Origin of the sequence: Streptomyces sp. MB09-01 (genome assembly GCF_033794505.1) — a bacterium.
In the GTDB taxonomy this organism is placed as follows: domain Bacteria; phylum Actinomycetota; class Actinomycetes; order Streptomycetales; family Streptomycetaceae; genus Streptomyces.
In genome coordinates this window covers 1-56,230 of the sequence record NZ_JARAYQ010000017.1, presented here as the reverse complement: position 1 = coordinate 56,230, position 56,230 = coordinate 1, and the positions used below count along the sequence as shown (strand labels likewise).

Annotated in this window: 53 protein-coding genes (1 of these 53 cut by a window edge); 13 read left to right on the top strand and 40 right to left on the bottom strand. The window is 71.6% G+C overall.

The window, feature by feature from the left end:
• From PV721_RS06150 to hisI, 5 genes are all read right to left on the bottom strand, one after another.
• Nucleotides 1-417 carry the 5' portion of a DUF2752 domain-containing protein gene (locus PV721_RS06150; protein WP_319721790.1) on the bottom strand. Its footprint begins 72 nt before the window's first position, so 417 of the gene's 489 nt are visible here — the first part of the coding sequence; the start codon lies at nucleotides 415-417; the stop codon falls past the left edge of the window.
• 73 nt (nucleotides 418-490) lie between these two features.
• Nucleotides 491-742, bottom strand: coding sequence for an HGxxPAAW family protein (locus PV721_RS06145; protein ID WP_319721789.1), 252 nt, complete (start codon nucleotides 740-742; stop codon nucleotides 491-493).
• A gap of 111 nt (nucleotides 743-853) precedes the next feature.
• Complete coding sequence (locus PV721_RS06140; protein ID WP_319721788.1) at nucleotides 854-1,528, bottom strand: TIGR02234 family membrane protein; 675 nt, start codon at nucleotides 1,526-1,528, stop codon at nucleotides 854-856.
• A 14-nt stretch (nucleotides 1,529-1,542) separates the two neighbouring features.
• Nucleotides 1,543-3,033: an anthranilate synthase component I gene (locus tag PV721_RS06135; RefSeq protein WP_319721787.1), complete on the bottom strand. Its 1,491-nt coding sequence runs from the start codon at nucleotides 3,031-3,033 to the stop codon at nucleotides 1,543-1,545.
• Between the two features lie 15 nt (nucleotides 3,034-3,048).
• Entirely contained in the window at nucleotides 3,049-3,417 is a 369-nt protein-coding gene (gene hisI, locus PV721_RS06130) for a phosphoribosyl-AMP cyclohydrolase (protein WP_319721786.1), read from the bottom strand.
• Between the two features lie 91 nt (nucleotides 3,418-3,508).
• On the opposite strand from hisI, the gene PV721_RS06125 reads away from it, so the two are divergent.
• Nucleotides 3,509-4,141, top strand: a complete 633-nt coding sequence (locus PV721_RS06125; protein WP_319721785.1) for a TIGR03085 family metal-binding protein — start codon at nucleotides 3,509-3,511, stop codon at nucleotides 4,139-4,141.
• A 138-nt stretch (nucleotides 4,142-4,279) separates the two neighbouring features.
• On the opposite strand, the gene hisF is transcribed toward PV721_RS06125, so the two are convergent.
• The 8 genes from hisF to hisD are packed head-to-tail and all read right to left on the bottom strand — an operon-like array spanning nucleotide 4,280 to nucleotide 9,984.
• The gene (hisF, locus tag PV721_RS06120) at nucleotides 4,280-5,035 is read right to left on the bottom strand and encodes an imidazole glycerol phosphate synthase subunit HisF (protein ID WP_319721784.1); all 756 of its coding nucleotides are present in this window, start codon (nucleotides 5,033-5,035) and stop codon (nucleotides 4,280-4,282) included.
• Nucleotides 5,032-5,418 carry a RidA family protein gene (locus PV721_RS06115; protein ID WP_319721783.1) on the bottom strand — a complete coding sequence of 129 codons (387 nt, stop codon included), beginning with the start codon at nucleotides 5,416-5,418 and terminating at the stop codon, nucleotides 5,032-5,034. Before PV721_RS06115 ends, hisF begins: the two co-directional genes overlap by 4 nt.
• Complete coding sequence (priA, locus tag PV721_RS06110) at nucleotides 5,415-6,152, bottom strand: bifunctional 1-(5-phosphoribosyl)-5-((5-phosphoribosylamino)methylideneamino)imidazole-4-carboxamide isomerase/phosphoribosylanthranilate isomerase PriA (RefSeq protein ID WP_319721782.1); 738 nt, start codon at nucleotides 6,150-6,152, stop codon at nucleotides 5,415-5,417. The genes PV721_RS06115 and priA overlap by 4 nt, the downstream gene beginning before the upstream one ends.
• Nucleotides 6,152-6,802, bottom strand: coding sequence for an imidazole glycerol phosphate synthase subunit HisH (gene hisH, locus PV721_RS06105; RefSeq protein ID WP_319721781.1), 651 nt, complete (start codon nucleotides 6,800-6,802; stop codon nucleotides 6,152-6,154). Before hisH ends, priA begins: the two co-directional genes overlap by 1 nt.
• Complete coding sequence (locus tag PV721_RS06100) at nucleotides 6,799-6,966, bottom strand: hypothetical protein (RefSeq protein ID WP_030707277.1); 168 nt, start codon at nucleotides 6,964-6,966, stop codon at nucleotides 6,799-6,801. Before PV721_RS06100 ends, hisH begins: the two co-directional genes overlap by 4 nt.
• A 2-nt stretch (nucleotides 6,967-6,968) precedes the next feature.
• Nucleotides 6,969-7,562 (bottom strand): imidazoleglycerol-phosphate dehydratase HisB, encoded by a 594-nt coding sequence (hisB, locus tag PV721_RS06095; protein ID WP_030707279.1) that lies wholly within the window; start codon nucleotides 7,560-7,562, stop codon nucleotides 6,969-6,971.
• A complete protein-coding gene (locus PV721_RS06090) occupies nucleotides 7,559-8,665 on the bottom strand; it encodes a histidinol-phosphate transaminase (protein ID WP_319721780.1) in 1,107 nt (368 codons plus the stop codon). The genes hisB and PV721_RS06090 overlap by 4 nt, the downstream gene beginning before the upstream one ends.
• Entirely contained in the window at nucleotides 8,662-9,984 is a 1,323-nt protein-coding gene (gene hisD / locus PV721_RS06085) for a histidinol dehydrogenase (RefSeq protein WP_319721779.1), read from the bottom strand. Before hisD ends, PV721_RS06090 begins: the two co-directional genes overlap by 4 nt.
• A gap of 125 nt (nucleotides 9,985-10,109) precedes the next feature.
• Here hisD and PV721_RS06080 point away from each other — a divergent pair, with 125 nt between their 5' ends.
• From PV721_RS06080 to ybaK, 3 genes are read left to right on the top strand one after another with little or no spacing between them, the layout of a single operon-like run.
• Complete coding sequence (locus PV721_RS06080) at nucleotides 10,110-11,708, top strand: oxidoreductase (protein WP_416371037.1); 1,599 nt, start codon at nucleotides 10,110-10,112, stop codon at nucleotides 11,706-11,708.
• Between the two features lie 34 nt (nucleotides 11,709-11,742).
• Nucleotides 11,743-12,480: an LON peptidase substrate-binding domain-containing protein gene (locus PV721_RS06075; RefSeq protein WP_319721778.1), complete on the top strand. Its 738-nt coding sequence runs from the start codon at nucleotides 11,743-11,745 to the stop codon at nucleotides 12,478-12,480.
• An 11-nt stretch (nucleotides 12,481-12,491) separates the two neighbouring features.
• Nucleotides 12,492-12,986 (top strand): Cys-tRNA(Pro) deacylase, encoded by a 495-nt coding sequence (ybaK, locus tag PV721_RS06070; RefSeq protein WP_319721777.1) that lies wholly within the window; start codon nucleotides 12,492-12,494, stop codon nucleotides 12,984-12,986.
• On the opposite strand, the gene PV721_RS06065 is transcribed toward ybaK, so the two are convergent.
• The 5 genes from PV721_RS06065 to PV721_RS06045 form a co-directional block, all read right to left on the bottom strand.
• Nucleotides 12,983-13,825 carry a hypothetical protein gene (locus PV721_RS06065; RefSeq protein ID WP_319721776.1) on the bottom strand — a complete coding sequence of 281 codons (843 nt, stop codon included), beginning with the start codon at nucleotides 13,823-13,825 and terminating at the stop codon, nucleotides 12,983-12,985. The two genes, ybaK and PV721_RS06065, sit on opposite strands and share 4 nt — an antisense overlap.
• A 75-nt stretch (nucleotides 13,826-13,900) precedes the next feature.
• A complete protein-coding gene (locus PV721_RS06060) occupies nucleotides 13,901-14,542 on the bottom strand; it encodes a hypothetical protein (RefSeq protein ID WP_319721775.1) in 642 nt (213 codons plus the stop codon).
• 47 nt (nucleotides 14,543-14,589) lie between these two features.
• Entirely contained in the window at nucleotides 14,590-15,405 is an 816-nt protein-coding gene (locus PV721_RS06055; RefSeq protein ID WP_416371036.1) for an ABC transporter permease, read from the bottom strand.
• Nucleotides 15,402-16,439 (bottom strand): ABC transporter ATP-binding protein, encoded by a 1,038-nt coding sequence (locus tag PV721_RS06050; RefSeq protein ID WP_416371035.1) that lies wholly within the window; start codon nucleotides 16,437-16,439, stop codon nucleotides 15,402-15,404. Before PV721_RS06050 ends, PV721_RS06055 begins: the two co-directional genes overlap by 4 nt.
• A 28-nt stretch (nucleotides 16,440-16,467) precedes the next feature.
• Nucleotides 16,468-17,775, bottom strand: coding sequence for an NYN domain-containing protein (locus PV721_RS06045; protein ID WP_319721774.1), 1,308 nt, complete (start codon nucleotides 17,773-17,775; stop codon nucleotides 16,468-16,470).
• Nucleotides 17,776-17,997: 222 nt separating this feature from the next.
• Here PV721_RS06045 and PV721_RS06040 point away from each other — a divergent pair, with 222 nt between their 5' ends.
• Nucleotides 17,998-18,165, top strand: a complete 168-nt coding sequence (locus tag PV721_RS06040) for a hypothetical protein (RefSeq protein WP_319721773.1) — start codon at nucleotides 17,998-18,000, stop codon at nucleotides 18,163-18,165.
• 86 nt (nucleotides 18,166-18,251) lie between these two features.
• Here PV721_RS06040 and dnaE read toward each other — a convergent pair whose 3' ends face one another.
• Nucleotides 18,252-21,794 (bottom strand): DNA polymerase III subunit alpha, encoded by a 3,543-nt coding sequence (gene dnaE, locus PV721_RS06035; protein ID WP_319721772.1) that lies wholly within the window; start codon nucleotides 21,792-21,794, stop codon nucleotides 18,252-18,254.
• 167 nt (nucleotides 21,795-21,961) lie between these two features.
• Between dnaE and PV721_RS06030 the strand changes: the two genes are divergently transcribed.
• From PV721_RS06030 to PV721_RS06010, 5 genes are all read left to right on the top strand, one after another.
• Entirely contained in the window at nucleotides 21,962-23,287 is a 1,326-nt protein-coding gene (locus PV721_RS06030) for a DUF2252 domain-containing protein (RefSeq protein WP_319721771.1), read from the top strand.
• Between the two features lie 62 nt (nucleotides 23,288-23,349).
• Nucleotides 23,350-24,039, top strand: a complete 690-nt coding sequence (locus PV721_RS06025) for a hypothetical protein (protein ID WP_319721770.1) — start codon at nucleotides 23,350-23,352, stop codon at nucleotides 24,037-24,039.
• 80 nt (nucleotides 24,040-24,119) lie between these two features.
• Complete coding sequence (locus PV721_RS06020; protein WP_319721769.1) at nucleotides 24,120-24,914, top strand: DsbA family protein; 795 nt, start codon at nucleotides 24,120-24,122, stop codon at nucleotides 24,912-24,914.
• 127 nt (nucleotides 24,915-25,041) lie between these two features.
• On the top strand, nucleotides 25,042-26,703 hold the full coding sequence (locus PV721_RS06015; RefSeq protein WP_416371034.1) for an alkaline phosphatase D family protein: 1,662 nt from the start codon (nucleotides 25,042-25,044) through the stop codon (nucleotides 26,701-26,703).
• Nucleotides 26,704-26,946: 243 nt separating this feature from the next.
• Complete coding sequence (locus PV721_RS06010; RefSeq protein WP_319721801.1) at nucleotides 26,947-27,900, top strand: zinc metalloprotease; 954 nt, start codon at nucleotides 26,947-26,949, stop codon at nucleotides 27,898-27,900.
• A gap of 68 nt (nucleotides 27,901-27,968) precedes the next feature.
• Here PV721_RS06010 and PV721_RS06005 read toward each other — a convergent pair whose 3' ends face one another.
• Nucleotides 27,969-28,538 (bottom strand): dienelactone hydrolase family protein, encoded by a 570-nt coding sequence (locus PV721_RS06005; RefSeq protein WP_319721768.1) that lies wholly within the window; start codon nucleotides 28,536-28,538, stop codon nucleotides 27,969-27,971.
• 70 nt (nucleotides 28,539-28,608) lie between these two features.
• On the opposite strand from PV721_RS06005, the gene PV721_RS06000 reads away from it, so the two are divergent.
• A complete protein-coding gene (locus tag PV721_RS06000; protein ID WP_319721800.1) occupies nucleotides 28,609-29,652 on the top strand; it encodes a mechanosensitive ion channel family protein in 1,044 nt (347 codons plus the stop codon).
• Nucleotides 29,653-29,677: 25 nt separating this feature from the next.
• On the opposite strand, the gene PV721_RS05995 is transcribed toward PV721_RS06000, so the two are convergent.
• Nucleotides 29,678-30,256, bottom strand: coding sequence for a TetR/AcrR family transcriptional regulator (locus tag PV721_RS05995; protein WP_319721767.1), 579 nt, complete (start codon nucleotides 30,254-30,256; stop codon nucleotides 29,678-29,680).
• A 62-nt stretch (nucleotides 30,257-30,318) separates the two neighbouring features.
• Between PV721_RS05995 and PV721_RS05990 the strand changes: the two genes are divergently transcribed.
• Complete coding sequence (locus tag PV721_RS05990) at nucleotides 30,319-30,822, top strand: SRPBCC family protein (RefSeq protein WP_319721766.1); 504 nt, start codon at nucleotides 30,319-30,321, stop codon at nucleotides 30,820-30,822.
• On the opposite strand, the gene PV721_RS05985 is transcribed toward PV721_RS05990, so the two are convergent.
• From PV721_RS05985 to PV721_RS05965, 5 genes are all read right to left on the bottom strand, one after another.
• On the bottom strand, nucleotides 30,819-32,411 hold the full coding sequence (locus PV721_RS05985) for a Na+/H+ antiporter (RefSeq protein ID WP_319721765.1): 1,593 nt from the start codon (nucleotides 32,409-32,411) through the stop codon (nucleotides 30,819-30,821). The two genes, PV721_RS05990 and PV721_RS05985, sit on opposite strands and share 4 nt — an antisense overlap.
• A gap of 149 nt (nucleotides 32,412-32,560) precedes the next feature.
• Nucleotides 32,561-32,983, bottom strand: coding sequence for a GNAT family N-acetyltransferase (locus PV721_RS05980; protein WP_319721799.1), 423 nt, complete (start codon nucleotides 32,981-32,983; stop codon nucleotides 32,561-32,563).
• Nucleotides 32,984-33,027: 44 nt separating this feature from the next.
• On the bottom strand, nucleotides 33,028-33,969 hold the full coding sequence (locus PV721_RS05975; RefSeq protein WP_319721764.1) for an RluA family pseudouridine synthase: 942 nt from the start codon (nucleotides 33,967-33,969) through the stop codon (nucleotides 33,028-33,030).
• A gap of 65 nt (nucleotides 33,970-34,034) precedes the next feature.
• Entirely contained in the window at nucleotides 34,035-34,595 is a 561-nt protein-coding gene (gene lspA / locus PV721_RS05970) for a signal peptidase II (RefSeq protein WP_319721763.1), read from the bottom strand.
• Between the two features lie 111 nt (nucleotides 34,596-34,706).
• On the bottom strand, nucleotides 34,707-35,546 hold the full coding sequence (locus PV721_RS05965) for a TraR/DksA family transcriptional regulator (protein ID WP_319721762.1): 840 nt from the start codon (nucleotides 35,544-35,546) through the stop codon (nucleotides 34,707-34,709).
• A 604-nt stretch (nucleotides 35,547-36,150) separates the two neighbouring features.
• Between PV721_RS05965 and ileS the strand changes: the two genes are divergently transcribed.
• Nucleotides 36,151-39,297 carry an isoleucine--tRNA ligase gene (ileS, locus tag PV721_RS05960; protein WP_319721761.1) on the top strand — a complete coding sequence of 1,049 codons (3,147 nt, stop codon included), beginning with the start codon at nucleotides 36,151-36,153 and terminating at the stop codon, nucleotides 39,295-39,297.
• 252 nt (nucleotides 39,298-39,549) lie between these two features.
• Here ileS and PV721_RS05955 read toward each other — a convergent pair whose 3' ends face one another.
• From PV721_RS05955 to PV721_RS05890, 14 genes are all read right to left on the bottom strand, one after another.
• Complete coding sequence (locus PV721_RS05955; RefSeq protein ID WP_319721760.1) at nucleotides 39,550-40,758, bottom strand: DivIVA domain-containing protein; 1,209 nt, start codon at nucleotides 40,756-40,758, stop codon at nucleotides 39,550-39,552.
• Between the two features lie 82 nt (nucleotides 40,759-40,840).
• Entirely contained in the window at nucleotides 40,841-41,137 is a 297-nt protein-coding gene (locus tag PV721_RS05950; protein WP_007263603.1) for a YggT family protein, read from the bottom strand.
• Nucleotides 41,138-41,197: 60 nt separating this feature from the next.
• Nucleotides 41,198-41,815 carry a cell division protein SepF gene (locus tag PV721_RS05945; protein ID WP_030707332.1) on the bottom strand — a complete coding sequence of 206 codons (618 nt, stop codon included), beginning with the start codon at nucleotides 41,813-41,815 and terminating at the stop codon, nucleotides 41,198-41,200.
• A 149-nt stretch (nucleotides 41,816-41,964) separates the two neighbouring features.
• Nucleotides 41,965-42,684: a YggS family pyridoxal phosphate-dependent enzyme gene (locus tag PV721_RS05940; RefSeq protein WP_319721759.1), complete on the bottom strand. Its 720-nt coding sequence runs from the start codon at nucleotides 42,682-42,684 to the stop codon at nucleotides 41,965-41,967.
• A 3-nt stretch (nucleotides 42,685-42,687) separates the two neighbouring features.
• Nucleotides 42,688-43,419 (bottom strand): peptidoglycan editing factor PgeF, encoded by a 732-nt coding sequence (pgeF, locus tag PV721_RS05935; protein ID WP_319721758.1) that lies wholly within the window; start codon nucleotides 43,417-43,419, stop codon nucleotides 42,688-42,690.
• Nucleotides 43,416-44,621 carry a cell division protein FtsZ gene (ftsZ, locus tag PV721_RS05930; protein WP_319721757.1) on the bottom strand — a complete coding sequence of 402 codons (1,206 nt, stop codon included), beginning with the start codon at nucleotides 44,619-44,621 and terminating at the stop codon, nucleotides 43,416-43,418. The genes pgeF and ftsZ overlap by 4 nt, the downstream gene beginning before the upstream one ends.
• Nucleotides 44,622-44,900: 279 nt before the next feature.
• Entirely contained in the window at nucleotides 44,901-45,755 is an 855-nt protein-coding gene (locus tag PV721_RS05925; RefSeq protein WP_416371033.1) for a cell division protein FtsQ/DivIB, read from the bottom strand.
• Nucleotides 45,756-45,784: 29 nt separating this feature from the next.
• Entirely contained in the window at nucleotides 45,785-46,879 is a 1,095-nt protein-coding gene (gene murG, locus PV721_RS05920; RefSeq protein ID WP_319721756.1) for an undecaprenyldiphospho-muramoylpentapeptide beta-N-acetylglucosaminyltransferase, read from the bottom strand.
• A gap of 6 nt (nucleotides 46,880-46,885) precedes the next feature.
• Nucleotides 46,886-48,247: a putative lipid II flippase FtsW gene (gene ftsW / locus PV721_RS05915; protein WP_319721755.1), complete on the bottom strand. Its 1,362-nt coding sequence runs from the start codon at nucleotides 48,245-48,247 to the stop codon at nucleotides 46,886-46,888.
• 69 nt (nucleotides 48,248-48,316) lie between these two features.
• Entirely contained in the window at nucleotides 48,317-49,756 is a 1,440-nt protein-coding gene (gene murD / locus PV721_RS05910; protein ID WP_319721754.1) for a UDP-N-acetylmuramoyl-L-alanine--D-glutamate ligase, read from the bottom strand.
• Nucleotides 49,738-50,808 (bottom strand): phospho-N-acetylmuramoyl-pentapeptide-transferase, encoded by a 1,071-nt coding sequence (mraY, locus tag PV721_RS05905; RefSeq protein WP_030707344.1) that lies wholly within the window; start codon nucleotides 50,806-50,808, stop codon nucleotides 49,738-49,740. Before mraY ends, murD begins: the two co-directional genes overlap by 19 nt.
• Entirely contained in the window at nucleotides 50,805-52,235 is a 1,431-nt protein-coding gene (locus PV721_RS05900; protein WP_319721753.1) for a UDP-N-acetylmuramoyl-tripeptide--D-alanyl-D-alanine ligase, read from the bottom strand. The genes mraY and PV721_RS05900 overlap by 4 nt, the downstream gene beginning before the upstream one ends.
• Nucleotides 52,232-53,941 (bottom strand): UDP-N-acetylmuramoyl-L-alanyl-D-glutamate--2,6-diaminopimelate ligase, encoded by a 1,710-nt coding sequence (locus tag PV721_RS05895; RefSeq protein ID WP_319721752.1) that lies wholly within the window; start codon nucleotides 53,939-53,941, stop codon nucleotides 52,232-52,234. Before PV721_RS05895 ends, PV721_RS05900 begins: the two co-directional genes overlap by 4 nt.
• Before the next feature lie 44 nt (nucleotides 53,942-53,985).
• Entirely contained in the window at nucleotides 53,986-55,995 is a 2,010-nt protein-coding gene (locus PV721_RS05890) for a penicillin-binding protein 2 (RefSeq protein ID WP_319721751.1), read from the bottom strand.
• Between the last annotated feature and the right edge of the window lie 235 nt (nucleotides 55,996-56,230).

The following is a 56,230-nucleotide window of genomic DNA, read 5'->3' as shown; positions in this document are numbered from 1 at the left end:
CCACCAGTACGGCCGCGGCAGGACGATCCGGGGGACCGGGCCGCCGCGGAAGGCGCGGACCAGCCACAGGGTCATGAACCCCGCGAAGACGAAGTAGCCCGTGACGGCGAGGGCGTTTGCCCCGAAGGCCGTGACCAGATCGCCGTGGGCGAACGCGTGCGCACTGCGCAGACCGCCGCAGCCCGGGCACAGGATCCCGGTCAGCCGCAGCAGCGGGCAGACCGGATAGTGGCCCGGCTCGTTGGGGTCCACGGTGCCCACGTACGCGAAGGCGGCCACGGCCCCGGCCAGGTAGGACGCCGGGACGGCGAGCCGGCGCGCCCGGGACCGCGGGGGCGCGGGGGACGCCGGGGGCACGGCCGGCGGCAGGACATCGGGGGTACGGGAGGCGTCCACCCAGTGATTCTCTCCGGTCATGACAAAAGGCGCAGCCCGGCGGGGCCGCGCCTTTCGGCTGCGCTGCATCTCGTCGCGTACCCCGTCGGCCGCGTCAGACCTTGGCAGGGACCTTGCTGGCGGCGATGACCTCGGCGAGGTCCCTGTGAGAGGCCTTCGGCGCACCCATGCCCGCGGCCTTCATCGCCATGCCCACGACACCGCCGAGCGCGACGACGACGAGACCGGCCCAGAAGCCGAGCGGGTTCGCGATCACCATGAAGGCGCCGGAGATGCAGAAACCGATGAAGGCGATGATGACACCGGTCCAGGCGGCCGGGGTGTGTCCGTGGCTAGTGCCCGCCATGAGTTGCTCCTCGTTGCTCTGTCGCGCTGCTGTGTCGAACGTGCGGTCTGTGTCGAACGCTCGGTGACCATTGTCCCGCACAGGGCGGCCCCGCCGTCCAGGGGGGTCGGGTCAGCGGGCCGGGCCGTCGGTCGGGTCCGTGGTCGGGTCCTCGCCCCGGTCCAGAGCCTTCCACAGATCTTCCGGCCGGTCCGGATCCACGGCCGCGACGGCGCGCTGACGGGGGCTGCCGTCACGCTCGTAGCGGCCTCCCATCGAGGGCCAGCTCCGGCCGAAGCGCAGCGCCAGCAGCCCGGCGGCCAGGATCAGGACCGCGCCGGCGGCCGTGACGTAGGGCCACGTCGTCTGGGTCAGCCCGGCCACGTGCGCACCGCTGTCCGCGGTCGTACGGGCGGCCTGCGCGTCCAGGGCCCGACGGCCGTCCGAGCCGAGGAGCGCGGACAGCACGGCGCCCAGGCCGCTGAGCGCCAGCAGGCCCGACACCAGCAGGCGGCTCTTGCCGCGCACGGCGAAGACGGCGACCAGCGCGGCCAGGCCCACGATGGACAGGGCGGCCGGGAGACCGGTGACGGTCCGGCCGTCCGCGGCCAGCTGGAGCGAGTCGCCGCCGATGGCGGCGGTGCCCCGGGCCCAGGTGCGGCCGGAGGCGAGCAGGACGACGGTGGCGCCGAGCGCGCCCAGCAGCAGCGCGACGGCCACGCTGCGGCGGGCGCTGCGGTGGTCGGGAGCCTCGGGCTCGGACGCGGCATCGTTTCGGGGCGGGGGTACGGCACTCACGCACCCCACTATCCCCTACGCCCTCAGGAGCCGTGGAGGCGGTTCGCCGCTGCCACCGCGCGCAGCACCGCGGCGGCCTTGTTGCGGCACTCCTTGTCCTCCAGCTCGGGCACCGAGTCGGCGACGACACCGGCGCCGGCCTGCACGTACGCCGTGCCGTCGCGCAGCAGTGCGGTGCGGATGGCGATGGCCGTGTCGGAGTCCCCGGCGAAGTCAAGGTAGCCCACGCAGCCGCCGTAGAGGCCGCGGCGGGAGGGTTCCAGCTCCTCGATGATCTGCATGGCGCGGGGCTTGGGCGCGCCGGAGAGGGTGCCGGCCGGGAAGCAGGCGGTGAGCACGTCGAAGGCGGTCCGGCCCTCGGCGACCCGTCCGGTGACGGTGGACACGATGTGCATGACGTGCGAGTACCGCTCGACGCTCATGAAGTCGACGACCTCGACGGAGCCCGGCTCGCAGACCCGGCCGAGGTCGTTGCGGCCCAGGTCGACGAGCATCAGGTGCTCGGCCCGCTCCTTGGGGTCGGCCATCAGCTCCTCGGCGAGCTCGTGGTCCTCCTGCGGCGTGGCTCCGCGGTGGCGGGTGCCGGCGATGGGGTGGACCATGGCCCGCCCGTCCTCGACCTTGACCAGCGCCTCGGGGCTGGAGCCGACGACGTCGAAGCCGTTCTCGAAGCGGAAGAGGTACATGTACGGGGACGGGTTGGTGGCCCGGAGCACCCGGTAGACGTCCAGCGCGGAGGCCCGGCAGGCGGTCTCGAACCGCTGCGAGGGCACCACCTGGAAGGCCTCGCCGGCCCGGATCCGCTCCTTGATGTCCTCGACGGCCGCCTGGTACTTCTCGCCGCCCCAGAGGGCGGAGAACTCCGGCAGTTCGGAGGCGGGCAGCGGGGCCGGCGTGTACGGGGCGGGCCGCGCGAGGTCGGCCTCCATGGCGTCGAGGCGGGCCACGGCGTCCGCGTGCGCCTCGTCCACGCCCGTGTCGAGGTCGTTGTGGTTGATCGCGTTGGCGATGAGCTGGACGGTGCCGTCCCAGTGGTCCAGGACCGCCAGATCGGAGGTGAGCAGCATGGTCAGCTCGGGCAGTTCGAGGTCGTCGGCCGTGTGCTCGCCGATCCGCTCCAGGCGGCGCACGATGTCGTAGCCGAGGTAGCCGACCATGCCGCCGGTGAAGGGCGGCATCCCGCCCGCGAGGTCGCGGGGCGTGTGCAGGGCCTCGACGGTGGCGCGCAGCGCGTCCAGGGGGTCGCCGTCGGTGGGTACGCCGACGGGCGGCGTGCCGATCCAGTGCGCGCGGCCGTCCCGGGCGGTCAGGGTGGCGTCGCTGCGGACGCCGATGAAGGAGTACCGGGACCAGGAGCGGCCGTTCTCGGCCGACTCCAGCAGGAAGGTGCCGGGGCGTTCGGCGGCCAGCTTGCGGTAGAGCCCCACGGGGGTGTCCCCGTCGGCCAGCAGCTTGCGGCTCACGGGGATGACGCGGCGGTCGGCCGCGAGCTTGCGGAACGTCTCAAGATCCATTGCGTGGGACCCTACCTAGTCGGCTGCGCGGAGGAGGACATCGTCGTCGAAGCAGGTCCGGGCCCCGGTGTGACAGGCGGCTCCGACCTGGTCGACCTTGACGAGCACGGTGTCGGCATCGCAGTCCAGCGCGACGGACTTCACGTGCTGGAAGTGGCCGGAGGTGTCCCCCTTCACCCAGTACTCCTGGCGGCTGCGGGACCAGTAGGTGCAGCGGCCGGTGGTCAGGGTGCGGTGCAGGGCCTCGTCGTCCATCCAGCCGAGCATGAGCACCTCACCGGTGTCGTACTGCTGGGCGATGGCCGGTACCAGTCCGTCGGCGGAGCGCTTGAGCCGTGCGGCGATGGCGGGATCGAGGGAGCCGGGGCGGGGGGACGTACTCATACGGACATTGTGCCGGGCCGGGACGGCGGTGATGATCCGCGTCCGCCTGATGGGCGGGCACGCGGGCCGTTCCGGCCGTAGGCTGGCCTGCATGTCTACCCATGCGAAGCGTGAACGCCTGTTGCTCGCGGACCTGTTGGAGTCGGCCGGCCCGGAAGCCCCCACGCTGTGCGACGGCTGGACCTGCCGCGAACTGGCCGCGCACGTCGTCGTCCGGGAGCGGCGGCCGGACGCGGCGGGCGGGATCCTGCTGAACGTGCTGAAGGCCCGCCTGGACAAGGCCATGGAGGAGTACGCGGCCAAGCCGTACGAGGAACTGATCCAGCTGATCCGGACCGGCCCACCGAGGATGTCGGTGTACGCGCTGAAGCAGATCGACGAGGTGGCGAACGCGGTGGAGTTCTTCGTCCACGGGGAGGACGTCCGCCGGGCGCAGCCGGACTGGACCCCGCGGGAACTGGACCCGGTGTTCTCCGACTCCCTGTGGTCCCGCCTGGAGAGGATGGCCCGCCTGACGGGCCGCCGCTCCCCGGTGGGCCTGGTCCTGCGCCGCCCGAACGGCCAGACGGCGGTGGCGCACAAGGGGGCGCCGGTGGTGACGGTGACGGGCGAGCCGGGCGAACTGACCCTGTTCTGCTTCGGCCGTCAGGACGCCGCCGCGGTGACCCTGGACGGTGAGAAGGACGCCGTGGCGAAGTTGACGACGGCGAAGCTGGGCATCTGACCACAGGCGCGGCGCCGCTGCCGGGGGCCGGCCCCCGGACGCCCGCGCCTCAATCGCCGGCGGCGGGGGCTGGAAAATCCAGCCCCCGCCGGCGATTGAGGCGCGGGGTCTGGGACGGAGCCCCAGGAAACACAGGCCTCAGCGGACCGGGTGGCCCGCTTCGCGGAGCGCGGACTTGACCTCGGAGATCCGCAGGTCGCCGAAGTGGAACACCGACGCCGCCAGCACGGCATCCGCACCCGCCTCGATCGCCGGTGCGAAGTCCCCGAGCGCGCCCGCCCCGCCCGAGGCGATCACCGGGACCGTGACGTGCTTGCGTACGGCCGCGATCATCTCGGTGTCGTAGCCGTCCTTCGTGCCGTCCGCGTCCATCGAGTTCAGCAGGATCTCCCCGGCGCCCAGCTCGGCCGCCCGGTGGGCCCACTCGACGGCGTCGATGCCGGTGCCCCGGCGGCCGCCGTGCGTGGTGACCTCGAAGGTGCCGGACCCGGTCCGGCGGGCGTCGACCGACAGGACGAGGACCTGGCGGCCGAAGCGCTCCGCGATCTCCTGGATCAGCTCGGGGCGGGCGATGGCGGCGGTGTTGACGCCGACCTTGTCCGCTCCGGCCCGCAGCAGCTTGTCGACGTCGTCCGCCGTGCGGACGCCGCCGCCCACGGTGAGCGGGATGAAGACCTGCTCGGCGGTCCTGCGCACCACGTCGTACGTGGTCTCGCGGTTGCCGGAGGAGGCGGTGATGTCGAGGAAGGTCAGCTCGTCGGCGCCTTCGGCGTCGTACAGCTTGGCCATCTCCACCGGGTCACCGGCGTCGCGCAGGTTCTGGAAGTTGACGCCCTTGACGACCCGGCCGTTGTCCACGTCCAGGCAGGGGATCACGCGTACGGCGAGGCTCATCCGGACACCGCCTTGTACGCCTCGACCTCCACCTCGACGACCATCGACGGGTCGACGAAGCCGGAGACGATGAGCATGGTCGCGGCCGGGCGGACCGCGTCGAAGAGTTCCTTGTGCGCGCGGCCCACCTCGTCCACGTCGCGGGCGTGCGTCAGGTACATGCGGGTGCGGACGACGTCCTCGGGGCCGAGCCCGGCCTGGGCGAGGGCCTTGAAGGCGACGCCGAAGGCCGCGACGGTCTGGTCGTACGGGCCGCCCGCGTCGCCCGCGGTGCAGCCGGAGACGAGCACGAGCCCGTTCGGCAGCTGCACGGCGCGGGAGTACGCGATGACGTCCTCGTAGGGGCCACCGGAGGAGATGCGGCGTACTTCTGCGGAGCTCATGCGGAGACCACCTTCAGGGCTTCTTCCAGGGTGAAGGCCTTGGCGTACAGGGCCTTGCCGACGATCGCGCCCTCGACGCCCAGCGGCACCAGCTCGGCCAGGGCCCGCAGGTCGTCCAGGGAGGAGATGCCGCCGGAGGCGACGACGGGCCGGTCGGTGGCGGCGCAGACGTTCTTCAGCAGCTCCAGGTTGGGGCCGGTGAGCGTGCCGTCCTTGCCGATGTCGGTGACGACGTAGCGGGCGCAGCCCTCGGAGTCGAGGCGCGCGAGGGTCTCGTAGAGGTCGCCGCCCTCGCTGGTCCAGCCGCGGCCCTTGAGGGTGGTGCCGCGCACGTCGAGACCGACCGCGATCTTGTCGCCGTGCTCGGCGATGGCCTTGGCGGCCCACTCGGGGGTCTCCAGGGCGGCGGTGCCGAGGTTGACGCGGGTGCAGCCGGTGGCGAGGGCCGCGGCGAGCGAGGCGTCGTCGCGGATGCCGCCCGAGAGCTCGACCTTGATGTCCATGGCGCCGGTGATCTCGGCGACCAGGGCGCGGTTGTCACCGGTGCCGAAGGCGGCGTCGAGGTCGACCAGGTGCAGCCACTCGGCGCCGGAGCGCTGCCAGGCGAGGGCCGCCTCCAGCGGCGAGCCGTAGGAGGTCTCGCTGCCGGACACCCCGTGCACGAGGCGGACGGCCTGACCGTCGCGGACGTCGACCGCGGGGAGGAGTTCCAGCTTCGCTGAGGACACGGTCATCACAGGGTCTCGATCCAGTTGGTGAGGAGCTGGGCGCCGGCGTCGCCGGACTTCTCGGGGTGGAACTGGGTGGCCCACAGGGCCCCGTTCTCCACCGCCGCGACGAAACGCTCGCCGTGGGTGGCCCAGGCGACCTTGGGGGCGCGGATGAGCGGGTTGGTGGTCTCGAGGCTCCACTCGCGCGCCGCGTAGGAGTGCACGAAGTAGAAGCGGGCGTCGGCGTCCAGGCCGGCGAAGGCCTGGCTGTCGGCCGGGGCCTCGACGGTGTTCCAGCCCATGTGGGGGACGATCGGGGCCTTGAGCGGGCCGACCGTGCCGGGCCACTCGTCCAGACCCTCGGTCTCCACGCCGTGCTCGATGCCGCGCTCGAAGAGGATCTGCATGCCGACGCAGATGCCCATGACCGGGCGGCCGCCGGAGAGCCGGCGCCCGATGATCCAGTCGCCGCGGGCCTCGCGCAGGCCCTTCATGCAGGCGGAGAAGGCTCCGACGCCGGGGACGAGGAGTCCGTCGGCGTCCATGGCCTTGTCGTAGTCGCGGGTGATCTCGACGTCGGCGCCGACGCGGGCGAGGGCGCGCTCGGCGGAGCGGACGTTGCCGAAGCCGTAGTCGAAGACGACGACCTTCTTGGTGGGGCGTGCTGTGCTCATTCCCAGATTCCTTGGATCCGCAGGACTCCGGCGGCGAGACACATCGCGGAGCCGATGGCGAGCAGGACGATGACCGACATCGGCATCTTCTGCTTGTGGAAGGAGTAGACGCCACCGGCCAGGAACAGGCCGAGGACGATCAGGATGGTGTTGAGGCCGTTCACGGCTAGAGGGCGCCCTTCGTGGAGGGCAGGATGCCGGCCGCGCGCGGGTCGAACTCGGCGGCGTAGCGCAGGGCCCGGGCGAGGGCCTTGAACTGGCACTCCACGATGTGGTGGGCGTTGCGCCCGTACGGGACGTGGACGTGCAGGGCGATCTGCGCCTGCGCGACGAAGGACTCCAGGATGTGCCGGGTCATCGTGGTGTCGTACTCGCCGATCATCGGCGCCATGTTCTCGGGCTCGGTGTGCACGAGGTACGGGCGGCCGGACAGGTCGACGGTCACCTGGGCGAGGGACTCGTCGAGCGGCACGGTGCAGTTGCCGAAGCGGTAGATGCCGACCTTGTCGCCGAGGGCCTGCTTGAAGGCGGCGCCCAGCGCGAGGGCGGTGTCCTCGATGGTGTGGTGGCTGTCGATGTGCAGGTCGCCGTCCGTCTTGACGGTGAGGTCGAAGAGGCCGTGGCGGCCGAGCTGGTCGAGCATGTGGTCGTAGAAGCCCACGCCCGTCGAGACGTCGACCTTGCCGGTGCCGTCGAGGTTTATCTCGACGAGGACCGAGGTCTCCTTGGTGGTCCGTTCGACCCGTCCGATGCGGCTCATGCGTGCTGCTCCTTCTTCAGTGCGCGAACCGCTTCCAGGAACGCGTCGTTCTCTGCCGGGGTGCCGGCGGTGACGCGCAGCCACCCCGGTACTCCGTTGTCACGGACCAGGACGCCCCGGTCGAGGATCTTCTGCCATGCGGTGTGGGAGTCGTCGAACTTCCCGAACTGGATGAAGTTCGCGTCGGACTCGGTGACCTCGTAGCCGATGGCCCGCAGTTCGACGACCAGCCGGTCCCGCTCGGCCTTGAGCTGCTCGACGTAGCCGAGCAGGGTGTCGGTGTGCTCCAGGGCGGCCAGCGCGGTGGCCTGGGTGACGGCCGACAGGTGGTACGGCAGGCGCACCAGCTGGACGGCGTCGACGACGGCGGGGTGCGCGGCCAGGTAGCCCAGGCGCAGGCCGGCCGCGCCGAAGGCCTTGGACATGGTCCGGGAGACCACCATGTTCGGGCGGCCCTCGATCAGGGGCAGCAGCGAGTCGCGGTGGCTGAACTCGACGTACGCCTCGTCCACGATGACGAGCGAGGGCTTGGCCGCCTGCGCAGCCTCGTAGAGGGCGAGGACGGTCTCCGCCTCGACCGCGGTACCCGTGGGGTTGTTGGGCGAGGTGATGAAGACGACGTCGGGGGCGTTCTCGGCGATCGCCCGTTCCGCCGCCGCCACGTCGATGGTGAAGTCCTCCCGGCGCGGGCCGGAGATCCAGCGGGTGCCGGTGCCGCGGGAGATCAGCGCGTGCATGGAGTACGAGGGCTCGAAGCCGAGGGCGGTGCGGCCGGGCCCGCCGAAGGTCTGCAGCAGCTGCTGGATGACCTCGTTGGAGCCGTTGGCGGCCCATACGTTCTCCCGCGCGACCGGATGCTTGGCCGTACGGGTGAGGTAGGCGGCCAGCTGGGTGCGCAGCTCGACCGCGTCCCGGTCGGGGTAGCGGTTGAGGGTGCGGGCGGCCTCGGCCACCCGCTCGGCGATCCGCGCGACGAGCTCCGCGGGGAGCTCGTACGGGTTCTCGTTGGTGTTCAGCTGGACGGGCACGTCGAGCTGGGGGGCGCCGTACGGGGTCTTGCCGCGCAGCTCGTCCCGGATGGGGAGGTCGTCGATGCCGGTCACGCCTGGGGAACCTTCCATCCGAAGCGGGCCTTGAGGGCGGCGCCGTGCGCCGGCAGGTCCTCGGCCTCCGCGAGGGTCACCACGTGGTGGGTGACCTCGGCGAGGGCGTCCCGCGTGTAGTCGACGATGTGGATCCCGCGCAGGAAGGACTGCACGGACAGGCCCGAGGAGTGGCAGGCGCAGCCGCCGGTGGGCAGCACGTGGTTCGACCCGGCGCAGTAGTCGCCGAGCGAGACCGGGGCCCACGGGCCGACGAAGATCGCGCCGGCGTTGCGGACACGGGCGGCCCAGGCCGCGGCGTCGGCGGTCTGGATCTCCAGGTGCTCGGCGCCGTACGCGTCGACGACCTTGAGGCCGTCCTCCAGGCTGTCGACCAGCACGATCGCGGACTGCTTGCCGGCGAGCGCGGGCTTGATCCGGTCCTCTACGTGCTTGGTCGCGGCGACCTGCGGCTCCAGCTCCCGCTCGACCGCGTCCGCGAGCTCCGCGGAGTCGGTGACGAGGACGGCGGCGGCCAGCGGGTCGTGCTCGGCCTGGCTGATGAGGTCGGCGGCGACGTGCACCGGGTCGGCCGTGGAGTCCGCGAGGACCGCGATCTCGGTCGGGCCGGCCTCGGTGTCGATGCCGATCTTCCCGGTGAAGTAGCGTTTGGCGGCGGCGACCCAGATGTTGCCGGGGCCGGTCACCATGTTGACCGGGAGGCAGTCCTCGGTGCCGTACGCGAACATCGCGACGGCGACCGCGCCGCCGGCCGCGTACACCTCGTCGACGCCCAGCAGCGCGCACGCGGCGAGGATCGTCGGGTGCGGCAGGCCGCCGAACTCCTTCTGCGGCGGGGACGCGAGCGCGATCGACTCGACGCCCGCCTCCTGGGCCGGTACGACGTTCATCACGACGGAGGAGGGGTACACCGAGCGGCCGCCCGGGGCGTACAGGCCCACGCGCTCCACCGGAACCCACTTCTCGGTCACGGTTCCGCCGGGGACCACCTGGGTGGTGTGCTCGGTGCGGCGCTGGTTGCGGTGCACGATCCGGGCGCGCCGGATCGACTCCTCCAGGGCGGCGCGGACGGCCGGGTCCAGCTGCTCCAGGGCGGCCTTGACGGCCTCCGCGGGTACCCGGACCTGCGAGAGCTCGACTCCGTCGAACTTCTGCGCGTACTCGATCAGCGCCGCCGTGCCACGATGATGGACGTCCTCGCAGATGGGCCGCACCTTCTCCAGGGCAGCTTCTACGTCGAACTCGGCACGGGGCAGCAGATCGCGCAGGGCGCCACCCTCGGGGAGGGCGTCACCGCGCAGGTCGATACGAGAGATCACCTCCCAATTCTCTCAGACCGCCTCGCGCCACCGTTCGCCCGTATCACTGGCTGATACACGCCCCGGATGTCACGGGCGCCCGTTAGCGTTCCCCTACACGTACATGCCAGCGGAGGGGGGCCGCCGTGACCGACGCACGCGCGGACGAGGAACCGGCGGATCTCACCGCTTCCGAGCGCCGCATGTGGGAGGCGTTCCGCACCGGCAGCATCTGCGACCTCAGCGCCCGCGCCGCCGGGCAGGACGACCCGCACGCCGACCGCGTCTGGGGGCCCGGGCGCAGCGTCCGCGCCCAGGTGGTGGCCCTGCTGCTGCTCCACGGGCCGCCGCCGGTGCCGGGACGGGTGGCCTCCCTCAAGCTGCGCGGGGTGCGGATCACCGGGCGGCTGGATCTGTCCGGTGGCACGGTGGCCCCGTACGTGGAGCTCCAGTCCTGCCGCTTCGACAGCGAGATCCAGCTGTCCGAGGCCCGCTTCGGCACCCTGCGCCTGATCAACTGCGCGATACCGCGGCTGGAGGCGGCCCGCCTGCACACCGAGGGCGATCTGCACCTGCCGCGCTGCCGGGTGGCGCGCGGGATCCGGCTGACGGACGCCCAGATCGGCACCGACCTGCTGGTCAGCCAGGCCGTGGTGCAGCGGGACAGCAAGGGCCGGGCCGTGGCCGCCGACGGGCTGTCGGTCGCGCAGGACTTCCAGGGCGAGCTGCTGGAGACGTACGGGGAGGTGAGCCTGCGCGGCGCCAAGGTCGGCGTGTCGATGAACCTGCGCGGGGCCCGCCTGCTCAACCCCTCCGGGCGGTACGCGCTGAACGCCCCGCAGCTGACCGTCGAGCGGACCCTGTACCTGACCTCGATCGCGCTGGGCTACGTACAGGGCGGCGACGGCTCCTCCACTCCCCCGTACGGGCTCGGTCCGACCCCGGTGCGCGGCCAGCGGGCGCAGCGCTTCGAGTGCCGGGGCGGGCTGCGGCTGGACGACGGCCGCTTCGGGGACGCCATCGACTTCTACGGCGCGCGGTTCGAGCTCACGGACCAGCAGGAGATATCCCTGCGCCGGATCCAGACCCCCGAGTTCCGCTTCGTCGGCGAACGGCCGGAGCACGGCCGTGTCGTGGTGTCCGGGTCCAAGGTGGTCAAGCTCGTCGACACCTCCACGAGCTGGCCCGGCCCGGGCGGGGTGTCCATAGAGGGATTCGTCTACGAGAACCTCGCGCCGCGCGGCCACTTCCCCCTCGCCCGGCGCCTGGCCTGGGTGGCGGCGGCCACCCCCGAGTACTCGCCGGAACCGTACGAGCGGCTGGCCGCCGTCCTGCGCGCCAGCGGCGAGGACGCGGACGCCCGCGAGGTGCTGCTGGCCAAGCAGCGTCGGCGCCGGGCCACGCTGCCGCCGGGGCCGAAGGCGTGGGGGTACCTCCAGGACTGGACGGTGGTCTACGGGTACCGCCCGGGCCGGGCCGCGCTGTGGATGGCGGTGCTGTGGGCGGCGGGCGCGCTGATGTTCTCCCAGCTCGATCCGCCGGCCCTCAAGGAGGACGAGCATCCGCAGTGGAGCGCCGCCCTGTACGCGCTGGATCTGCTGCTCCCGGTGATCGACCTCGGCCAGCAGGGCCAGTGGAAGCTGGAGGGCGGCTGGCAGTGGGGGGCGGCAGGCCTCGTCATCATGGGCTGGATCCTGGCCACGACGGTGGCCGCGGGGGCGTCCCGGCTGCTGAGGCGGGGGTGACGGGGCCTGTGCCCGGGCGATTACCCTGTGCCTCGTGACCACCGTTCGCCTGCCCCTCTTCCCGCTGAACTCGGTGCTGTTCCCGGGACTCGTCCTCCCGCTGAACATCTTCGAGGAGCGTTATCGCGCCATGATGCGCGAGCTGCTGAAGACGGGCGAGGAGGAGCCGCGCCGGTTCGCCGTCGTCGCGATCCGCGACGGCCGGGAGGTGGCACCCACCGCGCCCGGTCTGCCGGACCAGACCGCCCTGCCCGAGCGGGGTCCCGCCGCGGGCTTCGGCTCCGACCCGATCCAGGCCTTCCACCGGGTGGGCTGCATCGCGGACGCGGCGACGATCCGGGAGCGGGAGGACGGCAGCTTCGAGGTCCTGGCGACCGGCACGACGCGGGTCCGCCTGCTCTCGGTCGACTCCTCGGGCCCCTTCCTGACGGCCGAGCTGGAAGAGCTCCCGGAGGACTCGGGCGACGGCGCGGGGGTCTTGGCCGAGGGGGTGCTGCGGGCGTTCCGCAACTACCAGAAGCGGCTGGCGGGGGCCCGCGAACGGTCCCTGACGGGCGCGGAGCTCCCCGACGAGCCGTCGGTCGTGTCCTACCTGGTGGCCGCGGCGGCGGTGCTGGACATCCCGGCGAAGCAGCGGCTGCTGCAGGCCCCGGACACGGCGACCCGGCTGGCGGAGGAACTGAAGCTGCTGCGCACGGAGACGGCGGTGATCCGCCACCTCCCGTCGCTGCCGGCGGTGGACCTGACCCGTTCCCCGACCAGCCCGAACTGACGGACGAGGCGATGGCGAAGAAGACGAAGCAGGCGGCCGGCACCCCGGCGATCGTGGCCCTCACGGCGGCGGGCGTCCCGTTCACCACGCACGCGTACGAGCACGACCCGGCGCACCCGTCGTACGGCGAGGAGGCCGCGGAGGCGCTGGGCGTCTCGCCCGCCCAGGTGTTCAAGACCCTCGTCGCCGACGTGGACGGGGTCCTCACGGTGGCGGTGGTCCCGGTCTCGGGGTCGCTGGACCTGAAGGCGCTGGCGACGGCCGCCGGCGGCAAGCGGGCGGCGATGGCCGATCCCGCGCTCGCGGAGCGCACCACGGGCTACGTGCGCGGCGGCATCTCGCCGCTGGGGCAGCGCAAGCGTCTGCGCACGGTGATCGACGCGTCGGCTTCGGGGCACGCCACCATCTGCGTCTCGGCGGGCCGCCGGGGCCTGGAGGTCGAGCTCGCCCCGTCGGACCTGACCTCCCTCACGTCGGCCGTCCTGGCCCCGATCGCCCGCCCCTAGGGCCGTTCGAAGGCCTGGAGCACACCGCCGAGCGAGAAGCACAGGGCTCCGGTCAGCGTCCCCCAGTTGGCGATGTCGGTGTTGACCAGGCTTCCGGTGGCGGGGCGGGTGAAGGCGGCCAGCGCGGAGAGCATGAACAGCACCGACCCGAGCTGGTTCACCGCGACGATCCACCAGCCGAGGCTGCGCGAGCGCAGGCACGGCCAGGGCCGATGGCAGATCTCGGCGAACGCCAGGTGCCCCGAGACCAGGAACAGCACGCACCCGATCACGTCGGGAGTCCAGATCAGCCGGTTGACCTCCTGGACGGTGAGCCCCTGCAGGAACGAGTCCAGCAGGTTGACGCCGAACACGAGCGTCCCGACGAACAGCACGAACGTGCTCAGCCAGTCCAGGCGCGTCGGCTCGTACCCCCACCACCTCCAGGCGGACGTGACCAGTCCGCCGCCGCCCGGGTCGTGGCGGGGCGCGTTCAGCACCTGCAGGAGCGAGGTGTAGCCCCCGGTGTTGAAGAACAGGCCCCCCACGAAGTAGATCGCGGCGCTCTCCAGCGCGTCGCCCGCGCCGAACTGGGACGCCGCGGCGCCCAGGGCGAAGAGCGCTCCCCCGATGACGAACGCCCCCGAGGCGAGGGCGTTGAGCCTGCGGAGGCGGTGGAGGGCTTCGGCGTCGGCGGTGGTGGTCCGGTCGACCGTCTCCCCCGGACCGCGGACCGAGAGGGCCCCGCGCCTGCGCGCGGGCCGCGACTCCCACACCACCGTTTCCCCTTCGGGCCGGTGCCAGGTGAGCCGGGTGGTGAACGGTCCTGCGCCTTCGGCGCGCTGCTCGGGCTGTCCCACGGCCCGAGCCTAGCCCCGGGTACGACGCCCGCGGCCCAGCCCCGCCGACGTCCGGGACGCGGGGCTCGGGGCCTTTCAGCCGCGCGGGGGCTCGGGGTCGCCCTGCGGGGGCTGGTAGTAGCCGGACCAGCCGTAGACCGGGGCGGGTTCCGGGTCGCGGGGGGCCCAGAGGGCGGTGAGGCCCAGGTGGACCAGGACCGCGGCCATCGGCCACGCCAGCAGCGCCCCGTGCGCCAGCAACTGCAGCGGGGCGTCGAACGGCACCCCCTGTCCGGCCTTGGCCGCGGCGGCCGCCAGGTCCGAGGACGGCCCCAGCCACAGCCCGAACCGCCACCCCACCAGCGCGGCGAAGCCGGATCCGACCGCGAGCCCGATGACCAGCGGCACGCCCCCGGCGCGGCGCCACAGGAACACGCCGACGGCGCTCAGCACGCCCAGCCCCACCGACAGCAGGAAGAAGGTTCCGTCGGACGCGATCCGCGCCTCGCTCTCGCTGTTGCGCAGGAACACGGCGTCCCCGTTGGCGACGTACTGCACGCGCGGCGCCAGCCACACCCACAGCAGGCCGAGGAGCAGGCCGGCCGTCCCGACCAGGAGGGCGACGACGGCCCCGTCCCGGATGTCGTCCGGGGTGATGGCCGAGGCGGTTCCGCCGGGCTTCTCGGGCGGGAGCGACGGCGGGTCGAAAGGAGACGGCGGGGTCACGGCTTCGGTCACCCCCACATCGTGCCAGGTGTGCCCGGCGGCGGCGTCGCCGGACCGCTTCAGCGGACCGCGGCCCGCCGGTACGCCCAGGTGGCGGCGGCCAGCGAGAGCACCCCGACCGCTGCGCACACGCCGAGGTCGAGGGCGACGGCGGCCCAGTCCGGTTCGGGGGCGAAGGTCCGTGCGAACGCCTCCACCCCGTACGTCGACGGCAGCAGGTCCCGCGCCCACACGATCAGGCCCGGCATCCGCTCGGGCGGCAGCACCCCGAGCAGCAGCGCCGCCGACATCCCGAGCTGCCCGGCGAGCGTGGCCAGCTCCTGCCTCGGTGCCAGCAGCCCCAGCGCCGCGCCGAGCCCGGCCAGCGCGGCCCCGGCCAGCGGCACCACGGCGGCCAGGATCCACAGCCCGCTCATCGGCAGGCCGAAGAGCACGCACCCGAAGACGGCGGTGACCAGCGTTCCGGGCAGCGTGAAGGAGGCGTACGCGGCGGCCGCGCCCAGCACCACCGACGCGGGCGGCACCGGCAGGGTGGCGTAGTGGTCGAGCCCGCCGCTCGCCCGCAGCTGCCCGAAGTACTGCGCGAGCAGGTTCAGCGCGACGAAGGCGACGACCAGGACGGAGGAGCCCGCGACGACGGCCCGGGCCTCCGAGCCCCCGTCCACCACGCCCCTCATCAGGATCATGATCCCGACGGACTGGAAGGTGGCCACGAACAGCAGCGGGATCCGCGCCACCCGAGCCCGGGACAGCTGGGCCCGGTACACGGCGGCCAGCGAAGGCAGGAACCGTGCCCGCGGGGCCAGCGGCGCGGCGGCCGGCTCCCCGACGGGAACCGGAGCCGGCGGGGCGGCGCTTGCCGGACGGTCGCTCAAGACTTCACCAGGCCCTTCGTCTTTCCGCCGAGCGCGAGGTACACGTCCTCGAGGCTCGGCGTGGCCAGCGTGAAGTCGTCCAGGGCGGCGAAGGCCGGGCCGCCGGTCACCGAGGCGACGGCCGCGCGGGCCTCGTCCGGGCCGAGCCGCAGGACCCAGCGCCGTCCGGACTCGACGGCGAGCTCGCGCAGCGCCGCGACCTCGGGGACGTCCAGCGGAGCGGTCTCCCGCCACACGAGCTCCAGCCGGACCTCGCCCGAGACCCTGGCCTTCAGTCCGGCCGGGGTGTCGCAGGCGATGACGCGGCCCTGGTCGATGACGGCGACCCGGTCGAGGACGGTCTCGGCCTCCATGACGTTGTGGGTGACGAGGAGCACCGTCGCGCCGTGCCGGGCGCGCCGGCGGTCCACGGCCGACCAGACGGCCCGCCGGGCCACCGGGTCCATGCCGGTGGTGGGCTCGTCGAGGACCAGCACGGGCCGCTCCCCCACCAGTGCGGAGGCGAAGCAGGCGAGGCGCCGCTGTCCGCCGGAAAGTTTCTTCAGGGGCCGCCCGGCGATCTCGGTCAGCCCGAGCTCCTCCAGTACGGCGTCGCGCGCGGCCCGGGCCGCGCGTGCGTCGAGCCCGCGCAGCCGCCCGGTGGTCTCGGCGGCCAGCGCCACCGTGAGCTCGTCGAGGGCGGTGGACTCCTGCCCGAGGTAGGCGAGCAGGCGCGAGGCCCGCTCGGGGTGGCGCACGAGGTCGTGGCCGAGGAGGGTCACCGTGCCCGCGTCGGGCCGCATCAGGCCGGTGAGCTGGCGGACCAGCGTGGACTTGCCGGCGCCGTTGGGGCCGAGCAGCCCGAAGATCTCGCCGCGCCGCACGTCCAGGGAGACGCCGTCGCTGGCGCGGGTCTCGGGGAGTGCGGGGGCCCCGCGCCGGCCGCGTACGGCGGGATACGTCTTGACCAGGTCACGCACCGCGCAGATCACGTCCGAAGCCGCTCCCGCGGCCGCCGCCGTGCTGTTTTCCGCTTGTGCTGTGCCCGTACTCACGAGGGAGCAGCCTACGGGGTTCCCGCCCCTACTCGGCCGCCGGGGTCAGCGGCGCACCGAGGTCGCCGGGACCGGTTCCGGGCCCGGCGGCCGGTACGGCGGCCACGTGCTCGGCGGCCGCGCGGACGTCGATCTCCCTCCAGAACCCGGCGCGGATGGCGTACCGGTCGTGCTCGTCGATCTGGTCGTCCTTGTGCGCGAGCAGCCCGAAGCGGGCGGCGTACCGCAGCAGCTCGCCGTCGATGCGGTGCGGGATGCGCGGGTACATGGTGGCCAGCTTCTGCAGGTGCACGGTCTCGGGGAGCCGTTCCATCCAGCGCCGGGCGAACACCTGTCCCACCTCGAACGGGTCGCCGCCGACGGTGGTGATGTCCTCCTCGCGGTCCGCCCAGCGCTGTTCGGCGCTGGTGAGCTGGGCGAGGGTGGGCAGCGAGGCGGTCTCGGCGGGTTCCCCGAGCGGTCCGGCCCGATCGATCCAGCCCTTGTCGGAGGACCAGCGCAGGGCGCTGGCGGGGGCCGGTGCGCTGCCGGACCCGGTCTGCGGGCCGCTCGGCGGGCCGGGGGCGCGCAGGGATCCGGCGAGGTCCTTGGGCGTGGGGACGGCCTTGCCCCCGGGGGCGGCCGGCGCCGGTACGGGTGCCCCCTCATGGTCGTCGTCGCCGGTGGCGGCGGTGCCGTTGCGGGCGGCCTCGGCGAGCGCCGCCTCGGGCAGCGGGGCCGAGAGGATGGCGGCGATGTCGGGGCGCGGTGCGGGCGGCGGCGAGCACAGGCCGGTGAGGTCCTTGGCGCGGACGGCCCGGGTGATCCAGGCCCGGTCCAGGACGCGCCGTTCGTCGGCCTCGGCCACGAGGTCCTCGGACTGGTTGTAGTCCCCGTCGGCGGCCTGGACGGCCCACAGGTGGACGGCGACGCCGTGTTCCTTGGCGGACATGAGGCCGGGCAGCAGGTCGCCGTCTCCGGTGACCAGGACCACGTCGGAGCAGGCGCGGTTGCGGGCGAGCTCGGTGAGCTCGGCGTGCATGGCGGCGTCGACGCCCTTCTGGGCCCAGCGGCCGTCGCTGCGCGTCAGGGCACCCAGCCGGACGGTGACGCGGGGCATGACGCGCAGCCGCCGGTGTTCGGGCTGCGGCACCCGGTCGGGTGCGCCGTCGAACCAGTAGATGCGCAGCAGGGGCTGCTCGGTGTCCGCCTCGGCCCGCTCGCGCAGGCCCTGGATGAGGGCGGCATGGTCCACGGTGATCCGGGAGCGGGAGGGCTCCCCGGCGAGAAGGCTGGCGGCGGCGCCCAACAGGTAGCCGGCGTCCACCAGGACGACGCAGCGGTCCACGCGTTCCACCCTCTTCCCTGGGGGTCCTCTGTGTTTTTCGACGGGTGCCCCGAGTCTGCCCGACCTCAAGGGTGTTGAAGGCCGGAACTCGATCATCGGCGTGGCGGATCTCACGGGGCGGCCGGGAAGGGCCGTTCGGCTACACGCAGCAATGATCCAAAATGCGCGGTTTCGGGCGCTGTGTGAGTGTGAAGGCGGTCCTGGCCCCTAGACCCTCACGGAGGCTCCACCATGGCCAAGAACAAGAATCAGAAGCAGCCGTCGAAGCAGCAGCAGGCCCGCTCTTCGCAGGGCCCGTCGAAGGGCTCGATGGACAGCCCGTCCGAGTCGGTGAACCCGTCGCCGAGTCCGATGGATCTGGCCCACAAGAGCAAGCAGAAGAAGTTCGGCCACAACTGACGACGCGCGACGTGATGTGACGGAAGGGCCCGCCCGGGAACGCCGGGCGGGCCCTTCCGTGCGTACGGCGCCGGTGGCGGGCGTCGCTATCCGGCCAGGCAGGACGGCCCGAGCAGCACCTTCAGGTCGCCGAAGAGGGCCGGGTCGGGCTGTACGCGGTGCTTGTCGAGGCGCAGCACGGTGGTGGTCCGCGGCCCCTGGAGCTTGATCCGCACCTCGGTGTTGCCCTTGTGGTGGCGCAGGATCTCCCCCAGACGGGTCACCATCGGCGGTGTGACCTTGACGGTGGGGATGGTGAGGACCACCGGGGCGTTCGTGCCGGCCGAGGTGAGGTCGGGGACCATCATCTCCATGGCGACGAGGCGGGGGACGTCCTCGCGCTTGTCGAGGCGGCCCTTGACGAAGACGACCGTGTCCTCGACCAGCTGGGTGGAGACGAGCTGGTAGGTCGCGGGGAAGAACATGCACTCGATGGAGCCGGCCAGGTCCTCGACGGTGGCGATGGCCCAGGCGTTGCCCTGCTTGGTCATCTTGCGCTGGAGGCCGGAGATGATGCCGCCGATGGTGACGACCGCGCCGTCGGAGTGCTCGCCGCCGGTCAGCTGCGAGATCCCGGCGTCCGTCTTGTCGGACAGCACGTGCTCCAGGCCGAAGAGCGGGTGGTCGGAGACGTAGAGGCCGAGCATCTCGCGCTCCTGCGCGAGCAGGTAGGACTTCTCCCACTCGACGTCGGAGAACTCCACGTCGAGGCCGAAGCCGGGCTCGTCGCTCGCGCCCTCGTCACCCATCCCGCCGAAGAGGTCGAACTGCCCCTCGGCCTCCTTGCGCTTGACCGCGACCACGTTGTCGATCATCGACTCGTGGTGGGCGACCAGGCCCTTGCGGGTGTGGCCCATCTCGTCGAAGGCGCCGGCCTTGATCAGCGACTCCACGGTCCGCTTGTTGCAGACGACGGCCTCGACCTTGTCCAGGAAGTCGGGGAACGAGGAGAACTTCCCCTTGGCCTTCCTGGTCTTGATGATCGACTCGACGACGTTCTGGCCGACGTTGCGCACGGCAGTGAGGCCGAAGAGGATCACGTCGTCGCCCTGGGCGGCGAAGTTCGGCTCCGACTCGTTCACGTTCGGCGGGAGCACCTTGATGCCCATGCGCCGGCACTCGTTCAGGTAGATCGCGGACTTGTCCTTGTCGTCCTTGACCGAGGTGAGGAGCCCTGCCATGTACTCGGCCGGGAAGTTCGCCTTGAGGTAGGCGGTCCAGTAGGAGACCAGGCCGTACGCGGCCGAGTGGGCCTTGTTGAAGGCGTAGCCGGCGAAGGGGACCAGGACGTCCCACAGGGCCTGGATGGCCTTGTCGCTGTAGCCGTTCTTCTTCGCGCCCTCCTGGAAGATGACGAAGTTCTTCGCCAGCTCCTCGGGCTTCTTCTTGCCCATCACGCGGCGCAGGATGTCGGCCTCGCCGAGCGAGTAGCCGGCGATGATCTGCGCGGCCTTCTGGACCTGCTCCTGGTAGACGATCAGGCCGTAGGTGACCGCGAGCACCTCTTCGAGGGGCTCCTCCAGCTCCGGGTGGATCGGGGTGATCTCCTGCTGCTTGTTCTTGCGCAGGGCGTAGTTCGTGTGCGAGTTCATGCCCATCGGGCCCGGCCGGTACAAGGCCGAGACGGCGGAGATGTCCTCGAAGTTGTCGGGCTTCATCAGGCGCAGCAGGGAGCGCATGGGGCCGCCGTCGAACTGGAAGACGCCGAGGGTGTCACCGCGGCCGAGCAGTTCGAAGGTCTTGGGGTCGTCGAGCGGGAGGGCCAGGAGATCGATGTCGATCCCCTTGTTGGCCTTCACCATCTTGACGGCGTCGTCCATGATCGTGAGGTTGCGCAGGCCCAGGAAGTCCATCTTCAGCAGGCCGAGCGACTCGCAGCTCGGGTAGTCCCACTGGGTGATGGTGACGCCGTCGGTGTGCCGCACCCAGACGGGCACGTGGTCGGTGATCGTCTCGCTGGACATGATCACGCCGGCGGCGTGCACGCCCATCTGGCGGACCAGGCCCTCCACGCCGCGGGCGGTGTCGATGACCTTCTTGACGTCCGGCTCGTTCTCGTACATCCCGCGGATCTCGCCGGCCTCGCCGTAGCGCGGGTGCTGCGGGTCGAGGATGCCGGAGAGCGGGATGCCCTTGCCGAGGACGTCGGCGGGCATGGCCTTGGTGAGCCGGTCGCCCATGGCGTAGGGGTAGCCGAGGACGCGGGCGGAGTCCTTGATCGCGTTCTTGGCCTTGATGGTGCCGTACGTGCCGATCATGGCGACCTTGTCGGCGCCGTACTTCTCGGTCACGTACCGGATCACCTCGACGCGCCGGCGCTCGTCGAAGTCGATGTCGACATCGGGCATGGAGACGCGCTCGGGGTTGAGGAAGCGCTCGAAGATCAGGCCGTGGGTGAGCGGGTCGAGGTCGGTGATGCCCATGGCGTAGGCGACGATCGAGCCGGCCGCGGAGCCTCGGCCCGGGCCCACCGCGATGCCCTGGTTCTTGGCCCACATGATGAAGTCGGCGACCACGAGGAAGTAGCCCGGGAAGCCCATCGAGATGATCGTGTCCATCTCGTACTCGGCCTGCTTCATCCGGTCCTCCGGGATGCCTCCCGGGTAGCGGCGGTGCATGCCGCGCATGGTCTCCTCGCGGAACCAGGTGACCTCGGTGTAGCCGTCCGGGATGTCGAACTTCGGCATCAGGTTCCGGAACTTGAACATGCCCTCGGTGTCGATCTGGTCCGCGACCAGCTTCGTGTTGGCGCAGCCCTCCTGCCAGGCGTCCGAGGAGTCGATGGCGTACATCTCGTCGGTCGACTTCAGGTAGTAGCCGGTGCCGTCGAAGCGGAAGCGGTCCGGGTCCGAGAGGTTCTTGCCGGTCTGGATGCAGAGCAGGGCGTCGTGGGCGCCGGCCTCGCTGGCGTAGGTGTAGTGCGAGTCGTTCGTCACCAGCGGCGGGATGCCGAGCTTCTTGCCGATCTCCAGCAGGCCGTCGCGGACCCGGCGCTCGATCTCGATGCCGTGGTCCATCAGCTCCAGGAAGTACCGGTCCTTGCCGAAGATGTCCTGGTACTCGGAGGCCGACTTCAGGGCCTCGTCGAACTGGCCGAGGCGCAGCCGCGTCTGGAGCTCGCCGGAGGGGCAGCCGGTGGAGGCGATGAGCCCCTCGGACCACTTGGAGATGGTCTCCTTGTCCATGCGCGGCCACTTCGTGAGCCAGCCCTCGGCGTACGCGTCGGAGGACAGCCGGAAGAGGTTGTGCAGGCCGGTGGCGTTCGCCGCCCAGATCGTCTTGTGGGTGTAGCCACCGGAACCGGACACGTCGTCGCGCTTCTGGTGGGGCTGGCCCCACTGGATGCGGCGCTTGTTGCGCCGGGACTCGGGGGCGACGTACGCCTCGATGCCGATGATCGGCGTGATGCCGGCCTTCTGGGCCGTGTGGAAGAAGTCGTAGGCCCCGTGCAGGTTGCCGTGGTCGGACATGGCGATGTGCGTCATGCCCATCTCGTTGCACGCGTTGAACATGTCCTTCAGCCGCGCGGCACCGTCCAGAAGCGAATACTGGGTGTGGACGTGCAGGTGCGTGAACGGCGGCTTGGTCACGGTGTGAGTCCTCCGGAGGGGAGAGAGGGGGCAGCTCTGAATCCTACGTCGACCGGGTGACAATTCACGGGCACCGACGAGTACGGTCGTGCGTTGCAGAACCCGAGGACACCTGTCCGGAATGCGATCGGCAACGATCCGCCCCGCACCACCAGGAGGCACCCGCCATGGCGGTTCCCGAGACGACCGACGAGCAGCGCGCCGAGGAGATCCTCGACGTGTTCGACACCGCGTTCGGTGAGCTGCTCGCCGCCGACCCCGCTGCCTTCCGGGTCAAATTCCGCAAGATGGCGGCCTCCGCCTTCGCCTTCTACCGCGGCACCGCCTGCCTCTTCTACTCCGACCTGGAGCGGGACCGGCACGGCGGCCCGTACCTGGACGAGCGGACGGGCCGGGTGTGGATCCACGGCGATCTGCACGCCGAGAACTTCGGCACGTACATGGACTCCAACGGCCGGCTGATCTTCAACGTCAACGACTTCGACGAGGCCTACGTCGGCCCCTTCACCTGGGACCTGAAGCGCTTCGCCGCATCCGTCGCCCTGATCGGCTACACCAAGGCGCTCAGCGACGGCCAGATAAGCGAGCTGGTGCGGATCTACGCCGGCGCCTACCGGGAGCGGATCCACCGGCTGGCCGCAGGGGCGAAGAACGACGAGGTGCCTTCCTTCACGCTGGACACCGCCGAGGGCCCGCTGCTGGACGCGCTGCGCTCGGCCCGCTCCCGCACCCGCTTCTCCCTGCTGGACTCCATGACGGAGATAAGGGACTACGAGCGCCGCTTCGCGGCCGGCGGGGGCTCCATCGAGCTGGACGCGGCCACCCGCTACAAGGTGCTGGCGGCCTTCGACGGGTACCTGGAGACCCTCCCCGACGAGTCCCTCGTGCGGCCCGATTCCTACCGGGTCAAGGACGTGGTGGGACGCCGGGGCGTCGGGATCGGCTCGGCCGGCCTGCCCTCCTACAACATCCTGCTGGAGGGGCACAGCGACGCCCTCGAGAACGACGTCGTGATCTACCTCAAGCAGGCGCAGACCCCCGCGGTGTCCCGGCACATCACGGACCGGGCGGTGCGGGAGTACTTCCAGCACGAGGGCCACCGCACGGTGATCTCGCAGCGCGCCCTGCAGGCCCACGCCGACCCGTGGCTGGGGTGGACCGAGCTGGACGGGGCCGGGCAGCTGGTGGCCGAGGTCTCCCCGTACGCGGTGGACCTGGACTGGTCGGACCTGGACGACCCGGAGGAGATCGCGGCCGTGATCGCAGACCTCGGCCGGGCCACGGCGACCATGCACGCGGCGGCCGACGAGGCCGAGAGCGGGCACTCCCTGGTTCCGTTCTCCACCGAGCGGGCCATCGACGCGGCGATCGCGGCCGACGAGAAGGGCTTCGCGGAGCTCCTCGTGGACTTCGCCCACGCCTACGGCGCCCGGGCCCGCGCCGACCACCAGATCTTCGTGGACCTCTTCCGCAACGGGCGTCTGACCTCGTAGTTCGTGCCCGCGGCCGGGCCCGGGACGCGGCTTTCACAGGTTCGCATGGCAGACTCGCGGCGATGGACATTTCAGGAGTGGGGCTCCGAGGGCTGCGTGCCGCGCTGTTCAGCGCGCTCGTCGTGCTGCTCTCGGCCGGCTCGCACGTCCTCATGTCCCGCGTTCCGCTGCCGCCCGCGCTGGTGGGCGGGGCCTTCGCCGCCGTGTTCGCGATCGCCTACGCGCTCGCGGGCCGGGAACGGGGCTTCGGCCCCATCGCCGGACTGCTCGTTCCGCTGGAGCTGGCCGCCGACACCGTCTTCACCGCCGGGCAGCACCTCTGCTACGGCCCGGCCGGCGGCCCCGTCTCGGGCCCGCTGCGCGCGATGGGCCTGGACGAGCTGTGCGGGGGCACGCCCGTGGGCGGGCCGCTGACCGAGGTGACCGGGCCCGTCACCGATCCGGCCGCGCTGCTGGCCGCGCCGGGGCCGTGGACGCCCTGGCTGCTGCTCGGCGCCCACGTCTCGGTCGGGCTGCTCTCCGCCGGGTGGCTGCGCCACGGCGAGCGGGCCCTGGGGCAGCTGCTGCGCGCGGTGGCCGCCTTCGCCTTCCGGCCGCTGCTGCTGGCGGTGGCCTCGGCCGGGGCCGTCTCCGGTCCGGTGCGGCGACTGCTGCGGCCGGTCCTCGCGGGCACCGGGGCCCGTACGCGATTCCCCGCACACTCCGTGGGCCGACGGGGGCCTCCCGTGCTCGGCGCGCTCGCACGCGCCTGACGCACGTACCGGGCACCTCCCGGCAGTAGCCGGGGGCCCTGAGCAGTCCCTTCGACACGTCACACCCCACGGAGATCACGATGAGTTCACGCAACAGCCAGGCGAACAAGGCGGCGGCCCGCGAGCGGCTGCGCGCCGAGCGCGAGGCGCAGGCCAAGAAGGACAAGATCCGCCGCCAGGTGATCGTGGCGGGCGCGCTCGTCGCCGGGCTCGGCCTGGTCGGCGTCGTCGGCTACGCGATCGTGCAGTCCAACCAGCCCGGCTACTGGGACAAGGCCGCCAAGGCCGAGCTGGTCAAACCGAAGAACACCGAGGGCGAGGACGGCACCACGGTCGTCATCGGCAAGCCCGACGCCAAGAAGACGCTGGAGCTGTACGAGGACTCGCGCTGCCCGGCCTGCGCCGGCTTCGAGCAGGCGGCCGGCGAGCAGATCAAGAAGGACGTGGACGCCGGCAAGTACAAGCTCCAGTACTTCGGCGCCACCTTCATCGACAACGCCGTCAAGGGCGAGGGCTCGAAGAACGCGCTGAGCGCGCTCGGCGCGGCGCTCAACGTCAGCCCGCAGGCCTTCCTCGACTACAAGGCCGCGCTGTACTCCAAGGAGCAGCACCCCGAGGAGACCGTCGACAGCTTCGCCAAGGACGAGTACCTGCTGAAGGTCGCGGACACGGTCCCGGCCCTCAAGGGCAACGCCGAGTTCAAGAAGGCCGTCGAGGACGGCACCTACGACCGGTGGGCGATGGACATGTCGAAGGCCTTCAACAAGTCCGGCGTGACGGGCACGCCCACGCTGAAGATGGACGGCAAGAAGATCGACACCCCGCAGACGGCGGAGCAGTTCACGGCGGCGATCGACAAGGCCCTGCAGGGCTGATCCCGGACATTCCGGGACACCTTTCCGGAAGGCCGCACCATCGGGCGGGCGAACTCCCAGAGTTCGCCCGCCCGTTGCGTTCCGACATCTGTTCCAACAGCTGTACCCGTCGGTAATGTGACCGGTCGTGACCAGTCATCTCATCCCTTCTCAGACCGCGGCGACTCCCCGTCGCCGTACGGTCGTTCTCGCCGCCGCGGCCACGGCCGCGCTGGCCCCGCTGACCTCGCTCGGCGCCTCGGCGGCCCACGCGGCGCAGGCCGCGCCCGCCTTCCTCCACGGCGTCGCCTCGGGCGACCCGCTGCCCGACGGGGTCCTGCTGTGGACCCGCGTCACCCCGACCCCCGAGGCCGTACCCGGCTCCGGCCTCGGCCCGGCCACCCAGGTGAGCTGGGAGGTGGCCTCCGACCAGGCCTTCTCCCGCATCGTCGGCTCCGGCACCGTCACGGCGAGCGCCGCCACGGACCACACGGTCAAGGTGGACGTGCGCGGGCTGCAGCCGCAGACGCCCTACTGGTACCGGTTCACCGCCGGTGCCACCGTCTCCCCCGTCGGCCGCACGCTGACCACCCCGGGCCACGACGTGACGACCTCGGGGGTCCGTTTCGGTGTGGTCTCCTGCGCCAACTGGGAGGCCGGCTACTTCTCCGCGTACCGCCACCTGGCCGCCCGCACCGATCTGCACGCGATCCTGCACCTGGGCGACTACATCTACGAGTACCCGACCGGGGGCTACCCGGAGGCGCAGTACGTCGTGCGCCGGCACGAGCCGCAGCACGAGATCGTCTCGCTGGCCGATTACCGCACGCGGCACGGCAAGTACAAGACGGACGGCGACCTGCAGGCGCTGCACCAGGCGCACCCGGTCATCGCCATTTGGGACGACCACGAGTTCGCGAACGACATGTGGGCGGGCGGCGCCGAGAACCACACCCCGGGCGCCGAGGGCGAGTGGGCGGCCCGCGCGGCCGCCGCCAAGCAGGCGTACTTCGAGTGGATGCCCGTACGCACCTCCGTCGCGGGCACCGTCTACCGGCGGCTGCGGTTCGGCACCCTCGCCGATCTGCACCTGCTGGACCTGCGGTCCTTCCGTTCCCAGCAGGCCAAGGTGGGCAGCGGCACGGTGGACGACCCGGAGCGCACGATCACCGGGCGCGCCCAGCTGGACTGGCTCAAGTCGGGCCTCGCGGGCTCGAACGCGACCTGGAAGCTGGTCGGCACCTCGGTGATGATCTCGCCGGTGGCCTTCGGCTCGCTGCCCGCGCACCTGCTGAAGCCGCTGGCCAAGCTCCTCGGCCTGCCCGAGGGCGGGATAGCCGTCAACGTGGACCAGTGGGACGGGTACACCGACGACCGCAAGGAGCTGCTGGGGCACCTCAAGGACCGGAACGTCAAGAACACCGTGTTCCTGACCGGCGACATCCACATGGCCTGGGCGAACGAGGTCCCGGTGAACATGGCCACGTACCCGGGCTCGGGGACCGCCGCGACCGAGTTCGTCGTCACCTCGGTGACTTCCGACAACATCGACGACATCCTGCACGTGCCCGCGGACACCGCCTCGCTCGTCGCCGAGACGGCCGTAAAGGCCGCCAACTGGCACGTGAAGTGGCTCGACATGGACGCGCACGGCTACGGGGTGCTGGACGTGACGACGGAGCGTTCGCAGATGGACTACTACGTGGTATCCGACAAGCGGCGGCAGGACGCCACGGCCGCGTGGAGCCGCTCGTACCGGACCCTGAACGGGACGCAGAAGGTGGAGCGGGCGTACCAGCCCGTCCGCTGATCTACCTGATTGACCGTCAATTCTCCTGACACATGGGGCGCCTGGTACATACCAGGCGCCCCATGTGCGTTTCCGGCAACAAATCTTTTACGCAAGACACTTGACCTGAATATGTCATGCACACATAAGCTTCGCGCCAGCTGAAGAAGATCCTTCAGGCCATCACCCCCCACCACCCCCCACCCGCGAGGAGCACACGTGCGCGCAATTGCCCGCATATCCCCCCTTCTTCGCCGCCGCCTGATGGGCACGGCGGTTCTGGCCGGAACCCTGGCCTTCACCCCGCTCGCGGCCCCCACCACGCTCGCGGCGGCCAAGACCCCGGCCGAGCTCTGCGCCGAGCAGCCCGCCGCCACCGGCGCCGCCAACGCCCGCGTGACCCGCGCCCACGACGAGCACGCGGACGAGCCCAACGAGGTCACCGACGCCCAGGCGAAGGCCATGGACGCAGACCTCAAGGCGAAGCTGGACAAGGCCCTCAAGAACCAGCCGCAGCGGAGCCTCAGCGCCGCCGAGGCCGTCGTCAACATCCCCGTGTACTTCCACGTCGTGCACTCCGGCACGACCGGAAAGCTGACGGCCACGGACGTCAGCAACCAGCTGGCGGTCCTCAACGCGGCCTACGGCGGCCAGGGCACCGGAAACGTCAACACGAACTTCCAGTTCACCCTGGCGTCCACCGACTACACGGACAACGCCTCCTGGTACAACCTGGCCTCCGGCTCCCAGGCCGAGAAGGACATGAAGAACACCCTGCGCAAGGGCGGCCCGGGCGCGCTCAACTTCTACACCGCCAAGCTCTCCGGCGGCCTGCTGGGCTGGGCGACCTTCCCGACCTCCTACGCCTCCAGCCCCAAGATGGACGGCGTGGTCGTGCTCGACAGCTCGCTGCCCGGCGGCTCCGCGGCCAACTACAACGAGGGCGACACCGCGACCCACGAGGTCGGCCACTGGCTGGGGCTCTACCACACCTTCCAGGGCGGCTGTAACGGAAACGGCGACTACGTCTCCGACACCCCGGCCGAGAAGAGCGCCGCGTACGAGTGCCCGACCGGGCGCGACAGCTGCGCGAGCAAGCCGGGCGCCGACCCGATCCGCAACTTCATGGACTACACGTACGACTCCTGCATGTACCAGTTCACCGCCGGCCAGGTGGCCCGCATGAACAGCAGCTGGACCGCGTACCGCGCCGGCTGACCTCGGCGACGAGCACAAAAGACGAGGGCACGGTCGGCATCCGCCGGCCGTGCCCTCGTCCGTACCGCCTACAGGCTGTCGAGGAAGCCGATCGCGACCTTCCACAACTGCTCGGCGGCCTCCGCGTCGTAGTCGTCCAGGTCCGGGTCGGTGAACAGGTGCCCGGCACCCGGGTAGCTGTGGACCTCCACGTCCGCCCCCGCCCGCTGCATCCGCAGGTACCAGGCGGTCAGCCAGTCGTGCGGCTCGAAGGGATCCGGGTCCGCGATGTGCAGCTGCACCGGCAGCTCGTCCACCGAGGCGCCCTCCTCCAGGTCCGCCGTCCCGTGCAGGAGCAGCAGCCCGCGCGCCTTCTCGTCGGCCATCGCCAGGTGCTGGGCGACGGAGCCGCCGAAGGAGAAGCCCGCGTAGACCAGGCCCTGGTCGGAGTGGGGGGCGGCGGCCAGCACCGCGCGCTTCAGCAGTTCGTCACGGCCGATCTCGTCCTGGTGGGCCATGCCCTCCTCGACGGTCCCGAAAGTGCGTCCCTCGAAGAGATCCGGCACCTGGACCTGGTGCCCGGCCGCGCGCAGCCGGTCGGCCGCCGCGTGCACCGCGGGCCGCAGCCCGTACGTCGAATGGAAAAGCATGATGTTCATGCCTCCATCGTGCCAGCCGCCGAACGGAAGGTGCCCGCGGACCGCTTCCCGCTACGTTCGTCCCATGGAGATGGAGAACTTCCTTCGCCCCGTCCTCGTCATCGGCGGCGCGCTGGTCGCCACCCTGATCGCGGGCTGGCTGCTGGACCTGCTGCTGCGCCGGGCCGACGCCCGGCACACCGAGACCCCCTTGTGGGGTCTGCTGCGCCGCTGCCGGCTGCCCTTCCAGGTGGTGCTCTGCACCTCGCTGCTCAGAGGCTCCTACCGCTGGGCGCGGGTCCTCCCCGACCACCCCGTCGGCGTCGGCCGCTTCCTCACCCTGGTGCTGATCGCGTCCGTGGCCTGGCTGGCGGTGCGCATCGCGACCGCCGCCGTCGACTCGACGTACGCGCGCTACGCCGCGGCGGCCGAGGACGACGCCCGGGTCCGCCGGGTCCGCACCCAGGTCACGCTGATCCAGCGGGTGGTCACGGCGGTGGTGGTCGTGGTCGCCGCTGCGGCGATGCTGCTGACCTTCCCCCCGATGCGTACGTTCGGCGCCTCGATGCTGGCCTCGGCGGGCGTCCTCGGCATCGTGGCGGGCATCGCCGCCCAGGCCGCGCTCGGCAACCTCTTCGCCGGCCTGCAGATCGCCTTCGGCGACACCGTCCGCATCGGCGACACGGTGGTGGTCGACAAGGAATGGGGCCGGGTCGAGGAGATCACCCTGACCTTCCTCACCGTCCGCACCTGGGACGAGCGCCGCATCACGATGCCCGTCTCGTACTTCACGAGCAAGCCCTACGAGAACTGGTCGCGCGGCGGCGCGCAGATGACCGGCACGGTCTTCTGGCACCTGGACCACAGCGCACCGCTCGCCCTGATGCGGGAGCAGCTCCAGGAGATCCTGCAGGAACTCCCCGAGTGGGACGGCCGCGGCGGCGGCCTGGCCGTGACGGACACCACACCGCACACCGTCCAGGTCCGCGCGGTGGTCACGGCGAAGGACGCGGACGACCTGTGGACCCTCCGCTGCGCGGTCCGCGAGCGGCTGATCGACTGGCTCGTCACCCACCACCCCTACGCCCTCCCCCGCGTCACCACCTCCGAAGCCGCCCCGAGGCCGGAGGCCTGACCCGGCCCGGGGCGGTCCACCAGGTCTAGAGCAGGGCCGCCGCGCACTCCTCGGCGAGGTCCTCGGCGTGCGGCGGCAGCGGACCGCCGGCGCGCAGGTGACGGCGGACGACCGAGAGCGGCAGGTCGATCAGGGCGAGGGTGACGCGGTCCCGGCCCTGGGGGTCCGTCGCGCCGAGGGAGTCGGCGAGGGCGGCGAGGGCCGCGTACACGCGCTGGTTGCCGGAGTCGGCCCGCCGGGTGTGCTCCTCGGACCAGTCGACGCGGCCGAATTCCGCGGGGCCGTACAGCAGGAGCGCGGCCTCCTGCGGGTGGGCGCGGCTCCAGGCCACGACGTGCCGGGCTGCTGCGCGGGCGGCCCTGCGGGGGTCGGGGTCGCTGTGGAGCATGGCGAAGTAGCCCTCCTGGAAACGCTCGACGGTCCGCAGCCACACCTCGGCGAGCAGGGCCGTCCGCCCGGCGAACCGGTGGTACATGGAGCCGCTCGGCGCGCCGACCGCCTGGGCCGCGGCGGACATGGTCACGCCGCCCGGTCCGGCGGCGGCCGCCAGCCGGACGGCGGCGTCGAGGATCTGGTCGGTGTCGAAGCGGGGTGGTCTCGCCATGAATCAGAGAGTACCCTCCACATTATTAGAGATCGATCTCTAATAATGTGAGGGGAGGACGCATGGGCGTCTACAACGTGCACGAACGCCTGCTGGGGGCCAAGCAGAGCGAGGTGGGCGCGCTCATCGACACGCTGTCCAGCGGGGAGGACGACCGGCTGTGGCCCGGCCGCCTGTGGGAAGAGATGGAGCTCGACCGCCCCCTGGGCGTCGGCGCGGCCGGCGGACACGGACCGGTGCGCTACACGGTGACCGCGTACGTGCCGGGGACCTGGGTCCGCTTCACCTTCACCGGGCCCCGCGGGTTCCACGGCTTCCACGAGTTCACCGCGCTGGCCGTCGACGCGGACCGGACCGTGCTGCGGCACACCCTCGCGATGTCCGTCAGCGGCCTTTCCCGCATCACCTGGCCCCTCGCCTTCCGGCCGGCGCACGACGCCTTCCTGGAGGACAGCCTGGACCGCGCCGAGCTGGCCTGCACGGGCACGATCGCCCGCCCGGCCCGCTGGTCCCCGTACGTCCGCTTCCTCCGCTCGCTGGAGCGGCTGGTGGCCAAGCCCGCCTAGGGGGCGCGCAGGCTGCGTACGTCCAGGTGCCGCAGCACCCGGTCGACGACCTCCGGGTCGGAGCCGGGTTCGCTGCGGGCGGCCAGCACCTCGTGGCGGGCGGCCGACATCATCTCCCGCTGGATCCGCTGGATGTCGCGGAGCCGCTGCACCCGCTTCGCGTACGCCTCGCGCCGTTCCTCGTCCACCATGTCCGGGCTGATCCTGGCCCCCACGTCGTACGCGCGCCGGGTCAGCTGCTCGACCAGGTCCTCCGGCAGCTCCTCCGCCTCGTCGATCTCCTTCAGCCGCCGCTTCGCGGCCTTCGCGGCGCGGATCGCCAACTGCCGCTCGGCCTCCCGCCTCACGTCCGTGTCGGCCTCCACACCCAGCCGCCGCACCAGCCACGGCAGGGTCAGCCCCTGGCACACCAGGGTCGCCATGATCACCGCGAACGCGATGAAGATGATCTCGTCCCGCGCCGGGAAGGGCTCGCCGGAGTCCGTCTTCAGCGGGATGGCCAGGGCCAGGGCCACCGAGGCCACCCCGCGCATCCCGGCCCACCACATCACCACGCTCTCCCGCCAGCTCAGCGGGATCTCCTCGTCGTAGTCGCGCCGCTGGTGCAGCTTCTTCGCGAGCCAGCCGGCCGGCAGCAGCCACACCAGCCGTACGCCGACCACCACCGCGACGACGACCGCCGCCCAGCCGGCCATCTCCCACTCGCGGTCCTGCGCCGTCCCGAAGACGTTGTGGAGTTCCAGCCCGATCAGCCCGAAGGCCACCCCGGTGACCAGGGTGTCCACGACCTCCCAGAAGGTGTGCCCGGCGAGGCGCCCCAGCACGTCGTCGGCGTCGGAGGCGTACTCGGCGAGGAACAGGGCCGTCGTCAGCACGGCCAGCACCCCCGACCCGTGGAGTTCCTCCGCGAGCACGTACGACACGAAGGGCACCAGCAGCGTCAGCCCGATCTGGAGGGTGGCGTCGTCGAGCCGGCCCATCAGCCGGTGGGTGGTCCAGCCGAGGGCCAGGCCGACGACCACGGCGACGACTGCGGACAGCACGAACTCCCCCAGCGCGTCGGACCAGGAGAAGCTGCCGCTGACGGCTGCGGCGATGGCCACGTGGTAGAGCACGATCGCCGTCACGTCGTTGAAGAGCCCCTCGCCCTCCAGGATCGACACCATGCGGCGGGGCAGTCCGAGCGATCCGGCGACGGCGGTGGCGGCGACCGGGTCGGGCGGGGCCACGAGCGCTCCCAGCGCGACGGCGGCGGCGAGCGGGAGCGCGGGGACCGCGGTGTACGCGACGGCGGCCACGGCGGCGGTCGTGACGAACACCAGGGCCACGGCCAGCAGGAGGATGGGCCGCACGTTGGCGGCGAACTGCCGCCACGAGGTCCGCTGCACGGAGGCGTACAGCAGCGGCGGCAGCACCAGCGGCAGGATGAAATCGGGCGGGACCTCGACCTCCGGCACGGCCGGCACCAGCGCGAGGACGACCCCGCCGAGGGTCATGAGGACGGGCGCGGGCAGTCCCAGCCGGTCCCCGAGCGGCACCATGACCACGGCGCCGAGCAGCAGCACGAAGAGCAGAGCGAGCTGGTCCACTCCCCCACCCTGCCAGTCCGCCGCGCCCGGCCCGGGCGGTGGGTACCGCGACCCGCGTGTCGAGCTCGGCCCGAACCCCACGGGGCTCCGCCCGGCACCCCTACGGCGCTCCGCGCCCTCGCCTCGAACGCCGGCGGGGCCGGACAGGGCTACGGCAGGGGGCGCCGCATCGCCCGGTGGGGGATGCCCGCGTCCTGGAATTCCGGGCCGTAGGCCACGTACCCGAGGCGCTCGTAGAAACCGAGCGCCTGCGTCTGCGCGCCCAGGTCGACGCCCGTCAGCCCGAGCCGGACCGCCTCGGCCTCGATCGCGCGGACCAGACCCACCCCGACGCCCAGCCCGCGCGCGACCTTGCGCACGGCCAGCCGGCCCAGCGAGCCGACGGTCGGGTCGCCCGTCTTGGCGAGCGCGGCGGCGCCGTGGAGCAGCCGCCCGGTGCCCAGCGGCGCCCCGTCCGGCCCCGCGGCCAGGACGTGCACCGCTCCCGCGTCGTACGCGTCGTACTCGATCGACTCCGGTACGGACTGTTCGACCACGAACACCTCGGTCCGCACGGCGAAGCACGCCGCCATGTCGGCCTCGGAGTCCGCGACCCGCACCTCGAAGCCGACGGCGGTCACTCGCTCTCCGCCCGGATCACGTCCAGCGCGTGCTGCAGGTCCGCCGGGTAGCCGCTCTCGAACTCCACCCACTGCCCGTCGGAGGGGTGCTCGAAGCCGAGCCGCACCGCGTGCAGCCATTGCCGGGTCAGGCCCAGCCGCTTGGCGACCGTCGGGTCCGCGCCGTACGTCAGGTCACCGACGCACGGGTGCCGGTGCGCGGACATGTGCACGCGGATCTGGTGCGTACGCCCGGTCTCCAGCTTGATGTCCAGCAGCGAGGCGGCGCGGAAGGCCTCGATCAGGTCGTAGTGGGTGACGGAGGCCTTGCCCTCCTGCGTCACGGCCCACTTGTAGTCCGCGCTCGGGTGGCGGCCGATCGGCGCGTCGATCGTGCCGCTCATCGGGTCCGGGTGGCCCTGCACCAGCGCGTGGTAGCGCTTGTCCACGACCCGCTCGCGGAACTGGTTCTTCAGCGAGGTGTACGCGCGCTCCGACTTGGCGACGGCCATCAGGCCGGACGTGCCGACGTCGAGGCGGTGCACGATGCCCTGGCGCTCGGAGGCGCCGGAGGTGGAGATGCGGTAGCCGGCCGCGGCGAGGCCGCCGATGACGGTGGTGCCGGTCCAGCCGGGGCTCGGGTGGGCGGCGACGCCCACCGGCTTCATGATGACCACGATGTCGTCGTCGTCGTGGACGATCTCCATGCCGGGGACCGGCTCGGCGACGACCTCGACCGGCCGCGGCGGCTCGGGCATCTCGACTTCGAGCCAGGCGCCACCGTGCACACGCTCGGACTTCCCGACGACACTGCCGTCGACCGACACCTTCCCCGCGGCCGCGAGGTCGGCCGCCTTCGTCCGGGAGAAACCGAACATACGGGCGATGGCGGCGTCGATGCGCTCGCCTTCGAGGCCATCGGGAACGGGCAGGGTGCGGATCTCGGGAATCGTACTCACCCGTCGAGTATGCAGGACTCGGCAGCCGGGCAGTTCCGCCGGCGGCCCCGCGATCAGTTGCGCGATCAGTCCTTGTGGACGGTGCCGTCCGGGTCGAGACCCTTGAACGACAGCAGGACGATCAGGATGCCGCCGCACACGATCGCCGAGTCGGCCATGTTGAAGACCGCGAAATGGGCCGGCGCGATGAAGTCGACGACCGCGCCCCGGAACACGCCCGGCGAACGGAAGATCCGGTCGGTCAGATTGCCCAGCGCACCGCCCAGCAGCAGGCCCAGCGCGATCGCCCAGGGCAGGCTGTAGAGCTTGCGCGCGAGCCGCACGATCACCACGATCACGGAGGCCGCGATGCAGGTGAAGATGATGGTGAAGGCCTCGCCGAAGCCGAAGGCGGCGCCCGGGTTGCGGACCGCCTCGAACTTCAGCAGGTCACCGATGATCTCGATCGGCGGCTGGTGTTCCAGCTTCGCCACGACCAGCATCTTGGTGCCGAGGTCCAGCAGGTAGGCGAGCACCGCCACGACGAGCAGTGCCGTGATCCGCCGGCGCCCCTTGGGCACGGCGGACTCCGGCTGGGCGTCGTCCCCGACCTGCGGCGTACCGATGATGCGCTCCGCCTCTGCCACGTGAGTCCCTCGAACTAGCTCGAACCAGGCTCCTCCTGGACCCTGACGAGACACGAGGGTACGTCAGGGCCCCCGCACACCGCCTGCCCCACCTCCACCTGATTCCACCGCCTAGTGCCGCCGCTCCTGCTTCTGCTTGCAGTCCACGCACAGCGTGGCCCGTGGGAAGGCCTGCATCCTGGCCTTGCCGATGGGCTGCCCGCAGTTCTCGCAGAGACCGTACGTGCCCGCCTCCAGCCGTTCCAGGGCCCGCTCGGTCTGCTCCAGCATCGAGCTGGCGTTCGCCGCGAGCGCCAGCTCGGACTCCCGGGTGATGTTCTTGGTGCCGGTGTCGGCCTGGTCGTCGCCCGCGCCGTCGCCCGAGTCCCGCATCAGGCCGCTGATGGCCACCTCGGAGGCGTCGAGCTCGGCGCGCAGCCGCAGCACCTCGCTCAGGAGCCCGCTGCGGGCCTCGTCGACCTCCGCCTGGGTCCAGGGGTCCTCGCCGGGCCGTACGGCGAGCTCGCCGGGGGTGAGGGCCGCGGTGACCCGTACCTTGGGCAGCCCGCTGGTGGCCGCCGCTGCCGTCTTCCTCGCCGTGCCGGTGCTCTTCTTGGCAACCACTTTGCGGACTCCCGTCTTCTTCGCGGCATGCGCCGCCCCCTCGACCCCGGCCTGCTTGGCCGTGGCCGTCCGCTTCTCGACGGCGGTCGTCTTCTTGACTGCGCTCGTTTTCACCGCGGTCGTTTTCACCGCGGTCGCCTTGTCGGCCGTCGCCGTCCTGGCCGGAGCCTTCTTCGTCGGAGCCTTCTTCGCCGGAGCCTTCGTGGCCGGCGCCTTGGTAGCGGCAGCGGTCTTCCCGGCAGCGGTCGCCTTCTTGGCGGGAGCCGCGTCCTCGGGGGCCTCCGCCTTCCCGGCGGCCTTCCCGACAGCCTTCTTGGCAGTACTCCCGGCGGTCTTCTTCGCCACCATGGCCGCGGCCCCTTCACATACTGTGATCAATGCTCGCGAATCGTGCCGGAACGATAAATCGCCCCCGGCCCCGCGGCAACGGGGCACGCATCCATCGAGATCAACCTGCATCCGTTGTGCCCATCCGTGGCCCGGGTAATCCGCCACTCCCGCCCCACGCGCGTCCGTACCGGCGCCCAGGCCCATTCGGGTCACGCGCGGTCCCGCTCCGTACCTCCCGCCGCGCGCCGGCCGCGCGCCCCGCCACGCCGTGCCGCCGCCCCCCGCACGGGGGCCCCCTAAACCGGTCTGCCGAGGACCCGCCCGGCCCGTACACTGGGCCCAGCGAAAGGCATGGACGGGGACGAGTAGCGCCGTACGCAGCCAGGAGCGACCCGGGGACGGTGAGAGCCCGGGGGCGAGCGCGATGTGAAGGATCACCCCTGAGCCGCCGGAAGAAAGCCCGCACGGATGCCCGTGGGGCGAGTAGAACCGGCTTCGCACCCCAATGAGGGGGCCACCGGATCCGTCCGGCGGCCAAGGAGGGTGGTACCGCGGGAGCAGCAGTTCGGCTCTCGTCCCTCCGGACGGAAGTGACACCCCGCCGGAGGAAGAGTTCAGCCTCATGACCACACCGCCGCAGTACCGCCCGGTACCCGCCCAGGTCGACCTGCCTGCCCTCGAGCACGCGGTCCTCGACTTCTGGCGCGAGAGCAAGACCTTCGCCAAGACCCTGGAGCAGTCCGAGGGCCGCCCCGAGTGGGTCTTCTACGAGGGACCGCCCACCGCGAACGGCATGCCCGGCGCGCACCACATCGAGGCCCGCGTCTTCAAGGACGTCTTCCCCCGCTTCCGCACCATGCGCGGCTACCACGTGGCCCGCAAGGCCGGCTGGGACTGCCACGGCCTGCCCGTCGAGCTCGCCGTCGAGAAGGAGCTCGGCTTCAACGGCAAGCAGGACATCGAGGCGTACGGCATCGCCGAGTTCAACGCCAAGTGCCGCGAGTCCGTGACCCGCCACACCGACGCGTTCGCCGAGCTCACGACGCGCATGGGCTACTGGGTCGACCTGGACGACGCCTACCGGACCATGGACCCCGAGTACGTCGAGTCCGTGTGGTGGTCGCTGAAGGAGATCTTCAACAAGGGCCTGCTCACCCAGGACCACCGCGTCGCCCCCTGGTGCCCGCGCTGCGGCACCGGCCTCTCCGACCACGAGCTGGCCCAGGGCTACGAGACGGTCGTCGACCCGTCCGTCTTCGTCCGCTTCCCGCTGACCTCCGGCCCCCTCGCGGGCGAGGCCGCCCTCCTCGTCTGGACGACGACCCCCTGGACCCTGGTCTCGAACACGGCCGTCGCCGCGCACCCCGACGTCACGTACGTCGTCGCGACCGACGGCGAAGAGAAGCTGGTCGTGGCCCGGCCGCTGCTGGAGAAGGCCCTCGGCGAGGGCTGGGAGGCCACCGGCGAGTCCTTCACGGGCAAGGAGATGGAGCGCTGGACGTACGAGCGCCCGTTCTCCCTCGTCGAGTTCCCGGCCGAGGCCCACTACGTCGTGAACGCCGAGTACGTCACGACCGAGGACGGCACCGGTCTGGTCCACCAGTCCCCCGCCTTCGGCGCCGACGACCTCGCGGTCTGCCGCGCGTACGGCCTGCCCGTAGTGAACCCGGTCCGCCCCGACGGCACCTTCGAGGAGGAGGTCCCGCTGGTCGGCGGAGTCTTCTTCAAGAAGGCCGACGAGAAGCTGACGGCCGACCTCGACGCGCGCGGCCTGCTCTTCAAGCACATCGCCTACGAGCACAGCTACCCGCACTGCTGGCGCTGCCACACGGCCCTGCTCTACTACGCGCAGCCGTCCTGGTACATCCGCACCACCGCGGTCAAGGACGCGATGCTGCGGGAGAACGAGAAGACGAACTGGTTCCCGGACTCGGTCAAGCAGGGCCGCTTCGGCGACTGGCTGAACAACAACATCGACTGGGCGCTCTCCCGCAACCGCTACTGGGGCACCCCGCTGCCGATCTGGCGCTGTGAGGAGAACCACCTCACCTGCGTCGGCTCGCGCGCGGAGCTGACCGAGCTGTCCGGGCAGGACCAGTCCGCCCTGGACCCGCACCGCCCGTACATCGACGACGTGACCTTCACCTGCACCGCCGAGGGCTGCTCCCTCGAGGCGGTCCGCGTGCCGGAGGTCATCGACGCCTGGTACGACTCGGGCTCGATGCCGTTCGCGCAGTGGGGCTACCCGTACAAGAACAAGGAGATCTTCGAGAAGCGCTACCCGGCGCAGTTCATCTCGGAGGCCATCGACCAGACCCGCGGCTGGTTCTACACGATGATGGCGGTCGGCACCCTCGTCTTCGACAAGTCCTCCTACGAGAACGTGGTCTGCCTCGGCCACATCCTCGCCGAGGACGGCCGCAAGATGTCCAAGCACCTGGGCAACATCCTCCAGCCGATCCCGCTCATGGATCAGCACGGCGCGGACGCGGTCCGCTGGTTCATGGCGGCCGGCGGCTCCCCGTGGGCGGCGCGGCGCGTCGGCCACGGCACGATCCAGGAGGTGGTCCGCAAGACCCTCCTCACGTACTGGAACACGGTCGCCTTCCAGGCCCTGTACGCCCGTACGTCGAACTGGGCGCCCTCCGCGGTCGACCCGGCCCCGGCGGACCGCACGGTCCTCGACCGCTGGCTCCTCTCCGAGCTCCACACCCTCGTCACCGAGGTCACGGACGCGATGGAGGCGTACGACACCCAGCGCGCCGGAAAGCTGCTGTCCGCCTTCGTGGACGACCTGTCGAACTGGTACGTCCGCCGCTCGCGCCGCCGCTTCTGGCAGGGCGACAAGGCCGCGCTGCGCACCCTCCACGAGGTCGTCGAGACCGTCACCCGCCTCATGGCCCCGCTCACCCCGTTCATCACCGAGCGGGTCTGGCAGGACATGATCGTCCCGGTCACCCCGGACGCCCCGGAGTCGGTGCACCTGTCGGCGTGGCCGGAGGCGGACTCCGCCCAGGTGGACCGGACCCTGTCCCAGCAGATGCAGCTGGTCCGCCGCCTGGTCGAGCTGGGCCGCGCGACGCGCGCCGAGTCGGGCGTGAAGACCCGCCAGCCGCTGTCGCGGGCGCTGGTCGGCGCGGTCGGCTTCGACGCGCTGTCGCCGGAGCTCCGGTCCCAGATCACGGAGGAGCTGAACGTCTCCTCCCTGGCCTCCCTCTCGGAGGTCGGCGGCTCGCTGGTCGACACCACGGCGAAGGCCAACTTCCGGGCCCTGGGCAAGCGCTTCGGCAAGGGCGTGCAGGACGTCGCCAAGGCGGTGGCCGCGGCCGACGCGGCGGCGCTGTCCCTGGCCCTGCGTTCGGGCTCCGCGGTCGTCTCGGTGGGCGGCGAGGACGTGACCCTCTCCCCGGAGGAGGTCATCATCACGGAGACCCCGCGCGAGGGCTGGTCGGTGGCGTCCGACTCGGGCGCCACGGTGGCCCTGGACCTGGAGATCACTCCGGAGCTGCGGCTGGCGGGTCTGGCGCGTGACGCGATCCGGCTGATCCAGGAGGCCCGGAAGAACTCGGGCCTGGACGTGGCGGACCGCATCGCCCTGCGGTGGTCCTCCGCGGACCCGGAGGTCGTGACGGCCCTGACGGACCACGCCGGGCTCATCGCGGACGAGGTCCTCGCCACGGACTTCGCGTCGGGCGACGCCGACGCCGCCTACGGCGACCCCTTCACGGACGAGCCCCTGTCCCTGACCTTCCGCCTCCGCAAGGCGTAGCGGCCGAAGAGGCCCGTACCCCCCTCGCTGGGCGGTACGGGCCTCTTTGCTGTCCCCTACCCGCCCTTCCACCGTTCCCGCCTCGATCGCCGGCGCGGCTCCCTACACGGCGCTCCGCGCCCGCGGGTCCGGGGGCTGGGCCCGGGAACGGCGCCGCCCCCGGGCACGCAAAAACGGGCCGGGCCCGAGGTTCCGTGGAACCTCGGGCCCGGCCCGTAGAGCGGCTGCCGACCGCAGAAACGGCGGCGGCGCTTAGTTGTCGTCCTCGTCGATCAGGAAGCCCCGCATCGGCGACGGCGCCTGCATCGGCTGCGGCGCAGCCGGCCGCACCGGAGCCATCGGCTGGGTCATCGCCGGGGACATCTGCTGCTGGCCGCCGTACGACGGGCCTGCGCCCATCGGGGAGGGACCGCCCATGGGCGACGGGCCGCCCATCGAGGGGCCACCCATGGAGTGCCCCATCGCGCCGGCCGGAGCCATCGAGGGCGACGGCGACGGCGGGAGCGCGGGACCGGCCGGGTTCCGCGGCGGGGCCAGCGAGTCGTCGGCCTGGGTCTCCAGCTGACGCAGCTGCGACTCCAGGTAGGACTTCAGACGCGTACGGTACTCACGCTCGAAGCCCCGCAGGTCCTCGACCTTGCGCTCCAGCGTGGCACGGGCGGACTCCAGGGAGCCCATCGCGACGCGGTGCTTCTCCTGCGCGTCCCGCTCCAGCGCGTCGGCCTTGGCGCGGGCGTCCCGCTCCAGGCCCTCGGCGCGCGACCGGGCCTCGCCGACGATCTTGTTGGCCTCGGAGCGGGCCTCCGCGATCGCCTGGTCGGCGGTCTGCTGCGCCAGCGACAGGACGCGGGCGGCGCTGTCGCCACCGGGGCCCTGCTGAGGGAGCTGCGGCTGCTGCTGCATCTGCTGCATGGGCTGGCCCATGGGCTGCATCTGCTGGCCCATCTGCTGCATCTGCTGCCCCATGGGCTGCATCTGCTGACCGAGCGGGTTCTGGCCGCCCATCGACTGCTGCTGCTGGCCCATGCCCTGCTGGCCCATGCCCTGCGGTCCGCCCATGGGGTGCTGCTGCATGGGGCCGCCCATGGGGCCGCCCATCGGGCCGGGGCCCTGCTGGCCCTGGCCGCCGGGGCCCGGGGGCAGCTGCGGCTGGCCGCCCGGGAGCTGCGGCGGGCCCATCTGCTGCTGCGGCGGGCCGGATATGGCCGCGGGCACGGGGGCGCCGGGGCCGCGCTGGTCCTGGGGTTCGGGCTTGCGCATGCCCTGCTGCTGCTGGTTCTGCGCGGCGGCACGCGTGGCGGCTGCCAGCTTGGCGCGCAGGTCCTCGTTCTCGCGCAGCAGGCGCGTCAGTTCGGACTCGACCTCGTCGAGGAAGGCATCGACCTCGTCCTCGTCATAGCCTTCTCGGAGGCGGACGGTCGTGAACTGCTTGTTCCGCACGTCCTCGGGAGTCAGCGGCATGTCTTCTTCACCTCTACGTAGTCGTCGGCAGTCGGCAAGACCGTATCGGGACTGTCCCCGCGCGCGCGGAGAAGCTCATCGTTCACACGCTTCTCGCAGCGGTGCTCACGAAACTGATGAGGATGTAAACGATGATCATCAGAACGAAGAAGGACAGGTCGAGTGCCACGCCCCCGAGACGCAACGGCGGAATGAACCGCCGAAGAAGCTTGAGCGGTGGATCGGTGACAGTGTAGGTCGCCTCCAGAACGACCACCATCGCCTTGCCGGGCGCCCATGAACGTGCGAACTGGAACACGTAGTCCATGACCAGTCGGAAGATCAGCACGATGAGGAAGCACATCAGCGCGATGTAGACCACCTGTAGTGCGACGCCCATCCCGCGCTTCCCTCTCCCCGTTTCCCGCTCTGTTCCCGGTCCCGTATCTGACGGATCGGTCTAGCTTTGGTTGAAGAACCCGCCCTCCGCGATGCGAGCCTTGTCCTCCGCCGTGACATCGACGTTAGCAGGCGACAGCAGGAACACCTTCTGTGTCACGCGTTCAATGCTGCCGTGCAGACCGAAGACGAGACCGGCGGCGAAGTCCACGAGGCGCTTCGCGTCCGTGTCGTCCATCTCCGTGAGATTCATGATCACCGGAGTGCCCTCACGGAAGTGTTCCCCGATGGTACGGGCCTCGTTGTAGGTCCGGGGGTGCAGCGTCGTGATGCGGTACGGCTCCCGCTCGGAGACGACCTTGGGCATGATCACGGGGGCGTTCTTCTCCAGGTTGGTGCGATCAGGTGTGATGGATGCCACGGGGGCAATTCGCGCAGGACGTCCGTTTTCCACCGGAATTGGGATGGGTTCCCGCTGCGCCGGAGGCTGTACGGCTCGTACCGGTTCGTCCGAAATGGGCGATTGGTGCACGGGCTGCTGTCGGCGATCCCGCTCCCGAGCCCGCTCCATCTCCGGCTCGGGCTCGAACTCGTCGTCGGGGTCGTACCCCGGGTTGTCGTACCGGTCGTCCTCCACGAGGCCGAGGTAGACCGCCATCTTGCGCATCGCGCCGGCCATTCTCCGAGTCCTCCGCTCTGTGGTGGATCGCCCTGTCGCAGGTGCCGCCGTGTCACGAATGTCACCAACTGCCCGCGATCCACTTGGTCTGCCCGCTCATCGGCGGGAATGACCATATTTTCTGCTGTGGTCCGACTTTCTTCGCGACGTTACCCGAGCCGGGGTCTCGCGCCGAGCACCGCAGTGCCGACGCGTACATGTGTCGCACCGGCCGCCACGGCCTGTTCCAGGTCTGCGCTCATCCCGGCCGACACCATCGTGGCAGCAGGATGGTCCGCGCGCATGCGGGATGACAATTCCATCAACCGCTCGAAAGCGGCCTGTTCGCGTCCCGCGTACGGGCCGGACAGCGGAGCGACGGTCATCAGCCCGTCGATCCGCAGCCCCGGCGCCGCGGCGACGAGGTCCGCCAACTCCGCGAGCTGCCCGGGCGCCGCGCCGCCGCGGGTCCCGCGCCCGCCCGATTCCGCATCGAGGGCGATCTGCACGAGACAGCCGAGTTCCCGGCCGGCGTTCGAGGCGGCGGCCGAGAGGGCGGTCACGAGCCGGGGGCGGTCGAGGGACTGCACCACATGCGCGTATCCCGCCACGGAACGGACTTTGTTCGTCTGCAACTGACCGACGAAGTGCCAGCTGAGCGGCAGATCCGCGCAGGCCGCGGCCTTGGGGGCGGCGTCCTGGTCACGATTCTCCGCAACATGACGGACGCCCAGCTCCGCCAGCAGTCGTACGTCGCTCGCGGGGTAGGTCTTGGTGACCACGATGAGCGTCACCTCGCCCCGCGCCCGGCCCGCCGCCGCACAGGCGGACGAGATGCGCTCCTCCACCCGCGCCAGGTTCTCGGCGAGCTCCGACTTACGATCCGTCATTCCTCAGTCCAACCAGACATATCCGGCAAGCCGGCCGGTCACCCGGTCGCGGCGGTACGAGAAGTGGTCCCGCGACTCCAGTGTGCAGACAGGTGAGCGGCGGCTGTTCACCACCCCCGCCTCCGCGAGCTGCGCGTGCACTCCGGCGACCACGTCCACGGCCGGTGTCCCCCAGCTGGTCTCGGCCCGGGCGGCGGGCACCACTTCGGCCACCGCCTCCCGCATCTCGGCGGGCACCTCGTAGCAGTGTCCGCAGACCGCGGGTCCGGTACGGGCGACGATCCGCCCGGGTTCGGCGCCGAGGGAGACCATCGCCTCGACGACCGCGGGCACCACTGCGGCGACCAGCCCGGGCCGCCCCGCGTGGGCGGCCCCCGCGACCCCGGCGACGGGGTCGGCCAGCAGGACGGGCGTGCAGTCGGCGGTGAGCACCGCGAGGGCGAGCCCCCGGCGGGCGGTCACCACGGCGTCCACCGCGGGGACCTCAGCGTCCGGGCCCCAGGGCCCGTCGACCACGGCGACGTCGCGGCCGTGCACCTGGTTCATCCAGACCACCCGGTCCGGGGCGAGCCCCAGGGACCTCGCGGCCAGTGCCCGGTTCGCGAGAACGGCGGCCGGGTCGTCTCCGACCGCGCCGCCGAGGTTGAGCTCTTCGTACGGAACGGCGCTCACCCCGCCCCACCGGTCGGTGAAGGCGAAGTGGGCGCCGCCCACGTGGTGCTGCTCCGGTGTCACTTCAAGAAGTCCGGGACGTCCAGTTCCTCGGCCGGGCTGTCCTGGTACGGGCGGGCCGTGGGGACCTGCGGCGCGGGGGCCTGGGCCTCGACCGGGGCCGGCTCGACCGGGGCCGGGGGGTCCTCGCGCGGGGTGACCGTGCCGAGTCCGCCGAAGGCCGGGCGGGCCGGCTCGGCGGCGCGGACCGGAGCCGGGGCCGGCTCCTCGCGCTTGGTGGACGCCGCGCCGATGACGTTGTCCCGGCGGGCCGGGGGCTGTCCGCCGTCGAACCCGGCCGCGATGACGGTGACCCGTACCTCGTCGCCGAGCGCGTCGTCGATGACCGCACCGAAGATGATGTTCGCCTCGGGGTGCGCGGCCTCGCTCACCAGCTGCGCGGCCTCGTTGATCTCGAAGAGACCGAGGTCCGAGCCGCCGGAGATGGAGAGCAGCACGCCTCGGGCGCCGTCGATGGACGCCTCCAGCAGCGGCGAGGAGATCGCCATCTCGGCCGCGGCCACCGCGCGGTCGTCGCCGCGGGCCGAGCCGATGCCCATCAGGGCCGAGCCGGCCTCGGACATCACGGACTTGACGTCGGCGAAGTCGAGGTTGATCAGACCCGGGGTGGTGATGAGGTCGGTGATGCCCTGGACGCCCGAGAGCAGGACCTGGTCGGCCGACTTGAAGGCGTCGAGCACGCTGACCTGACGGTCCGAGATGGACAGCAGTCGGTCGTTGGGGATGACGATGAGGGTGTCGACCTCTTCGCGGAGCTCGGCGATGCCGTCCTCCGCCTGGTTCGCGCGGCGCCGGCCCTCGAAGGTGAACGGCCGGGTGACCACACCGATCGTCAGGGCGCCCAGCGAGCGCGCGATGTTGGCGACGACGGGTGCGCCGCCGGTGCCGGTGCCGCCGCCTTCACCCGCGGTGACGAAGACCATGTCGGCCCCCTTGAGGACCTCCTCGATCTCCTCGCGGTGGTCCTCTGCCGCCTTGCGGCCGACGGCCGGGTTGGCGCCGGCGCCGAGGCCCCGGGTGAGTTCACGGCCGACGTCGAGCTTGACGTCGGCGTCGCTCATCAACAGCGCCTGGGCGTCCGTGTTGATGGCGATGAACTCGACGCCCTTGAGACCGACCTCGATCATTCGGTTGATGGCATTGACACCACCGCCGCCGACACCGATGACCTTGATGACTGCGAGGTAGTTCTGCGGTGCTGCCACGTCGAAGGCCTCTCGCCTCGAGTTACGTGTCGCCGCCTCGCGGGCCTGCGTTGCGACGACTGATGCCGAAATAGGGACGGTCCGAACGCGCCGACCCGAACCCTCACCCTGAAGTTTAGGGTTAGGGGTGTGCCTGTTCCTTGGACTCTTCCGAACAGGACACTAAGTCGACAAGTAGCGCGTGTTCAACGAACACGCCGAACCTCCCGTTTTTCTTTTCACCCTATGTGATCACCCGTATCGCTGGCCAACCAGGGTGCGTCGTTGTTCGACCGGGAGTCAACTCCCGGACACCGCAGGGGCGGTGGGGACGCTCACGTCGAAGTGAACGGCCTCGGGCGCGGCTTTCAGCAAAGCGGTCAGCGCACGCCCCTTCGCCTCGCTCTGTTCACCGCTCCCCCACGTCACGGACCGGCCCCCGGTCAGCTCCAGGACCACCGAATCGTAGGAACCCACCTTGACCTGCACGGTTTCCTTGGCGACCGGTTCCGGGAGGGCGCCGGCGACGAGAACGGCCTCGTGCAGGAGGCGTTCCTCGTCGAAGCGGCGGGCGCTCGGCGATCGTGCGGCGTTCAATTCCAGGACCGGAACGCCCGCGGGCGCTTTCGGAACCGTGTCGAATCGCACACCCGAAGCGTCCACTTCGACGAAGTCGGCGCCCTTTTTGATGAGCAGGACGGGTTTGCGTTCCGTCACTTTCAGCCCGATTCCATGCGGCCAGGCCCGCACCACATCGACCGAATCGATGCGGGGCAGCCGGCCGCGGACGCGGCTCTCGATCTCGTCGGTGTCCACGCTCACCAGGGGCGCGCCGACGGGCACGGCCGCGGCCGAGAGGACCTGCCCGGGGGTGAGCACCGCCGTGCCGCTCGCCGTGACCTTCTCGACGCGGAGCCAGGAGGAGCCGTAGAGCACCCAGGTCCCGCCCGCGACGAGGAGCACCGCGGCGGCCAGGGAGGCCAGCACGGGGCCCCGGCGCAGGCGTGCGCCGGGACCCTGCGGGCCGGATCCCTTCGAGGACGTGCCGGACTTGGGGGCCTTGGGTGGCCGGGGAGAGCCGGCGCCCTTGCGGGCGGGCCGGCCGGACCCGTCGGGACCTGGGGTCCCGCGCTGTGCGGTCGTCGCTCCGGCCACTCCTGTGCCTCCTGCGTCTGGGCCCCGCGTCAGCGGTTCCTGTGGGCTGCGATCGCCTCGTACACCATGCCGACCAGCAGCTCGTCGGCGTCCCGTCGGCCGAACTCACCGGCGGCGCGGGACATCTCGTACAGGCGGTGCGGGTCGGACAGCACCGGGAGGACCTGGCCGAGCACCCACTCGGGCGTCAGCTCCGCGTCGTCCACGAGGAGGCCGCCGCCGGCCTTGACCACCGGCTGGGCGTTGAGCCGCTGTTCGCCGTTGCCGATCGGCAACGGGACGTAGGCGGCCGGGAGCCCGACGGCGGAGAGTTCGGCGACGGTCATCGCACCCGCGCGGCACAGCATCATGTCGGCGGCGGCGTACGCGAGATCCATCCGGTCCACGTACGGTACCGGCACATACGGCGGCATCCCGGGCATGTTGTCGACACGCGGCAGTTCGTTCTTCGGGCCGACGGCGTGCAGGATCTGGACACCGGAGCGCTGCAGGGTCGGCGCGACCTGCTGGATGACCTCGTTGAGGCGGCGGGCGCCCTGGGAGCCGCCCGAGACCAGCAGGGTCGGCAGGTTGGGGTCCAGGCCGAAGGCCGCGCGCGCCTCCGGGCGCACCGCGGCCCGGTCGAGGGTGGAGATGGAGCGGCGCAGCGGGATGCCCACGTAGCGGGCGCCGCGCAGCTTGCTGTCGGGGGTGGAGACCGCGACGGCGTGCGCGTACCGGGAGCCGATCTTGTTGGCCAGTCCGGGCCGGGCATTGGCCTCGTGGACGATGATCGGCACCCCGAGCCGCTTGGCCGCGAGGTAGCCGGGCAGGGCCACGTAGCCGCCGAAGCCGACGACGCAGTCGGCCTTGGTGCGGATGAGGATCTCCTCCGCGGCCTTGATGGTGCCGCGCAGCCGTCCGGGGACGGTGATCAGCTCCGGGGTCGGCTTGCGGGGCAGGGGCACGGCGGGGATCAGCCCGAGTTCGTAGCCGCGCTCCGGCACCAGGCGGGTTTCCAGTCCGCGCTCGGTGCCGAGGGCGGTGATGCCCACTGAAGGGTCCTGCCTGCGCAGGGCGTCCGCGAGGGCGAGCGCCGGCTCGATGTGGCCGGCGGTCCCCCCACCGGCGAGTACGACATGCACCGAAATTCACCGCTCTCCGGACGGACGCTTCTTGACGCGCCGTCTCATCGACTTCCATCTCACCCCGGTCCGCCACCAGCCGGTCTTCGGCTGTCGCATCGCGAGGGCCGCGCGCGCCGCCGGCTCCTCACGCGCGAAGGCGATGAGCAGTCCGACCGCGAACATGGTCGGCAGCAGGGCTGACCCTCCGTAGGAGAACAGCGGGAGCGGGACTCCGGCGATCGGCAGCAGGCCGAGCACCGCACCGATGTTGATCACGGCCTGGGCCGTGATCCAGGTGGTCACGCCTCCCGCGGCAAACCGTACGAAGGAATCCTCCGTGCGTCCGGCCACGCGGATACCCGCATAGCCTAGAGCCGCGAACAGGGCGAGCACCGACAGCGTCCCCGCGAGACCCAGTTCCTCCCCGGTGATGGCGAAGATGAAGTCGGTGTGGGCTTCGGGTAGTTGCCCCCATTTTTCCACACTTGCACCCAGCCCGGAACCGAACCATCCGCCCGAAGCGAGGGCGTAGATCCCGTGGACGGCCTGCCAGCAAAGGTCGTTCTTGCCCGGATCTGTCGCGCCGAGGCATTCCAGCCGGTCCATCCGGTGCGGACTGGTCTTGATCAGCAGTGCGACGATCGCACCCGTGAAGGTCAGCACTCCGACGAACAGCCGGGTCGGGGCGCCCGCCAGCCAGAGCAGACCGAACAGGATGGCACCGAGGATCATCGCGGTGCCCATGTCCCCGCCCAGCATGATCAGACCGAGCAGCAGGAAGGCCACCGGGACCAGCGGCACCAGCAGGTGCTTCCACTGGCTCAGCAGCCCCTTGTCGCCCTTGCGCGCCAACAGGTCGGCGCCCCACAGGATCAGTGCCAGCTTGCCGAACTCACTGGGCTGCAACATGAACGGACCACCAAGGCTGATCCAATTCTGGTTGCCGTTGATCGAGACCCCTATCCCGGGAACCTGGACCAGCACCATCAGGAAGAGCGTGCCGGCGAGCACCGGGTAGGACAGCGCCCGGTGCAGCTTGACCGGCATCCGGGAGGCGACCAGCATCAGTGCGGTGCCGATGAGCGCCGCCAGGAACTGCTTCTTGAAGAAGTACGCGTCGCCGAGGCCGAGCTGGAGGGCCTTGATCATGGAGGCCGAGTACACCATCACCAGGCCGAGCACGGTGATGAGCAGCGAACTGCCGAAAATCAGGTAATAGGCAGTGAGCGGGCGGTCCCAGGCCTTCCGCAACTGCCGCTGCGTGCGCCGCAGCCCGACCAGCGGCCCGCGCCCCGCGGGCCGCTTCACGCGCACCAGGGGCCGTTTGCGGCCCTGCGCCTTCACGGCGGACGGCCGCCGCCCCGGCAGCATCTGCTTGGCCGGCATCTGTGATCTTCCCCTCCACTCGTACGAGGCGAGCAGCCGGCCGGAGGGAACCTGCCCCGGAGCCCCGGCCTAGACCGTGTCCGCAGCGCTCTCGGCGGCCAGTTCGCGCACTGCGTCGGCGAACGCGTCCCCACGCTTGTTGTAGTTCGCGAACATGTCCATCGAGGCACAGGCAGGTGCCAGCAGGACCGTGTCGCCGGGCTCGGCGAGCGCGGCCGCCTCCCGGACCGCTGCGAGCATCGCCCCAGTGTCGGTCCGGTCGAGGTCGACGACCGGGACCTCGGGGGCGTGTCGCGCCAGCGCCTCGGCGATCAGCGCCCGGTCGGCGCCGATCAGCACCGCACCGCGCAGCCGCCCGGCCGACTTCTGCACGAGCTCGTCGAAGGTCGCGCCCTTGGCGAGACCGCCGGCGATCCACACGACCGGCTCGAAGGCGGCCAGCGAGGCCTCGGCCGCGTGCGTGTTGGTGGCCTTGGAGTCGTCGACGTACGTGACCCCGGCGACCTCGTCCACGTGCGCGACCCGGTGGGCGTCGGGGCGGAAGTTGCGCAGCCCGTCGCGGACCGCGCGCGGCTCCACGCCGAAGGCGCGGGCCAGGGCCGCGGCGGCGAGCGCGTTGGCGATGTTGTGCGGGGCCGGCGGATTGACGTCCTTGACTTCGGCGAGCTCCTGGGCGTTCTTCTGCCGGTTCTCCACGAAGGCGCGGTCGACGAGGATGCCGTCGACGACGCCGAGCATGGAGGGGCCGGGGGCGCCGAGGGTGAAGCCGATCGCCCGGCAGCCCTCTTCGACGTCGGCCGCGACCACCAGGTCCTCGGTGGCCTTGTCGGCGACGTTGTAGACGCAGGCCACCGTGTTGCCCTCGTAGATCCGGCCCTTGTCGGCGGCGTACGCCGCCATCGAGCCGTGCCAGTCGAGGTGGTCCGGGGCCAGGTTGAGGACAGCGCCGGAGTGGACGCGCAGCGAGGGCGCCCAGTGCAGCTGGTAGCTGGAGAGTTCGACGGCGAGCACGTCGTACTCCTGCTCGCCGAGCACCACGTCGATGATGGGCGTGCCGATGTTGCCGACGGCGGCGGTCCGCAGGCCGGCGGCCTTCAGGATCGACGCGAGCATCTGGGTGGTGGTGGTCTTGCCGTTCGTACCGGTGATGGCGAGCCAGGGCGCGGCGTTCTCACCGCGCAGCAGCCAGGCGATCTCCACGTCCCCGACCACGTCCACCCCTGCGGCGGCGGCGGCCGCGAACAGCGGGCTGTCGGGCTTCCAGCCGGGAGAGGTGACGACCAGCTCGGTGCCCTCGGGGAGGGTCTCGGCGTCGGCGAGGCGTACGGAGATCCCCAGCTCGCCCAGTTCGGCGGCGCGGGCGCGGTGGCCCTCACCGTCACCGCCGTCGACGACGGTCACGACGGCGCCGAGGCCGGCCAGGGCGCGGGCGGCACTGATGCCGCTCACACCGAGACCGGCCACGGTGATGTTCTTGCCCTGCCAGGAGGTCACTTGTCGGCTGCCCATCCCGCGTAGAAGAGACCGAGACCCACGATCACGCACATGCCCTGGATGATCCAGAAGCGGACCACCACGAGGACTTCGGACCACCCCTTGAGTTCGAAGTGGTGCTGCAGCGGGGCCATCCGGAAGACGCGCTTCCCGGTCATCTTGAAGGAGCCGACCTGGATGACGACCGACATGGTGATGAGGACGAAGAGGCCGCCGAGCAGGGCGATCAGGAACTCCGTGCGGGAGCAGATCGCGAGACCGGCGAGCGCGCCGCCGAGGGCCAGCGAGCCGGTGTCACCCATGAAGATCTTGGCGGGCGAGGTGTTCCACCACAGGAAGCCGAAGCAGGCGCCCATCAGGGCGGAGGCGACCACGGCGAGGTCGAGCGGGTCGCGCACCTCGAAGCAGGCGTTCGGGCTGGGCAGGGTCTGCGCGTTCACGCAGGACTCCTGGAACTGCCAGACGCCGATGAAGGTGTAGGCGCCGAAGACCATCACGGCGGCGCCGGTCGCGAGACCGTCCAGACCGTCGGTGAGGTTCACGCCGTTGGACATCGCCAGGATCATGAACAGCGCCCAGACGACGAACAGCACCGGGCCGATCGACCAGCCGAAGTCCGTCACGAACGACAGCTTGGTGGAGGCGGGGGTCAGCCCCCGCGAGTCCTTGAACTGGAGCGCGAGCACCGCGAAGGCGATGCCGACGATCAGCTGGCCGGACATCTTGGCCTTGGCCCGCAGACCGAGCGAGCGCCGCTTGACGATCTTGATGTAGTCGTCCAGGTAGCCGACCAGACCCATGCCCGCCATCAGGAAGAGCACGAGCAGGCCCGAGAAGCTCACCGCCTCACCGGTGATGACCTTCGTCAGGGCGTACGCGACGAGCGTGGCCAGGATGAAGGAGATACCGCCCATGGTGGGCGTGCCCTTCTTCCCCGCGTGGCCGCGCGGGCCGTCGTCGCGGATGAACTGGCCGTAGCCCTTCCGGGCCAGCAGCTTGATCAGCAGCGGGGTGCCGACAACGGTGAGGAACATGCCGATGACACCGGCGAACAGGATCTGCCTCATCGGCCGGCGACCTCGCCCTCGACAGTGCCCTCGAGCAGGGCCTGGGCCACCCGCTCCAGACCGGCCGACCTGGAAGCCTTCACCAGCACGACGTCACCCGGGCGCAGTTCACTGCGCAACAGGTCGACCGCCGCCTGCGCGTCGGACACGAGCACCGACTCCTCACCCCACGAACCCTCGTTATATGCGCCCAGTTGCAGCCAGGAGGCTTCCCTGCCCCCGACTGCGACGAGCTTGCTCACGTTGAGCCGGACGACAAGTCGCCCGACCGCGTCGTGCTCGGCGAGCGCATCGTCCCCGAGCTCGGCCATCGGGCCGAGCACCGCCCACGTGCGTCCCCCGTTCGCCCTGCCGGCACCGCCCATCGCAGCGAGTGCGCGCAGTGCGGCCCGCATGGACTCGGGATTCGCGTTGTAGGCGTCGTTGACGATCGTCACACCGTCCGCGCGCTCGGTGACCTCCATCCGCCACCGGGACAGCGTGCCCGCCCCGGAGAGCGCCGTGGCGATCTCCGGGGCGGACATGCCCAGTACATGGGCAACGGCGGCCGCGGCGAGCGCGTTCGACACGTGGTGCTCACCGTACAGCCGCAAGGTCACGTCGCTGCACCCGGTCGGTGTTCGCAATGTGAAGGAAGCCTGTCCCCTGTCCGTCATGCGTACTTCGGTGGCCCGGATTTCGGCGTCCTCGGCCTCGCCGAACAGCACCGTACGGGCCTTCGTGCGCCCGGCCATGGCACGAACCAGCAGGTCATCGGCGTTGAGGACGGCGACACCGCCCTCCGCCTCGGCGGGCAGCGCCTCGACCAGCTCCCCCTTGGCCTGTGCGATCTGCTCGCGGCCGCCGAACTCGCCGATGTGCGCGGTGCCGACGTTGAGGACCAGGCCGATCCGCGGGGGCGTCAGCCCGGTGAGGTAGCGGATGTGGCCGATGCCGCGGGCGCCCATCTCCAGCACCAGGTGCTGCGTCTCCTCGGTGACGCGCAGCGTCGTGATCGGCAGGCCGATCTCGTTGTTGAGGTTCCCGGGGGTCCACACGGTCGGCGCGTGGTGCTGCAGCACCTGCGCGATGAGGTCCTTGGTGGAGGTCTTGCCGGCGGAGCCGGTGAGGGCGACGACGTCGGTGCCCAGGCGGGCGACGACGGCCCGGGCGAGCGCCCCGAGGGCGGCCACCACGTCGGGGACGACGATCGCCGGGACGCCCACGGGGCGGGTCGCGAGGACCGCCACGGCGCCGGCCTCCAGCGCGCGTCCGGCGTAGTCGTGGCCGTCGACGCGCTCGCCGACGAAGGCTGCGAACAGGCTGCCCGGCCGCACTTCGCGGGAGTCGTAGACCACGGGACCGGTGACCTGTACGGACGGATCCGGTATGTCGTGGGGCCGCCCGCCGGTGATGTCGGCGATCTCGGCGAGGGAAAGGGCGATCACTGGTTCACCTCGGCCTGTCGGACCTGAACGGCCTGGTCGAGCACGGCCTGGTGCTCGATCGCGGCGTGGAGCACGGTGCGGTCGTCGAAGGGGCGTACGACACCGGCGGTGTCCTGGCCCTGCTCGTGGCCCTTGCCCGCCACCAGCACGGTGTCGCCGGGCCGGGCGCGCGCGACGGCGGCGGCGATGGCCGCCGCCCGGTCGGCGTCGACCAGGACGGTGCCCCGCTCGGCGGGCGGCACGGACACGGCGCCTTCGAACATCGCGGCAAGGATCGCGAGCGGGTCCTCGGAGCGGGGGTTGTCGGAGGTCAGGACGGCCACGTCGGCGTACCGTGCGGCCGCGGCGCCCATCGGGGCGCGCTTGGTGGTGTCGCGGTCGCCGCCGCAGCCGAGGACGATGTGCAGCTTGCCCTCGGTGACCTCGCGCAGCGCGCGCAGGACCGATTCCACGGCGTCCGTCTTGTGCGCGTAGTCGACGACGGCGAGGTACGGCTGTCCCGCGTCCACCCGCTCCAGCCGGCCGGGAACTCCGGGGACCGCGGCGACGCCGTCGGCGGCGGTCTGCGGGTCGAGGCCGGCGGCGGCGAGGGTGACGATCGCGGCGACGGTGTTGGCCACGTTGAACGGGCCGGGCAGCGGCGCGGCGGCCCGCACGCGCTGTCCTTCGGGGCCCAGCAGGGTCAGGGTGGAGCTCGCCGCCCCGAAGACCACGTCCTCGGCGCGCCAGTCGGCGGCCGGGTCGCCGGCGGCGGAGAAGGTGACGACCGGGACCGTCGCCTCCTTGGCCAGGCGGCGGCCGTACTCGTCGTCAAGGTTGACCACGCCCAGGCGGGCGCGGCGGGGCGTGAAGAGCCCGGCCTTCGCCTGGAAGTAGTCCTCCATGTCGGAGTGGAACTCCATGTGCTCGGGGCTCAGGTTGTTGAAGACGGCGACGTCGAAGACGCAGCCGTCGACGCGGCCGAGCACCAGGGCGTGGCTGGAGACCTCCATCGCCACGGCCTCGACGCCGCGTTCGCGCATGACCGCGAAGAGGGCCTGGAGGTCGGTGGCCTCGGGGGTGGTCCGCTCGGACTTGATGCGCTCGTCGCCGATGCGCATCTCGACGGTGCCGACCAGTCCGGTGCTGCGGCCGCCCGCGCGCAGACCGCCTTCGACGAGGTACGCCGTCGTGGTCTTGCCGGAGGTTCCGGTGATGCCGATCTGGAGCAGGTCGTCGCCGGGGCGGCCGTAGATCGCGGCGGCGAGCTCGCCCATCCGGCCGCGCGGGTCGTCGACCGCGAGGACCGGCAGGCCGGTCGCCGCGGCGCGATCCGACCCCGCGGGGTCGGTCAGCACGGCGGCGGCACCGAGGCCGGCGGCCTGGGCGGCGAAGTCGGCGCCGTGGGTCCTGGCTCCCGGCAGGGCCGCGTACAGGTCTCCGGGACGGACCGCACGGGAGTCGTGCGTGATCCCGGTGATCTGCGCCGCGGCGGGCGCCGGGATGCCCAGCAGGGTGGCCAGCTCGCCCAGAGGGGTCGGGCGGGCGGACAGGGGCCTGGGCGCTCCCGGCGGCGTTGCCGGGGAGTCTTTCCGGGTCGTTCTGGGCTGATCAGCGTGGGGCACGGCGGTGAGCGTACCGGGCGCGGCGGGCCGGTCGCGAAGCGAGGGCCCGGCCTCGGCGTCGGCAACCGGCTGGTTCCCGGGTTTCGGGGTGATCGTTGTCACTGATGGTGCCTCACGCTTTTCTGGCGGGCCGACCGGGCTGTGGGTCACGGACCGGGCTGCGGACTGGGCTGCGGGGCGGGCTGCGGGCCGGGTTCGTAGGTGACCGGCAGCCCGGCGGGGGCGGTTCCCGTGGGGGCGACCTGGAGGGTCTTGAGGGCGAACTCCATGACCTTCTTGTAGATGGGGCCGCAGATCTGGCCGCCGAAGTAGCTGCCCTTCGTGGGGTTCTGGATGGCGCAGTAGACGGTGATCCGCGGGTTGTCCGCGGGTGCGAAGCCGGCGAAGGAGGCCGTGTAGCCCTTGTAGCGGCCGGTGGCCGGATCCACCCGGTTGGAGGTGCCGGTCTTGCCGCCGACCCGGTAGCCGGGGATCTTCGCCTTGGTGCCGGTGCCCTCCTGGTCGTCGACGACGGATTCGAGCATCGCGGCGAGGGTCTTGGCGGTCTCCGAGCTGATCACGCGGTGCTGCTCGGGGGCCGGGGCCGGGGTGAAGCGGCCGTCGGGGCCCTTGGTGCCGCGCACCAGGGTCGGCTCGATCCGGACCCCGTCGTTGGCGATGGTCGAGTACACGGAGGCCGCCTGCATGGCGTTGAGGGACAGGCCCTGGCCGAAAGGAATCGTGTACTGCTGGGAGGTGGACCAGTCCTTGGGCTCGGCGAGGATGCCGCGGGACTCGCCGGGGTAGTCCAGCCCGGTGGGCCGGCCGATGCCGAACTTGGTCAGGTAGGAGTGCAGGACCTTGTTGGACTCGGGCTGGGTGGGTCCGAGCTGGCCGGTGGCCAGGATCGTGCCGATGTTGGAGGACTTGGCGAGGACCCCGTTGAGGGTCAGGTACCAGGTCGGGTGGTCGATGTCGTCCTTGAACAGCCGGTCGCCGCGGTGCAGCCGGTTGGGGACCTCGACGCGGGTCTCCGGGGTGGCCTTCTTCTCCTCCAGCACGGCGGCCATCGACATCACCTTGGCGGTGGAGCCGGGCTCGTACACGTCCTGGAGGGCGGCGTTGCCCATGCCGGCCGAGCTGGCCCTGCTCAGGTCGTTGGGGTCGAAGCCGGGGGCGTTGGCCATGGCCAGCACCTCGCCGGTGCGGGTGTCCTGGACGATGACGTAGCCGCGGTCGGCCTCGGACTTCTGGACCTGCTCGGCGATCGCGCTCTGGGCCGCCCACTGGATGTCCCGGTCGATGGTCAGCGCGATGTCCTCGCCGGGGACGGCAGGCTTCTCGCTGGAGCCGGCCGTGGGGACCTTGCGGCCGCCGGACTGGGCGTACGTGATCTCGCCGTCCTTGCCGGACAGCTTCTTGTCGAGGGAGGACTCCAGGCCGCCGCCGCCCTTGCCGTCGGCGTTGACGTAACCCAGTATCCCGGCGGCGAGGTCGCCGTTCGGGTACACGCGCTTGCTGCTGTCCTCCTTGAACACGCCGGCGAGGACGTTGGCGCCGGGGCCGTTGTTCTTCTTGTCGGCCGCCGCCTTGTCCCGGAAGACCCGCTGGAGGTCCTTGATCTGGTTCCAGACCTGGGGGGTCTGGCGCTGGGCGAGGATCACGTACCGGCTGTTCCTGGTGCTCAGCTTGGCGGTGAGCTCCTTGGCGTCCTTGCCGAGGATGGGCGCGAGGAGGGCGGCGGCCTGCGCGGGGGCGTCGGGGGCCTTGCTCTCCTGCGGGGTGAACATCTTCGGGTCGGCGGTGATGTCGTACGCGTCGACGCTGGTGGCGAGGGCCACGCCGCGGCGGTCGGTGATCTCCCCGCGCTCGGCGGCCAGCTTGACGCTGGTGTAGCGGTTCTTGGAGGCCTCGGCGGAGAAGGTCGAGGCGTCGACGGCCTGCACCTGGAGCAGCCGGACGACGAAGGCGAGCATGACGAGGGTCAGGCCCACGCTGACGAGGCGGAGCCGGGGGCGGGGGCTGCCGAGCCGGATGGTGTGGGGCCGTGTGGCCGGCGCGGGCCGGCGGGTCGTCGGGCGGGAGGCCGGTCGGGCGGTGGCCCGGGCCCGGTCGCCCGGGCGGGCCGGCCTGGCCGGTCCCGGCACCCGCCGCCGGGGCGGCTCCTGCGGGCTCACGCGGCCACCGCCTGCGGCGTGCCGATGCCGCCGCCGGGGTGCCGGGCCGCGCCCGGGCTCCGCCCGAGCCTCCCGGGGCTCCGCCCCGGACCCCGCGCCTCACACGCCGGCGGGGCTGGATTCGCCGGCGTTTGAGGCGCGGGCGCGTGGCGCGGCAGGGGGTTCGGGGCGGAGTCCCGGTTCGATCAGGTCAGGACCCGGGGCCTATTGGCGCAGGCCCCGCGGGGAACCTGAC

Excerpts from the sequence above, each read along its gene's own strand:
- ileS (WP_319721761.1), top strand. The coding sequence starts at position 36,151 with ATGACCACACCGCCGCAGTACCGCCCGGTACCCGCCCAGGTCGACCTG.
- PV721_RS05950 (WP_007263603.1), bottom strand. The coding sequence starts at position 41,137 with ATGGGCGTCGCACTACAGGTGGTCTACATCGCGCTGATGTGCTTCCTC.
- PV721_RS05980 (WP_319721799.1), bottom strand. The coding sequence starts at position 32,983 with ATGGCGGCGTGCTTCGCCGTGCGGACCGAGGTGTTCGTGGTCGAACAG.
- PV721_RS06135 (WP_319721787.1), bottom strand. The coding sequence starts at position 3,033 with ATGGATCTTGAGACGTTCCGCAAGCTCGCGGCCGACCGCCGCGTCATC.
- PV721_RS06025 (WP_319721770.1), top strand. The coding sequence starts at position 23,350 with ATGGACATTTCAGGAGTGGGGCTCCGAGGGCTGCGTGCCGCGCTGTTC.
- hisH (WP_319721781.1), bottom strand. The coding sequence starts at position 6,802 with ATGAGCACAGCACGCCCCACCAAGAAGGTCGTCGTCTTCGACTACGGC.
- PV721_RS05945 (WP_030707332.1), bottom strand. The coding sequence starts at position 41,815 with ATGGCCGGCGCGATGCGCAAGATGGCGGTCTACCTCGGCCTCGTGGAG.
- PV721_RS05990 (WP_319721766.1), top strand. The coding sequence starts at position 30,319 with ATGGGCGTCTACAACGTGCACGAACGCCTGCTGGGGGCCAAGCAGAGC.
- ftsW (WP_319721755.1), bottom strand. The coding sequence starts at position 48,247 with ATGCCGGCCAAGCAGATGCTGCCGGGGCGGCGGCCGTCCGCCGTGAAG.
- PV721_RS05995 (WP_319721767.1), bottom strand. The coding sequence starts at position 30,256 with ATGGCGAGACCACCCCGCTTCGACACCGACCAGATCCTCGACGCCGCC.
- PV721_RS06040 (WP_319721773.1), top strand. The coding sequence starts at position 17,998 with ATGGCCAAGAACAAGAATCAGAAGCAGCCGTCGAAGCAGCAGCAGGCC.
- priA (WP_319721782.1), bottom strand. The coding sequence starts at position 6,152 with ATGACCGTGTCCTCAGCGAAGCTGGAACTCCTCCCCGCGGTCGACGTC.
- PV721_RS06115 (WP_319721783.1), bottom strand. The coding sequence starts at position 5,418 with ATGAGCTCCGCAGAAGTACGCCGCATCTCCTCCGGTGGCCCCTACGAG.
- hisF (WP_319721784.1), bottom strand. The coding sequence starts at position 5,035 with ATGAGCCTCGCCGTACGCGTGATCCCCTGCCTGGACGTGGACAACGGC.
- PV721_RS06000 (WP_319721800.1), top strand. The coding sequence starts at position 28,609 with ATGGAGAACTTCCTTCGCCCCGTCCTCGTCATCGGCGGCGCGCTGGTC.
- hisB (WP_030707279.1), bottom strand. The coding sequence starts at position 7,562 with ATGAGCCGCATCGGACGGGTCGAACGGACCACCAAGGAGACCTCGGTC.
- PV721_RS06010 (WP_319721801.1), top strand. The coding sequence starts at position 26,947 with ATGGGCACGGCGGTTCTGGCCGGAACCCTGGCCTTCACCCCGCTCGCG.
- PV721_RS06125 (WP_319721785.1), top strand. The coding sequence starts at position 3,509 with ATGTCTACCCATGCGAAGCGTGAACGCCTGTTGCTCGCGGACCTGTTG.
- mraY (WP_030707344.1), bottom strand. The coding sequence starts at position 50,808 with ATGAGGCAGATCCTGTTCGCCGGTGTCATCGGCATGTTCCTCACCGTT.
- ybaK (WP_319721777.1), top strand. The coding sequence starts at position 12,492 with ATGGCGAAGAAGACGAAGCAGGCGGCCGGCACCCCGGCGATCGTGGCC.
- PV721_RS06005 (WP_319721768.1), bottom strand. The coding sequence starts at position 28,538 with ATGAACATCATGCTTTTCCATTCGACGTACGGGCTGCGGCCCGCGGTG.
- murD (WP_319721754.1), bottom strand. The coding sequence starts at position 49,756 with ATGGGCAGCCGACAAGTGACCTCCTGGCAGGGCAAGAACATCACCGTG.
- PV721_RS06020 (WP_319721769.1), top strand. The coding sequence starts at position 24,120 with ATGAGTTCACGCAACAGCCAGGCGAACAAGGCGGCGGCCCGCGAGCGG.
- PV721_RS05940 (WP_319721759.1), bottom strand. The coding sequence starts at position 42,684 with ATGACGGATCGTAAGTCGGAGCTCGCCGAGAACCTGGCGCGGGTGGAG.
- PV721_RS06030 (WP_319721771.1), top strand. The coding sequence starts at position 21,962 with ATGGCGGTTCCCGAGACGACCGACGAGCAGCGCGCCGAGGAGATCCTC.
- hisI (WP_319721786.1), bottom strand. The coding sequence starts at position 3,417 with ATGAGTACGTCCCCCCGCCCCGGCTCCCTCGATCCCGCCATCGCCGCA.
- PV721_RS06145 (WP_319721789.1), bottom strand. The coding sequence starts at position 742 with ATGGCGGGCACTAGCCACGGACACACCCCGGCCGCCTGGACCGGTGTC.
- PV721_RS05965 (WP_319721762.1), bottom strand. The coding sequence starts at position 35,546 with ATGGTGGCGAAGAAGACCGCCGGGAGTACTGCCAAGAAGGCTGTCGGG.
- PV721_RS05955 (WP_319721760.1), bottom strand. The coding sequence starts at position 40,758 with ATGCCGCTGACTCCCGAGGACGTGCGGAACAAGCAGTTCACGACCGTC.